The 55,338-nt window shown below is 74.4% G+C and carries 58 protein-coding genes and 1 pseudogene (2 of these 59 cut by a window edge); 35 read left to right on the top strand and 24 right to left on the bottom strand.

The features are described 5' to 3' along the window. Positions 1–1,120: the 5' portion of a cytochrome P450 gene (locus tag BTM25_RS16785; protein WP_103563812.1), read on the bottom strand. Its footprint begins 92 nt before the window's first position; the window shows 1,120 of its 1,212 coding nt (coding positions 1–1,120); it begins with the start codon at positions 1,118–1,120; its stop codon lies off the left edge, out of view. 140 nt (positions 1,121–1,260) lie between these two features. Between BTM25_RS16785 and BTM25_RS16780 the strand changes: the two genes are divergently transcribed. After that, complete coding sequence (locus tag BTM25_RS16780) at positions 1,261–1,989, top strand: hypothetical protein (protein WP_103563811.1); 729 nt, start codon at positions 1,261–1,263, stop codon at positions 1,987–1,989. Positions 1,990–1,996: 7 nt separating this feature from the next. On the opposite strand, the gene BTM25_RS16775 is transcribed toward BTM25_RS16780, so the two are convergent. Beyond that, positions 1,997–2,503: a hypothetical protein gene (locus tag BTM25_RS16775; protein ID WP_103563810.1), complete on the bottom strand. Its 507-nt coding sequence runs from the start codon at positions 2,501–2,503 to the stop codon at positions 1,997–1,999. A gap of 795 nt (positions 2,504–3,298) precedes the next feature. On the opposite strand from BTM25_RS16775, the gene BTM25_RS16770 reads away from it, so the two are divergent. The 5 genes from BTM25_RS16770 to BTM25_RS16750 are packed head-to-tail and all read left to right on the top strand — an operon-like array spanning position 3,299 to position 8,610. Continuing rightward, positions 3,299–4,300: a 3-oxoacyl-ACP synthase III family protein gene (locus BTM25_RS16770; RefSeq protein ID WP_103563809.1), complete on the top strand. Its 1,002-nt coding sequence runs from the start codon at positions 3,299–3,301 to the stop codon at positions 4,298–4,300. Next, entirely contained in the window at positions 4,300–5,052 is a 753-nt protein-coding gene (locus BTM25_RS16765) for a glycosyltransferase (RefSeq protein ID WP_103563808.1), read from the top strand. Before BTM25_RS16770 ends, BTM25_RS16765 begins: the two co-directional genes overlap by 1 nt. Next, on the top strand, positions 5,049–6,197 hold the full coding sequence (locus BTM25_RS16760) for a cytochrome P450 (protein WP_103563807.1): 1,149 nt from the start codon (positions 5,049–5,051) through the stop codon (positions 6,195–6,197). Before BTM25_RS16765 ends, BTM25_RS16760 begins: the two co-directional genes overlap by 4 nt. Continuing rightward, positions 6,194–7,681, top strand: coding sequence for a class I adenylate-forming enzyme family protein (locus BTM25_RS16755; protein WP_103563806.1), 1,488 nt, complete (start codon positions 6,194–6,196; stop codon positions 7,679–7,681). The genes BTM25_RS16760 and BTM25_RS16755 overlap by 4 nt, the downstream gene beginning before the upstream one ends. Further along, positions 7,678–8,610 carry an NAD-dependent epimerase/dehydratase family protein gene (locus BTM25_RS16750; RefSeq protein ID WP_103563805.1) on the top strand — a complete coding sequence of 311 codons (933 nt, stop codon included), beginning with the start codon at positions 7,678–7,680 and terminating at the stop codon, positions 8,608–8,610. Before BTM25_RS16755 ends, BTM25_RS16750 begins: the two co-directional genes overlap by 4 nt. A 1-nt stretch (position 8,611) precedes the next feature. Here the strand turns inward: BTM25_RS16750 and BTM25_RS16745 are convergent, their stop codons facing one another. Continuing rightward, positions 8,612–8,866 (bottom strand): hypothetical protein, encoded by a 255-nt coding sequence (locus BTM25_RS16745; RefSeq protein ID WP_103563804.1) that lies wholly within the window; start codon positions 8,864–8,866, stop codon positions 8,612–8,614. Positions 8,867–9,008: 142 nt separating this feature from the next. Between BTM25_RS16745 and uraD the strand changes: the two genes are divergently transcribed. From uraD to alc, 11 genes are read left to right on the top strand one after another with little or no spacing between them, the layout of a single operon-like run. After that, positions 9,009–9,506, top strand: a complete 498-nt coding sequence (uraD, locus tag BTM25_RS16740) for a 2-oxo-4-hydroxy-4-carboxy-5-ureidoimidazoline decarboxylase (RefSeq protein ID WP_235828537.1) — start codon at positions 9,009–9,011, stop codon at positions 9,504–9,506. Continuing rightward, the gene (uraH, locus tag BTM25_RS16735; protein WP_103563802.1) at positions 9,503–9,805 is read left to right on the top strand and encodes a hydroxyisourate hydrolase; all 303 of its coding nucleotides are present in this window, start codon (positions 9,503–9,505) and stop codon (positions 9,803–9,805) included. Before uraD ends, uraH begins: the two co-directional genes overlap by 4 nt. A gap of 2 nt (positions 9,806–9,807) precedes the next feature. After that, positions 9,808–10,692, top strand: coding sequence for a factor-independent urate hydroxylase (pucL, locus tag BTM25_RS16730; protein ID WP_103563801.1), 885 nt, complete (start codon positions 9,808–9,810; stop codon positions 10,690–10,692). 15 nt (positions 10,693–10,707) lie between these two features. After that, a complete protein-coding gene (locus BTM25_RS16725; RefSeq protein WP_103563800.1) occupies positions 10,708–11,583 on the top strand; it encodes an FAD binding domain-containing protein in 876 nt (291 codons plus the stop codon). 1 nt (position 11,584) lies between these two features. Further along, on the top strand, positions 11,585–12,058 hold the full coding sequence (locus BTM25_RS16720) for a (2Fe-2S)-binding protein (RefSeq protein ID WP_103563799.1): 474 nt from the start codon (positions 11,585–11,587) through the stop codon (positions 12,056–12,058). Beyond that, positions 12,055–13,404 carry an 8-oxoguanine deaminase gene (locus BTM25_RS16715; protein ID WP_103563798.1) on the top strand — a complete coding sequence of 450 codons (1,350 nt, stop codon included), beginning with the start codon at positions 12,055–12,057 and terminating at the stop codon, positions 13,402–13,404. The genes BTM25_RS16720 and BTM25_RS16715 overlap by 4 nt, the downstream gene beginning before the upstream one ends. Further along, positions 13,405–15,705, top strand: coding sequence for a xanthine dehydrogenase subunit D (gene pucD / locus BTM25_RS16710; protein ID WP_103563797.1), 2,301 nt, complete (start codon positions 13,405–13,407; stop codon positions 15,703–15,705). Between the two features lie 13 nt (positions 15,706–15,718). Continuing rightward, complete coding sequence (locus BTM25_RS16705) at positions 15,719–16,474, top strand: TIM barrel protein (RefSeq protein ID WP_103563796.1); 756 nt, start codon at positions 15,719–15,721, stop codon at positions 16,472–16,474. A 2-nt stretch (positions 16,475–16,476) separates the two neighbouring features. Then, positions 16,477–17,601 carry a glycerate kinase gene (locus BTM25_RS16700; RefSeq protein ID WP_103564678.1) on the top strand — a complete coding sequence of 375 codons (1,125 nt, stop codon included), beginning with the start codon at positions 16,477–16,479 and terminating at the stop codon, positions 17,599–17,601. After that, positions 17,595–18,905 carry an allantoinase AllB gene (allB, locus tag BTM25_RS16695; protein WP_205648193.1) on the top strand — a complete coding sequence of 437 codons (1,311 nt, stop codon included), beginning with the start codon at positions 17,595–17,597 and terminating at the stop codon, positions 18,903–18,905. Before BTM25_RS16700 ends, allB begins: the two co-directional genes overlap by 7 nt. Next, a complete protein-coding gene (gene alc, locus BTM25_RS16690; protein ID WP_103563794.1) occupies positions 18,902–19,933 on the top strand; it encodes an allantoicase in 1,032 nt (343 codons plus the stop codon). Before allB ends, alc begins: the two co-directional genes overlap by 4 nt. A gap of 20 nt (positions 19,934–19,953) precedes the next feature. Here the strand turns inward: alc and BTM25_RS16685 are convergent, their stop codons facing one another. Beyond that, entirely contained in the window at positions 19,954–20,184 is a 231-nt protein-coding gene (locus BTM25_RS16685; RefSeq protein WP_103563793.1) for a DUF397 domain-containing protein, read from the bottom strand. A gap of 134 nt (positions 20,185–20,318) precedes the next feature. On the opposite strand from BTM25_RS16685, the gene BTM25_RS16680 reads away from it, so the two are divergent. Beyond that, a complete protein-coding gene (locus BTM25_RS16680; protein WP_103563792.1) occupies positions 20,319–20,984 on the top strand; it encodes an endonuclease in 666 nt (221 codons plus the stop codon). On the opposite strand, the gene BTM25_RS16675 is transcribed toward BTM25_RS16680, so the two are convergent. Both BTM25_RS16675 and BTM25_RS16670 read right to left on the bottom strand, forming a co-directional pair. Then, on the bottom strand, positions 20,985–21,623 hold the full coding sequence (locus BTM25_RS16675; protein ID WP_103563791.1) for a TetR family transcriptional regulator: 639 nt from the start codon (positions 21,621–21,623) through the stop codon (positions 20,985–20,987). It lies immediately after the preceding gene. A gap of 70 nt (positions 21,624–21,693) precedes the next feature. Next, positions 21,694–22,872 carry an RNA polymerase sigma factor gene (locus tag BTM25_RS16670; protein WP_103563790.1) on the bottom strand — a complete coding sequence of 393 codons (1,179 nt, stop codon included), beginning with the start codon at positions 22,870–22,872 and terminating at the stop codon, positions 21,694–21,696. A gap of 180 nt (positions 22,873–23,052) precedes the next feature. On the opposite strand from BTM25_RS16670, the gene egtA reads away from it, so the two are divergent. From egtA to egtD, 4 genes are read left to right on the top strand one after another with little or no spacing between them, the layout of a single operon-like run. Continuing rightward, positions 23,053–24,252, top strand: coding sequence for an ergothioneine biosynthesis glutamate--cysteine ligase EgtA (gene egtA, locus BTM25_RS16665; RefSeq protein WP_103563789.1), 1,200 nt, complete (start codon positions 23,053–23,055; stop codon positions 24,250–24,252). Then, positions 24,249–25,556, top strand: coding sequence for an ergothioneine biosynthesis protein EgtB (gene egtB, locus BTM25_RS16660; protein WP_103563788.1), 1,308 nt, complete (start codon positions 24,249–24,251; stop codon positions 25,554–25,556). The genes egtA and egtB overlap by 4 nt, the downstream gene beginning before the upstream one ends. Then, entirely contained in the window at positions 25,556–26,314 is a 759-nt protein-coding gene (gene egtC / locus BTM25_RS16655; protein ID WP_103563787.1) for an ergothioneine biosynthesis protein EgtC, read from the top strand. Before egtB ends, egtC begins: the two co-directional genes overlap by 1 nt. Next, the gene (egtD, locus tag BTM25_RS16650) at positions 26,299–27,249 is read left to right on the top strand and encodes an L-histidine N(alpha)-methyltransferase (RefSeq protein WP_103563786.1); all 951 of its coding nucleotides are present in this window, start codon (positions 26,299–26,301) and stop codon (positions 27,247–27,249) included. Before egtC ends, egtD begins: the two co-directional genes overlap by 16 nt. 10 nt (positions 27,250–27,259) lie before the next feature. Here egtD and BTM25_RS16645 read toward each other — a convergent pair whose 3' ends face one another. The 3 genes from BTM25_RS16645 to BTM25_RS16635 all read right to left on the bottom strand — a co-directional run bounded on the left by BTM25_RS16645 (position 27,260) and on the right by BTM25_RS16635 (position 29,623). Then, entirely contained in the window at positions 27,260–28,009 is a 750-nt protein-coding gene (locus tag BTM25_RS16645; RefSeq protein WP_103563785.1) for an SGNH/GDSL hydrolase family protein, read from the bottom strand. A gap of 125 nt (positions 28,010–28,134) precedes the next feature. Continuing rightward, complete coding sequence (locus BTM25_RS16640) at positions 28,135–28,701, bottom strand: cysteine dioxygenase (RefSeq protein WP_103563784.1); 567 nt, start codon at positions 28,699–28,701, stop codon at positions 28,135–28,137. Continuing rightward, positions 28,691–29,623 (bottom strand): amidohydrolase family protein, encoded by a 933-nt coding sequence (locus BTM25_RS16635; RefSeq protein ID WP_103563783.1) that lies wholly within the window; start codon positions 29,621–29,623, stop codon positions 28,691–28,693. Before BTM25_RS16635 ends, BTM25_RS16640 begins: the two co-directional genes overlap by 11 nt. Before the next feature lie 115 nt (positions 29,624–29,738). On the opposite strand from BTM25_RS16635, the gene BTM25_RS16630 reads away from it, so the two are divergent. The 5 genes and pseudogenes from BTM25_RS16630 (at position 29,739) to BTM25_RS16610 (ending at position 34,150) form a co-directional block, all read left to right on the top strand. Next, positions 29,739–30,737: a LacI family DNA-binding transcriptional regulator gene (locus BTM25_RS16630; RefSeq protein WP_103564677.1), complete on the top strand. Its 999-nt coding sequence runs from the start codon at positions 29,739–29,741 to the stop codon at positions 30,735–30,737. 246 nt (positions 30,738–30,983) lie between these two features. After that, positions 30,984–31,736 (top strand): annotated as a pseudogene (locus BTM25_RS16625) (ABC transporter ATP-binding protein); the annotation flags it as partial. Positions 31,737–31,774: 38 nt separating this feature from the next. Then, positions 31,775–32,485: an ABC transporter permease gene (locus tag BTM25_RS16620; RefSeq protein ID WP_103563781.1), complete on the top strand. Its 711-nt coding sequence runs from the start codon at positions 31,775–31,777 to the stop codon at positions 32,483–32,485. Further along, positions 32,482–33,180 (top strand): ABC transporter permease, encoded by a 699-nt coding sequence (locus BTM25_RS16615; protein ID WP_103564676.1) that lies wholly within the window; start codon positions 32,482–32,484, stop codon positions 33,178–33,180. Before BTM25_RS16620 ends, BTM25_RS16615 begins: the two co-directional genes overlap by 4 nt. A gap of 58 nt (positions 33,181–33,238) precedes the next feature. Beyond that, the gene (locus BTM25_RS16610; protein WP_103563780.1) at positions 33,239–34,150 is read left to right on the top strand and encodes an ABC transporter substrate-binding protein; all 912 of its coding nucleotides are present in this window, start codon (positions 33,239–33,241) and stop codon (positions 34,148–34,150) included. A 63-nt stretch (positions 34,151–34,213) separates the two neighbouring features. Here the strand turns inward: BTM25_RS16610 and BTM25_RS16605 are convergent, their stop codons facing one another. The 8 genes from BTM25_RS16605 to BTM25_RS16565 form a co-directional block, all read right to left on the bottom strand. Next, complete coding sequence (locus BTM25_RS16605) at positions 34,214–34,960, bottom strand: hypothetical protein (protein ID WP_146059063.1); 747 nt, start codon at positions 34,958–34,960, stop codon at positions 34,214–34,216. Between the two features lie 405 nt (positions 34,961–35,365). Then, a complete protein-coding gene (locus BTM25_RS16600; protein WP_103563778.1) occupies positions 35,366–36,175 on the bottom strand; it encodes a phosphotransferase in 810 nt (269 codons plus the stop codon). A 36-nt stretch (positions 36,176–36,211) separates the two neighbouring features. Beyond that, complete coding sequence (locus BTM25_RS16595) at positions 36,212–36,427, bottom strand: DUF397 domain-containing protein (RefSeq protein ID WP_103563777.1); 216 nt, start codon at positions 36,425–36,427, stop codon at positions 36,212–36,214. A gap of 156 nt (positions 36,428–36,583) precedes the next feature. Then, positions 36,584–37,444: a helix-turn-helix domain-containing protein gene (locus tag BTM25_RS16590; protein WP_103563776.1), complete on the bottom strand. Its 861-nt coding sequence runs from the start codon at positions 37,442–37,444 to the stop codon at positions 36,584–36,586. Between the two features lie 12 nt (positions 37,445–37,456). Further along, positions 37,457–37,990, bottom strand: a complete 534-nt coding sequence (locus BTM25_RS16585) for a DUF6879 family protein (protein ID WP_103563775.1) — start codon at positions 37,988–37,990, stop codon at positions 37,457–37,459. 317 nt (positions 37,991–38,307) lie between these two features. Then, positions 38,308–38,508, bottom strand: a complete 201-nt coding sequence (locus tag BTM25_RS16575) for a DUF397 domain-containing protein (RefSeq protein ID WP_103563773.1) — start codon at positions 38,506–38,508, stop codon at positions 38,308–38,310. Further along, the gene (locus BTM25_RS16570) at positions 38,505–39,326 is read right to left on the bottom strand and encodes a helix-turn-helix domain-containing protein (RefSeq protein ID WP_103563772.1); all 822 of its coding nucleotides are present in this window, start codon (positions 39,324–39,326) and stop codon (positions 38,505–38,507) included. Before BTM25_RS16570 ends, BTM25_RS16575 begins: the two co-directional genes overlap by 4 nt. A 196-nt stretch (positions 39,327–39,522) precedes the next feature. Beyond that, a complete protein-coding gene (locus tag BTM25_RS16565) occupies positions 39,523–40,293 on the bottom strand; it encodes an IclR family transcriptional regulator (RefSeq protein WP_103563771.1) in 771 nt (256 codons plus the stop codon). 94 nt (positions 40,294–40,387) lie between these two features. On the opposite strand from BTM25_RS16565, the gene hutH reads away from it, so the two are divergent. The 6 genes from hutH (at position 40,388) to BTM25_RS16535 (ending at position 47,972) form a co-directional block, all read left to right on the top strand. Continuing rightward, entirely contained in the window at positions 40,388–41,932 is a 1,545-nt protein-coding gene (hutH, locus tag BTM25_RS16560) for a histidine ammonia-lyase (protein WP_103563770.1), read from the top strand. A gap of 12 nt (positions 41,933–41,944) precedes the next feature. Further along, positions 41,945–43,588 carry a urocanate hydratase gene (hutU, locus tag BTM25_RS16555; protein WP_103563769.1) on the top strand — a complete coding sequence of 548 codons (1,644 nt, stop codon included), beginning with the start codon at positions 41,945–41,947 and terminating at the stop codon, positions 43,586–43,588. Beyond that, positions 43,585–44,781, top strand: a complete 1,197-nt coding sequence (locus BTM25_RS16550) for an allantoate amidohydrolase (protein WP_205648125.1) — start codon at positions 43,585–43,587, stop codon at positions 44,779–44,781. The genes hutU and BTM25_RS16550 overlap by 4 nt, the downstream gene beginning before the upstream one ends. Next, positions 44,781–46,088, top strand: coding sequence for a formimidoylglutamate deiminase (locus tag BTM25_RS16545; RefSeq protein ID WP_103563768.1), 1,308 nt, complete (start codon positions 44,781–44,783; stop codon positions 46,086–46,088). The genes BTM25_RS16550 and BTM25_RS16545 overlap by 1 nt, the downstream gene beginning before the upstream one ends. Positions 46,089–46,200: 112 nt before the next feature. Then, complete coding sequence (gene hutI, locus BTM25_RS16540; RefSeq protein ID WP_103563767.1) at positions 46,201–47,367, top strand: imidazolonepropionase; 1,167 nt, start codon at positions 46,201–46,203, stop codon at positions 47,365–47,367. Between the two features lie 59 nt (positions 47,368–47,426). Next, the gene (locus BTM25_RS16535) at positions 47,427–47,972 is read left to right on the top strand and encodes a ferritin-like domain-containing protein (RefSeq protein ID WP_103563766.1); all 546 of its coding nucleotides are present in this window, start codon (positions 47,427–47,429) and stop codon (positions 47,970–47,972) included. 1 nt (position 47,973) lies between these two features. On the opposite strand, the gene BTM25_RS16530 is transcribed toward BTM25_RS16535, so the two are convergent. Next, positions 47,974–49,062: a sensor histidine kinase gene (locus BTM25_RS16530; RefSeq protein ID WP_103564674.1), complete on the bottom strand. Its 1,089-nt coding sequence runs from the start codon at positions 49,060–49,062 to the stop codon at positions 47,974–47,976. Positions 49,063–49,088: 26 nt separating this feature from the next. Beyond that, positions 49,089–49,742: a response regulator transcription factor gene (locus BTM25_RS16525; protein ID WP_103563765.1), complete on the bottom strand. Its 654-nt coding sequence runs from the start codon at positions 49,740–49,742 to the stop codon at positions 49,089–49,091. 88 nt (positions 49,743–49,830) lie between these two features. On the opposite strand from BTM25_RS16525, the gene BTM25_RS16520 reads away from it, so the two are divergent. After that, positions 49,831–50,382 carry a hypothetical protein gene (locus tag BTM25_RS16520; protein WP_103563764.1) on the top strand — a complete coding sequence of 184 codons (552 nt, stop codon included), beginning with the start codon at positions 49,831–49,833 and terminating at the stop codon, positions 50,380–50,382. A gap of 63 nt (positions 50,383–50,445) precedes the next feature. Then, the gene (locus tag BTM25_RS16515) at positions 50,446–51,000 is read left to right on the top strand and encodes a hypothetical protein (RefSeq protein ID WP_103563763.1); all 555 of its coding nucleotides are present in this window, start codon (positions 50,446–50,448) and stop codon (positions 50,998–51,000) included. A 6-nt stretch (positions 51,001–51,006) separates the two neighbouring features. On the opposite strand, the gene BTM25_RS16510 is transcribed toward BTM25_RS16515, so the two are convergent. The 5 genes from BTM25_RS16510 to BTM25_RS16490 all read right to left on the bottom strand — a co-directional run. Beyond that, entirely contained in the window at positions 51,007–51,630 is a 624-nt protein-coding gene (locus tag BTM25_RS16510; RefSeq protein ID WP_103563762.1) for a Uma2 family endonuclease, read from the bottom strand. A 7-nt stretch (positions 51,631–51,637) separates the two neighbouring features. Beyond that, on the bottom strand, positions 51,638–52,102 hold the full coding sequence (locus BTM25_RS16505) for a flavin reductase family protein (protein WP_103563761.1): 465 nt from the start codon (positions 52,100–52,102) through the stop codon (positions 51,638–51,640). Positions 52,103–52,140: 38 nt separating this feature from the next. Further along, positions 52,141–53,853, bottom strand: coding sequence for a signal peptide peptidase SppA (sppA, locus tag BTM25_RS16500; protein ID WP_103563760.1), 1,713 nt, complete (start codon positions 53,851–53,853; stop codon positions 52,141–52,143). A 40-nt stretch (positions 53,854–53,893) separates the two neighbouring features. Further along, positions 53,894–55,246 (bottom strand): serine/threonine-protein kinase, encoded by a 1,353-nt coding sequence (locus BTM25_RS16495; protein WP_103563759.1) that lies wholly within the window; start codon positions 55,244–55,246, stop codon positions 53,894–53,896. An 82-nt stretch (positions 55,247–55,328) separates the two neighbouring features. Further along, positions 55,329–55,338, bottom strand: partial view of a DoxX family protein gene (locus tag BTM25_RS16490; RefSeq protein ID WP_103563758.1) — the final stretch only. The gene runs 419 nt beyond the window's last position; 10 of the gene's 429 nt are visible here — the last part of the coding sequence; the start codon falls outside the window, past its right edge — the gene reads right to left on this strand; its stop codon occupies positions 55,329–55,331.

Below are 55,338 nucleotides of genomic sequence, written 5' to 3'. Positions count from 1 at the left end.
GGTCGGCGACGGCCTCGAAGATCAGCGCGACCTCCAGCCGGGCGAGGTGGGCGCCCAGGCAGTAGTGGGCGCCGGTGCCGCCGAAGGCCAGGTGGGGGTTCGGGTCGCGCGTGATGTCGAACGTTTCGGGAGCCTCGAAGACGTCCTCGTCGAAGTTCGCGGAGCTGTAGTAGAGCGCGAGGCGGTCGCCCGCGCGGATCGGGACGCCGCCCAGCTCGGTGTCCTCGGTGGCCGTCCGCTGGAAGGCGGTGACGGGCGTGGCCCAGCGGATGATCTCGTCGGCCGTCGTGGCGGGGCGCTCGGCCTTGAACAGCTCCCACTGGTCCGGGTTCTCCAGGAAGGCGATCATGCCGTGGGTGATCGCGTTGCGGGTCGTCTCGTTGCCCGCGACGGCCAGCAGGATCATGAAGTAGCCGAACTCGTCGTCGGTGAGGCCGCGTCCGTCCACGTCCGCCTGGACGAGCCGGGTCACGATGTCGTGCGCCGGGCAGGCCCGCCGCCGCTCGGCCAGGCCCATCGCGTAGCCGACCAGCTCGGCGGCGGGCACGGCCGGGTCCTCCTCGCCGAGCATCCGGTCGGACCAGTCGCGCAGCCGTCCCCGGTCGTCCTGCGGGACGCCGAGCAGGTCGGCGATCGCCTGGAGCGGCAGCTCGGCGGCCACCTCGGAGACGAAGTCGCCGCCGCTTTTCGCCCGCGCGGCATCGACGATCCGGTCGGCGCGCTCGGCCAGGGCGCCGCGCAGCCCGTCGATGACGCGGGGCGTGAAGCCGCGCGCGACGATCCGGCGCAGCTTGGTGTGCTTGGGCGGATCGAGGTTCAGCAGCAGGGCCTCGCGCTGGAGCGCCAGCTCGTCGGGGTCGACGCCGTTGAACCGGACGACGACGCCGTTGGCGTTCGCGGAGAACAACTCGTGGTCGCGGCTGATCGCGCGGATATGGGCGTGCTTGCTGACGACCCAGAAGCCGTCGTCGTCGAAGCCGGTCGTGCCGCGCGGCTGAGGGTTCCACCAGGGACGTCCGGACGCGCGCAGCGCCGCGAACTCGGCGAGCGGGACCCGTTCGGCCAGCAGGTCGGCGGCGGCGAAGTCGAAGTCGCGCGGGATGTCGGCGGACTCGGTCATGGACGACTCCCTCCCGGAATGAGACGCGAGTCTAGTCGGTGGTTTCGCCGTGGATCCACCCCTTCGTCCCGTGCGGGACAGATCCGGCGAACCGGGCGGACGGGCGCTACTGTTCGGCGGAGGCGGCAGGGGAGGAACGGGTGCGGCAGGCCGGACGGGCGGGGATCGTCGGGCTGCTCGTCGCCGCCCTCTCGGCGGCCATGTGGCTCGCCCGGCCGTGGGAGCCGCCCGTCTCGCGCGGCGACGCGCCGCAGGCCGGACGGTTCGCCGACCCGGCCGCGCCGTTCGCCGGATCGGCCGCCGCCCGGTACGCCGACGGCGAGTTCGGGCTCGTCACGCCCCGCGCGCGGCCGATGGCCGGGTTCACGCGGGAGGAACTGGACCTCGCGTACTGGCACGTCCGGCGGATGCTGTCGGCGGCGAGCCTCGACCCGCGCACCGTCTACCGGGGCGACTCCGGGCCGCTCGCCGGGCTGCTGGAACCCGCGCAGCGGCCGGAACTGACCGGCGGACGCGGCCGGACGTGGATCACCGCGTTCGTCGCGGGCACCGCCGTGCCCGTCACCGGGACCGTCAAGGTCCGCGGGACGATCACCGCGCGGCGGGCCGGGCCGTCGGTCGTGCGGGTGCGGGCCGACCACCGGTACGTCTACGCCGTCCGGCCGCCGTACGACGCCGGGGCCGTGCGGCGCGTCGCCGTCCGGCGCGTCACCGTGATCACGATCCGGCGCGTGGGACCGGCCGTCACGCTACGGCTGGAGCGGTCGGGGTTCACGGCCACGGGCGCGCGGTGCGCCGGGGCGCGGCTGCGTCCCGACTTCGGCCCGGCGGACGGCCGCCGCGCGGCGCGGTGCCGGGCGGCGGCCTGAGCCGGCGTCAGTCGCTGACGTGCGGGTCCCGGGGCTCGGCGTCGCGCGCCATGTCCAGGGCCTGGCTCTCCTCGGCCTGCTCCAGCGGCTCGCCCGGCGGATCGTCCTGGACGGCCGCGCGGTCGGTGTCCTCGTCGGTGTAGTTCAGCGCCTTCTCCTCGGGCCCGGCGCCGAGCGCCCCGCCGGGCAGCTCGTCGGCGAGGACCTGCCCGTCGGCGGACGCGTCGGGCTGGATCCGGCCCGGCGGCTGCTCGGTGTCCGACGCCCACGCGTCGTCCCCGGGGGCGGCGGTGTCCAGGGCCGGGTCGGGTTCCTCCTGCCAGAACCGCTGGTCGAGGGTCTCGCCGCTCTGCTGCTCGCCCGCGGTCGCGCCGAAGCGCTCGGCGGTGGACCAGCGGTCGGGGACGGTGATCCCCTGGTCGAGCGGGTCGTCGTCGGGCGTGCCGTCCAGTGTGAGGCCGGGGTCGAGGATCCCGTCGTTCACGAAGTCGGGATCGTCGTTCTGTCGTGCCATGTCTCCGTGCCCTCCCTTCGCATCTGCCCTCTCCCTCGCCGCTGGGCGGCGGCGCAAACTTCGCGGGGCGCGGGGGGCGGGGAATTCGCGTCCCGGAAAGGGCGGACGGACGCGCGGACGGGGCCCGTCCGCGCGTCACCGATCGCTCACCGTCGCGAAGCGGTCGCCGACCCGGGAAATCCCCCAGGTTGCGCAAAAGCGGAGGGAGGTGCGGGTCCGTGCCCGTTCAGTTCTGCCCCGAACCATTGCACACCGGACATGGCGCCTCGACGGGCGTGCCCTCTTCCGTTTCGGCGCGTATTCCCGTTCCTCCGCAGTCCGCGCATTCCTCCGGCTTGCTGTGCTTTCCCATGACGCCGCTCCTCTCCGAAAAGTCGTGGACACAGTAAATGCTTTCGGGCCGACGCGACAAGACCCCGCCACCTGGGGTCGTCCCGCACCGGGACGGTCCAAGCCGGACGCCCGTGCGACGCCATGTCGGATTAAGCGCGCATGCGCTCTGGAGGTGGTAAATATCGTGTTCTTTTATCTTGTATTCGCGGCCCGGGGCCGGGCGCCGCCGCCGGGGCGCGGGCGCGTCGGCGGCGGTCTTCACCCGGCCCGGACCGGGTACTCAGCTCTCGTACTCACGACAAACCGGGTTATTTTGCGTACTCATCCCTGCGTCCGGGTGCTCTGCCGCCGGACGCGCGGTCCGGCGAGGGTGTCACCGGCGGCATCGAACACGGCGGATTGAACACGGCGGCACCGAGCACGAGGAGAACGACCCATGAGCCCGACCCCGAGAGGCCGAGCATGAGAGCCCGCATCACCGCGGCGGCGGCGCACCTGCCCGCGGCCACGCTGACCAGCGCCGAGGTGGAGGCCCGCGTCGCGGCGGCGAGCGGCGGGTTCCGGCCGCTGCCGACGATCGTGGAGCGGATGACCGGGATCCGGTCCCGGCACGTCCTCGGGCCCGGCGAGCAGGCGTCCGACCTCGCGGTCGCCGCCGCCCGCACGGCCCTCGCCGACCGCGGGCTCACCCCGGACGCGCTGGACCTGCTCGTCTTCGGGTCGGCGTCGCAGGACCTCATCGAACCGGCGACCGCGCACATCGTCGCGGCCAAACTCGGCGCGTCCTGCCCGGTCTTCGACGTCAAGAACGCCTGCAACAGCCTCCTCAACGGCGTCCAGACGGCGGAAGCGCTGATCCGCACGGGCCAGGCCGAGCGGGCGCTCGTCTGCACGGGCGAGTCCCCGTCGCGGGCGATCCGGTGGAACGTCGCCGACCGGGCCGCGTTCGTGGACGCCTTCGCCGGCTACACGCTGTCGGACGGCGGCGCGGCCGTGCTGCTGGAGGCCGCCCCCGACGGCGGGATCTTCTACCGGGACTTCGCCGCCGTCTCGTCCGCGTGGCGTGTCGGAACGCTCCCGGGCGGCGGGTCCATGCATCCGCGCGACCCCGAGTTCACCTACTTCAGCGGCGACGGCCGGCGGCTGAAGGACGTCTTCGTCGCCGCCGGGCCGGAGATCTTCCGGACGGCGCTGGAGAAGACCGGCCTGACCTGGGACGACTTCGCGATCGTGGCCGTCCACCAGGTGACGATGCCCTACCTGGAACTGCTGCGGGCGATGCTGGAGATCCCGGCGGGCAAGCTCGTCGTCACGCTGCCCGAGCACGGGAACCTGGCGTCGGCGAGCCTGCCGTTCCAGCTCGCGACCGCGCTGCGGACGGGCCGCTGCCGTCCCGGCGACCGGGTCGCGCTGCTCGGGCTGGCGGGCGGCGTCAGCCTCGGCGTGCTGTTCGCGGAGCTGTGATGCGGCTCTGGACGGTCGTCCCGGCCTACGACGAGGAACGGTCCATCGGCGCGACGCTGGCGCGGCTCGCCGAGCAGACCGACCCGGACTTCACCGTGCTGGTGGTGGACAACGGCAGCCGGGACGGGACGGCCGCCGTCGTCCGCGCGTTCGCCGCCGCGCACCCGAAGCTGGACCTGCGGCTCGTCGGTGAGGCCGAGAAGGGGACGGGCTCGGCCGCCGACACCGGGATGCGGCACGCGATCCGCTCCGGCGCGACCCATCTGGCCCGCACCGACGCCGACTGCCTGCCCGCGGCGGACTGGGTCGCGGCGGTCAAGCGCGCGTTCGACGACGGGCTGGAGATGGTGAGCGGCCCGCTGCGCCCGCGCACCGACGAGTTCCCGCTGCGGCTGTGGGAGCGGCGGCTGCTGCCCGCCGTGATCGGCGTCGCCGCGCTGTTCGGACGGCTGCGGCCCGGCAACCGCGACCCGCTCGCGCTCGGCCCGTACGTGATGATGCCCGGCTGCAACATGGCGATCACGGCCGCGCTGTACGAGCTGTCGGGCGGGTTCCCGCGCACGCGGATCGAGGACGTCCACGAGGACCGGGCGCTCGTCAACCGCGTCCGGCGGCTGACCTCGGCGTACGGGCTGCGGCCCGACGTGGTCGTGCACGGGTCGGTGCGGCGGCTGCGGGCGTTCGGGCTCGTCCGGACGCTCGGCTGGTACGCCGACCACCGCTACCGGCCCGACGTCGTGGACGTCCGGTGAACTGGGAGCGGCGGCTGTACCTGGCCGCGCATCCGGTGGCGTACCCGTTCCTGCGCGGGCTGGCCAAGGCCGGGCCGGTCGTGCGCGTGCCCGGCGTCGGCGTGGTGGTGAACGACGCGGCGGCGGCGCGGGACGTCCTCATGAACGGAACCGTGTTCCGGAAGGACGGGCCCGGCTCGCCGGGGGACCTGTGGACGCCGGTGCTCGGGCCGTCCGTCCTGCTCAACATGGAGGGGGAGGCGCATCGCGCGCTGCGCGCCCGGCTGACGGGGCTGTTCACGCCCGCGTCCACGGCCGCGTTGTGCGGGCGCGTGCTGGCCGGGCCGCTCGCCGACCTCGCCGCCCGCCTCGACCGGGGCGCGGCGGTGGACCTGGTGGACGTCGCCAAGACCGTCGCGGGCGCCGTGATCGCCACCGTCATCGGGCTGCCGGACGTCGACCACCGGCGGCTGTTCGCCGACGGCGAGCGGATCGTCGCGATGGTCTCGCTCCGCACCCGGACGCTGTCCCCGGCGCAGGTCGCCCGCGCCCGCGCCGTCCTGGACCCGCTCGGCGACGCCGCCGCCGCGTCCTACGCCGCCGGGGACGACCGGACGGTCATGGGCCGCATGCGCGCGCTCGGCCTCTCGGCGGACGAGGCGCGCGGCGCGGCCGGGGCGTTCTTCCTCACCGGCACCGAGACGGTCGCGACGCTGCTGCCGCGCCTGTTCGCCCTGCTGCACGACACCGGGACGCTTGCGGCCGTCGCCCGCGACCGGGACCTGCTGGACCCGGCGATCGACGAGGCGATGCGCGTCACGACGCCGACGCCGGTGATGCTCCGCAGCGTCGCCCGTCCGGCGAAGATCGGCAAAGTGGCGGTCAAGCCCGGCGACCGCGTGCTCATCGCGACCCACAACTGCTGCCGCGCGTACGGCCCGTTCGACCTGGACCGTCCGCACCCGCCGGAGCTGCGGCGGCTCTGGTTCGGCGCCGGGCCGCACTTCTGCCTCGGCTACCCGCTCGCGCAGGCCGAGATCCGAGCCGTCGCCGGAACGCTGCTGGACGCCGCGCCCCTCACTGTCACCGCCCGCACCGCCGCCCGCAACGTCCTGATCCCCGCCTACCGCCACCTGCTCGTACAGCCCGCTCGGGAGGCGTCGTGACGCTGGTTCGTCGGTTGCTCGATCAGGCCGCTGCGACGCCGGACGCCGTGGCGCTCGTCGCGGCGGACGGGGCGCCGCTGAGTTTCGGGGAGCTGCGGCGGCGGGTGCTCGCCGTCCGGCACGGGCTGCTCGCGGCGGGGCTGCGCGACGGCGACCGGATGCTGTTCTCGGTGCGGCCGTCGCCGGAGTCTCTGGTGCTGGCGCTCGGCGTCGTCGCGGCGGGCGGCGTGGTCGTGTTCGCCGACCCGGGGGCCGGGCCCGAGATGTTCGCGGCGCGGCTGCGGCTGGCGCGTCCGCGCTGGTCGGCGGCCGAGTCGCTGCTGTACGCCGGGACGCGGCTGGCGCCCGTCCGTGCGTGGGCGCGGCGGCGCGGGCTGCTGCTGCCGAACCTCGCCGACCTCGGGATTCCGCATCACGTCCGGGCCGGACGATGGTTGCCGGGCGTGCCGCGCGGTGCGCTGTCGCTCGCGGCGCTGGAGCGCGGGCCGTCGCCCGAGCCCGGAGCGGACGGCGATCCGGACGCCCCCGCCGCCGTGATCTTCACGTCGGGCACGACCGAGCACCCGCGCGCGGTCGTCCACACGCAGGGCTCGCTGGCCGCCGCGCTCGACCTGTTCCGGGCGCGGCTGCCGCTCGGGCCGGGCGACGTCGTCCACACCGACCAGCTCATGCTGGGCCTGCCCGCGCTGATCGCGGGGGCGCGCTGGTCGCTGCCGCCGCTCGGCGGGTCCCCGGAGCGGTTCGCGCGGGACCTGGCCGCGCGCGGCGCGACGCACACGTTCTGCGTGCCGGTCCATCTCGCGGAGATCCTGGACGTCGCGCCCCGGCTGCCGGACTCGCTCCGGTACGTCCTGCTGGGCGCGGCGCCCGCCCCGGCCGCGATCCTGCGCCGCGCCGTCGCCGCCGCGCCCGCCGCCGAGGTGCTGTCGGTGTACGCGATGACGGAGATCCTGCCGGTGGCGCTCGCGACGGCCGCCGAGAAACTGGCGCACACGGCGTCCGGCGCGGACGGCGACCTGGTCGGCACGCCGCTCGCGGACGCGACGCTCGCGCCCGACGGGGAACTGCTGCTGTCCGGCCCGAACCTGTGCCGGGGCTACCTCGGCGACCCGCCGCTGGACCGGCTCGCGACCGGCGACCTCGCCCGGCTGGACGGGGGACGGCTCGTCCTCACCGGCCGCAAGAAGGACATGCTGATCCGCGGCAAGTTCAACCTCTACCCCGGCCTGTACGAACCGGCGGTCGCGGCGCTGCCCGGCGTGGACGAGGCGGCGATCACGGGCGTCCCCGACCCCGCGACGGGCGACGAGCGGGTCGTCCTCGCGATCACCGGGACGGCGACGCCCGCCGCGCTGCGCCGCCGCCTCCCGGGCGTCCTGGACCACGCCGCGCTGCCCGACGAGATCGTCGTGCTGCCCGCGCTGCCGCGCACCGGACGGTCCCGCAAGCTGGACCGGGCCGCGCTCCGGGAGCTGGTCCGATGAGGGTCGCGGTGACGGGCGCGTCCGGGTTCGTCGGCGGGGCGGTGTGCCGGGCGCTGGCCGAACACGGCGTCGCGGTGCTCGCGTTCGGGCGCCGCGCCCGCGTCCCCGCCGGGCATCTGGGCGGCGCGCCGTACCGGTCGTGGGACATGACGGCCGGGCCGCCGCCGGACGCGCCGGACGTCGACGCCGTCGTCCACTGCGCGGGGAGCGTCACGGACTGGGGGAGCGCGGCCGGGCTGTTCGCCGCCAACCTGCTCGGGACGCGCCGGGTGCTCGCGGCGTTCCCGGCGGCCCGGTTCGTCCACGTGAGCACGGCCAGCGTGTACGACCCGCGCCGGCCGACCGTCCGGGCGAAGGAGTACGAAGCGCCCGTCGCGCGGTACCCCGACGCGTACGGCGCGTCCAAGGCCGCCGCCGAGCGGGCGGTCCTCGCCGCGCGGCCGGACGCGGTCGTCCTGCGTCCGCACGCGGTCTACGGCCCCGGCGACACGACGCTGCTGCCGCGCGTGCTGGCGGCCGTGCGCGGCCCGGTGCTGCCCGCCGTCGGGACGGGCCGCCAGCGCGTCAGCCTCACCTCGATCGCCACCCTCACCGCCGCCTGCGTGCTGGCCGCGACCGGCCCGGCGGTGCGCGGCGTGTTCAACGTCGCCGACGCCGAGCCGGTCGCGCTGGACGACGCCCTGCGCGCGATCCTCGCCGAGCGGGGCGTCCGCGCCCGTCCGGTCTACCTGCCGCACGCCGCGCTGCGCCCGCTCGCGGCGGCGGCCGAGGGCGCGTACCTGCTCGCCGGGCGCAGCGAACCGCCGCGCCTGACCCGGTACGCGCTCGCGCACCTGGCCGTCGAGCGGACGCTGGACCTCACGGCGGCCCGGACCGTCCTCGGCCTGCGCCCGGCCCCGACGTCGTTCGCGGGCGCCGCGCGCTGGTGAGTCAGCTCGTCTCGATCGAGTTCTGCTGGCCCGGATAGCCGGGTTTCTGCCCCGGCAGGCCGACGCGCTCGTCGTAGAGGTCGCCCGCCGTCGCCGGGTGCTCGGGCGGCTCCTCGGCGGGCTCGGGCGCGGCGGCGGGCGGCGGCGGGGCGTCGATCGGCGGGCCGGCGTTGATGCCCTGCGTCTCGATCAGGCCGTCGCTCTCGCCCTGGACGTGGGCGTGGCGGCATTTGTGGTGCGGCGTCTCGTGCGGCATGGACGGCCCTTACCCCGCACGCTTGGAGCAACGCACGAAGGGCGGCGGCGCGGCGGACGCGGGTTCGGAAGTTCGTCCCTCGACCCGGCCGCCCGCGCGGCGATCTACTGCAAGGAGACCGGGAGGAGGAGGCCCCTTGACCGTGGACGCGTTCAACGCGCTGCCGGGCGACGCCGCCCACGCCGCGCTGCTCGCCTGCTGCGCGTCCCCGGTGTTCGCGGCCGAGGTGACCGCGCGGCGCCCCTACCGCGACGGCGCCGACCTGCACCGCGTCGCCGCCGCGACGCTGGCCCGGCTCGACTGGGACGACATCGCGGACGCCCTCGCCGCTCACCCCCGCATCGGCGACCGCGCCGCCGGGCCCGGCCGCGAGGCCGCCTGGTCGCGCGCCGAGCAGTCCGGGATGGACGACGCCGACGCCGACCTGCGCCGCGCCCTCGCCGAGGGCAACCGCGCCTACGAGGCGAGGTTCGGCCACGTCTACCTGGTCTGCGCCACCGGGCTCGGGCCGGGCGCGCTGCTCGCGGCGCTGCGCGTCCGGCTCGGCAACGACCCCGGCGCCGAGCGCGCCGTCGTCCGCGCCGAACTCGCCAAGATCACCGCGCTGCGGCTCGACCGGCTCACCGGAGGGGACCGATGACGCTGTCCACGCACGTCCTCGACGCGGCGGCCGGACGCCCCGCCGCCGGGGTCGCGGTGACGCTGGAGCGCCGCGACGACGGCTGGACGGTCCTCGCGACGGCCGTCACCGACGACGACGGACGGGTCCGCGACTTCGGCCCCGTCCATCCCGGCGTCCACCGGCTGACCTTCGACACCTCGGCGCACTCGGCGTTCTACCCGGAGGTCGCGGTCGCGTTCGTCGTCGCCGAGGAAGGGCACCATCACGTCCCGCTGCTGCTGAGCCCGTTCGCCTACTCGACCTACCGAGGGAGCTAGGAATGTCCATCGTTCTCGGTCCGAACCGCTACGGGAAGGCGGAGACGCGGGTCGTCCGCGTGGACCGCGACGGCCCCGTCCACTCCCTCAAGGACCTCAACGTGAGCGTGGCGCTCGCGGGGGACCTGGACGAGGTGTTCCTGTCCGGCGACAACGCGCCCGTCCTGCCCACCGACAGCCAGAAGAACACCGTGTTCGCGTTCGCCCGCAAGCACGGCATCGGGGAGATCGAGGACTTCGCGTTCCTGCTCGCCCGCCATTTCGCGGACTCCCAGCCCACGATCCACCACGCCCGCGTGGAGATCGAGGAGTACGCGTGGGAGCGGGTGGTCGTGCCGGGCAGCGAGGAACGGCACTCGTTCGTCCGGGCCGGGACGGAGATCCGCACCGCGCTCGTCCACAGCGAGGGGACCGGCGCGGCCGAGACGGTCGTGTCGGGGCTGAAGAACCTGGTCGTCCTCAACTCCACGGCCAGCGAGTTCCACGGCTACATCGAGGACGAGTACACGACGCTGCCGCCCACCCGCGACCGCGTCCTCGCGACCGAGGTCACCGCGCGCTGGCGGCACCGCGACACCGCCACCGCCGACTACGCCGAGTCGTTCCGCGAGACGCGGCGCTGCCTGCTGGAGGCGTTCGCCGGGACGTACAGCCTGTCCCTCCAGCAGACGCTGTACGCGATGGGGCGCAAGGCGCTGACGGAGCGTCCGGAACTGTGCGAGGTGCGGATGGCGATGCCCAACAAGCACCACTTCGACGTCGATCTCAGCCCGTTCGGCCTCGACAACCCGAACGAGGTGTTCCTCGCGGCCGACCGTCCGTACGGGCTGATCGAGGGAACCGTCCTGACCGGCGACGCGCCGGACGCGTCGTTCGCCTGGAACTGAGGAAAGCTGGACGGTATGGAATTCCTGCGGCCCACGACCTGGGACGACGCGCTCGCCGCCCGCGCCGCCCACCCCGGCGCGCTGCCGCTCCAAGGCGGCACCGACGTCATGGTCGAGCTGAACTTCGACGTCCGGCGCCCGGCCGCGCTGCTGGACCTGACCCGCGTCGCCGAACTGCGCCGCTGGGACGCCGACGGCGACGCGGTCCGGATCGGCGCGGGCGTCCCGTACGCGCGGATCATCGCCGAGCTGGGCGGACGGCTGCCGGGCCTGGCCCAGGCGGCGCGGACGGTCGGCTCCCCGCAGATCCGCAACCGGGGCACGGTCGGCGGCAACCTCGGCGCGGCGTCCCCGGCGGGCGACAGCCATCCGCCGCTGCTGGCGTCCGGCGCGACGGTCGAGGCCGAGTCCGCCGCGCGCGGCGTCCGGGAGATCCCGGCCGGCGAGTTCTACACCGGGCCGAAGCGCAGCGCGCTGGAGCCGGACGAGCTGATCCGCGCGGTCCGCGTCCCGGCCGCGCCCGGCCCGCAGTACTTCGCCAAGATCGGCACGCGGAACGCGATGGTGATCGCCGTGTGCTCGTTCGCGGTCGCCCTCGACCCGGCGCGGCGGCGCGCGGGCACCGGGATCGGATCGGCCGGGCCGACGCCGCTGCGGGCGCGCGAGGCCGAGGACTTCCTCGCCGCTCACCTGGACTGGGACGGCGGCGGCCCGCTGGACGACGTCGTCGCCCGCAAGTTCGGCGCACTCGTCGCGGGCGCGGCGTCCCCGATCGACGACGTGCGCGGCACCGCCGCGTACCGCACGCACGCGCTCGGCGTGCTGGCCCGCCGGACGCTGGGCTGGGCGTGGAGCGAACACATCGGCCAGACGCGAAGGGAGGCGTCCTGACATGCGCGTGAACGTCACCGTGAACGGGTCCGCCGCGACCGTGGACGACGTCTGGGAGGGCGAGAGCCTGCTCTACCTGCTCCGCGAGCGGATGGGGCTGCCGGGCTCGAAGAACGCCTGCGAGCAGGGCGAATGCGGGTCCTGCACGGTCTATCTGGACGGCCTGCCGGTCTGCTCGTGCCTGGTCGCGGCGGGGCAGGCCGAGGGCCGCGCCGTCCGGACGGTCGAGGGCCTGGCGGGCGCCGGCGGCCTGGACCCCGTCCAGCGGGCGTTCGTGGACGCGGGCGCCGTGCAGTGCGGGTTCTGCACGCCGGGCCTGGTCGTCCAGACGCACGACCTCATCGCGCGCGTCCCCGCGCCGGACGACGCCGAGATCCGCGAGGCGCTGGCGGGCAACCTGTGCCGCTGCACGGGCTACGAGAAGATCCTCGACGCGGTGCGCCTCGCCGCCGCGCGCCGGCGGGGGGACGCATGACCGTCGTCATCGAGAACGCGCACGTCGTCACGGTGTCCGGCGCGGAGCACCCGGGCGGCCACATCGTCGTGGAGGGCGACCGGATCACGGCCGTCGGCCCCGGCCCGGCGCCGGCCGTCGGCGGGGAGCGGATCGACGGCACCGGCTGCCTCGCGACGCCCGGCCTCGTCAACACCCACCACCACCTGTACCAGTGGGCCAGCCAGGGCTTCGCGCCCGACGCGACGCTGTTCGAGTGGCTGAAGACCCTGTACCGGCCGTGGTCGAAGATGGACGCCGAGGTCGTCGCGGGCGCCGCGACGGCCGGGCTGGCGTGGCTGGCCAAGTCCGGCTGCACGACCACGACCGACCACCATTACATCTTCCCGAAGGGGCGCGGGGACCTGTTCGCCGCCGAGATCGACGCGGCGCGGGAGGTCGGCGTCCGGTTCCACCCGTGCCGGGGGTCGATGGACCTCGGCGCGTCGCGCGGCGGCCTCCCGCCGGACGAGATCGTGGAGGACCTCGACACGATCCTCGCCGCGACGGCCGCCGCGATCGACGCGCACCACGACGCGTCGCCGGGGTCGATGCTGCGGGTCGCGGTCGCGCCGTGCTCGCCGTTCTCGGTCACGCGGGACCTGCTCGTCCAGTCGGCGACGCTGGCGCGGGACAAGGGCGTCCGGCTGCACACCCACCTCGCCGAGACGCTGGACGAGGAGGACTTCACGCGCCGCGAGTTCGGGCAGACCCCCGTCGAGTACATGGAGACGCTGGGCTGGCTCGGCGAGGACGTGTGGCTGGCGCACTGCGTCCACCTGCACGACGACGACGTGAAGCGGCTCGCCGACACCGGCACCGGCACCGCGCACTGCCCCAGCTCCAACGCGAGGCTCGGCTCCGGCATCGCCCGCGTGTCCCACCTGCTCGCGGCGGGCGCCCCGGTCGGGCTCGGCGTGGACGGGGCGGCGTCGGCGGAGTTCGTCCCGCTCGCGGGCGAGATCCGCCAGGCGCTCTACATGCAGCGCGCCCGCTACGGGCCGCGAGCGCTCACCGCCCGGCAGGCGCTGGAGATCGCCACGCTCGGCGGCGCCCGCTGCCTCGGCCGCGCCGACGAGATCGGCTCCCTGGAGCCCGGCAAGCTCGCCGACGTCGCGCTGTGGCGGGTGGACGGGTTCCACGCCGCCGCCGACGATCCCGTCCTCGCGTTCGCCTACGGGGCGACGCCGCCGCTGGAACGGCTGCTGGTCGGCGGCGCGACGGTCGTACGGGGCGACGAGCTGGTCACCGTCGCGCAGGATGAGGCCGGACGGCGCGGCGCCGCCGCCCACCGCCGCCTCATGGCGCTCGCGCGGGAGGTGCTGTAGATGGCCGCGCCCGTGAAGGCGCCGGGCCGGGTCGAGGCGCCCGGCCGGGGCCGCGTCGGCGACAGCCCGCCGCGTCCGGACGGCACGCTCAAGGTCACCGGCGAGTTCGCCTACGCCTCCGACCTGTGGATGAGCGGGATGCTGTGGGGCGCGACGCTGCGCAGCCCGCACCCGCGCGCCCGGATCCGGTCGGTGGACGTCGGGGCGGCGCTGGCGACGCCCGGGGTCCACGCCGTCCTGACGCACGAGGACGTGCCCGGCGCCAAGGTGTTCGGCCTCGACCTGCCCGATCAGCCGGTCCTCGCGGTGGACGAGGTCCGCTACCAGGGCGAGCCGGTCGCGCTCGTCGCCGCCGACCATCCCGAGATCGCCCGCCGCGCGCTGGACCGCATCGTCGTGGACTACGACGTGCTCGAACCGGTCACCGACGCCCGCGCCGTCGTCGCCGACCCCGAGCGGTACCGGGTGCAGGAGAACGGCGGGATCGTGCGGCACCAGCCCGTCCGGGTCGGGGACGTGGACCGCGCCCGCGCCGAGGCCGACGTCGTCGTCACCGGCGAGTACGAGGTCGGCATCCAGGACCAGGCGTTCCTCGGCCCGGAGGCGGGGCTCGCCGTCCCGGCCGACGACGGCGGCCTCGACCTGTACGTCTCGACGCAGTGGATCCACCGGGACGTCGAGCAGGTCGCGCCGTGCCTCGCCCTGCCCGCCGAGAAGATCCGGATGACGATGGCCGGGGTCGGCGGCGCGTTCGGCGGACGCGAGGACCTGTCGATGCAGATCCACGCCGGGATGCTCGCGCTGCGCACCGGACGCCCGGTGAAGATGTCCTACAACCGGCGGGAGTCGTTCTTCGGGCACGTCCACCGGCACCCGGCGTGGATGCGGTACGAGTACGGCGCAACGAAGGAGGGACGGCTGCTGTACGCGGACGTCCGGATCGTCCTGGACGGCGGCGCGTACACGTCGTCGTCCATGAACGTGGTCGGCAACGCGGCGTCGCTCGGCGTCGGGCCGTACGAGTTCCCGAACATCCGCATCGACGGGTACGGCGCGTACACCAACAACCCGCCGTGCGGCGCGATGCGCGGGTTCGGGGCCGTCCAGGCGTGCTTCGCCTACGAGTCGATGATGGACAGGCTGGCCGCCGCGTGCGGGCTCACGCCCGTCCAGATCCGGCACCGCAACGCCGTCACGCAGGGGTCGCGGCTGGCCACCGGGCAGATCATCGACTCCCCGGCCCCGCTCGCGCCGATGCTGGAGCGGCTGGAGGCGATGCCGCTGCCGCCCGTCGCCGACACGTCCGACCTGCGGAACCTGCCCGGCGGCGTCGCGCAGACCACGCACGGCGAGGGCGTCGTGCGGGGGATCGGCTACGGCGTCGGGATCAAGAACATCTGCTTCTCCGAGGGGTTCGACGACCTGTCCACGGCGCGCGTCCGGCTGGAGGCGATCGGCGGGGAGCCGACCGTGCTCGTCCACACCGCCGCCGCCGAGGTCGGGCAGGGGCTCGTCACGCTCAAGGCGCAGATCGCGCGGACCGAACTCGGCGTGGACCGGGTGACGATCGCCCCGGCCGACAACGCGGTGGGCAACGCGGGGTCGTCCAGTGCGTCCCGGCAGTCGTACATGACGGGCGGCGCGGTGAAGGCGGCGTGCGAGGCGGTGCGCGCGGAACTGCTCGCGCGGGCGACGCGCCGGACGGGCCGCAGTGATTTGTCGGTGCGGCACGGCGTGATCGTGTCGCGGGCGGCGGGGGAGGTCGCGACGGTCGCGGAGATCCTCGGCGCCGACCCGATCGAGGAGACCCGCGAGTTCCACCACCGGCCGACGACGCCGCTCGACCCGGTGACCGGCCAGGGCTCCAGCCACACCCAGCTCGCGCTGTGCGTCCACCGCGCGGTCGTGGACGTGGACGTCGAACTCGGCCTGGTGAAGGTGGTCGAGCTGGCCGCCGTCCAGGACGTCGGACGGATCATGAACCGGCAGTCGCTGGAGGGCCAGATCCACGGTGGCACCGCGCAGGGCCTCGGGCTCGCGGTGATGGAGGAGATCGTCGTGGCCGGCGGCGCGATCCGGAACCCGTCGTTCACCGACTACCTCATCCCGACCATCCTCGACATGCCGCCGATGCGCCTGGACATCCTGGAGCACCCGGACCCGCACGCCCCCTACGGCTTGCGCGGCGCGGGCGAACCGCCGACGCTGTCGTCCACGCCCGCGATCGTCGCCGCCCTCCGCGACGCGACCGGCAAGGCGCTCACGCGGGTGCCCGTCCGGCCGGAACACCTCGTGGGCTGACGGGAGGCCCGCCATGAGACGCTTCGCGGTCAACTGCTCGATCCTGTTCACGGAGTTGCCGCCGCTGGACCGCCCGGCCGCCGCCGCTGCGGCCGGGTTCCGTGCCGTCGAGTTCTGGTGGCCGTGGCCGGGCGTGCCCGTGCCCGGCGCCGCCGAGGTGGACGCGTTCTGCGCGGCCGTCACCGGCGCCGGGGTCGAGCTGGTCGCGCTCAACGCCTACGCGGGCGACATGCCCGCCGGGGAGCGCGGCGTGCTCGCCCATCCCGGCCGGGTCGCCGAGTTCCGGTCCAGCCTGCCCGTCCTCGCGGGGATCGCCGAGCGGACGGGCGTGCGCCGCTTCAACACTCTCTACGGGCAGGCGGACGCCGACGCGGCGACGGCCACCGCCAACCTCGTCCACATGGCGGACGTGCTGCCGGGGACCGTGCTGATCGAGCCGCTGGCGCGCGCGTTCAACGGCGGGTACGCGCTGGCCACGGCCGCCGACGCGGTCGCCGTCGTGGAGCGGGCGCGGGACGCGGGCGCCGACGCCGCGTTCCTGCTGGACACCTTCCACCTCGCGAGCAACGGCGACGACCCGGTGAAGGCGGCGGCCGAGCCGACGCTCGGGCACGTGCAGGTAGCGGACGCGCCGGGCCGGGGGCGTCCGGGCACGGGCACGGTCGACTTCCCGGGCGTCCTGGCCGCGCTGGACGACGTCGGCTACGACGGCTGGATCTCGCTTGAGTACGTCGGCCCCGACGACTTCGGCTGGCTGGCGGGCTGGTGACGATCCTCGTCGCGCCCGACAAGTTCAAGGGCACGCTGACCGCCGCCGAGGCCGCCGAGGCCATCGCCGACGGGCTGGCCGGGCTGGGCCTGCCGGTCGTCCGGATGCCCGTCGCCGACGGCGGCGACGGCACCGTGGACGCCGTCGCCGCGGCCGGGTTCGCGCGGCGCACCGCGACCGTCACCGGCCCGGCGGGCGGTCCCGTCGCCGCGTCCTACGCCGTGCGCGGGACGACCGCCGTGATCGAGCTGGCCGAGGCGTCCGGGCTGCGCCGCCTGCCCGGCGGGCGGCCGTGCCCGCTGACCGCCACCACGCGCGGCACCGGCGAGCTGGTCGACGCGGCGCTGCGCGGCGGCGCGACCCGGATCGTCCTCGGCCTCGGCGGCAGCGCCACCACCGACGGCGGCGCGGGCCTGGCCGCCGCGCTCGGCGCCCGGTTCCGCGACGCCGCCGGGAACCCGCTGCCGCCGGGCGGCGCCGCGCTGCGCGACCTCGCCGACCTCGACCTCGGGGCCGTGCGGGCGCGGCTGCGCGGCGCCGAGATCGTCGTCGCGACCGATGTGGACAACCCGCTGCTCGGCCCGGACGGCGCCGCCGCCGTCTTCGGCCCGCAGAAGGGCGCGACGCCCGGCGACGTCGCCGTCCTGGAGGCGGGCCTGGCCCGGCTCGCCGCGCTGGCGCCCGACCCGGCCGCCGCCCGGCGGCCCGGCGCGGGCGCGGCGGGCGGCGCGGGCTTCGCGGCCTTGGCGTTCCTCGGCGCGACGGTCCGGCCCGGCATCGACTACCTCCTCGACCTGATCGGCTTCGCCGAAAAGCTCGCCGACGCGACCGTCGTGATCACCGGTGAGGGGTCGCTGGACCACCAGTCGCTGCGCGGCAAGGCGCCCTACGGCGTGGCCCGCGCCGCCGCCCGCGCCGGGGTCCCGGTCGTGGCGCTCGCCGGGCGGAGCGAGCTGGGCGCGGCCGAGGCGCGGCAGGCCGGGTTCGCGGCCGTACGCACGCTGACCTCGCTCGTCCCGCCCGGCGCCGGGGACCCGCTGGCCTGGATCGTCGCGAACGGGCCGGCGCAGATGCTCCGGGCGCTCGCCGCCTCGATCGCCCGCGACCTCCCGGGAGGACCCTGGTGACCCACGACCTCGTGCTGCGCTCCCGGCGGACCGTGCTGCCGGACGGGGAACGGCCCGCCGCCGTCGCCGTCCGCGCCGGGACGATCAGCGCCGTGACCGCCTACGACGCCGTCCTGCCCGCCGCCGCCGACCGCGACCTCGGCGATCTCGCGCTGCTGCCCGGCCTGGTGGACACCCACGTCCACGTCAACGAGCCCGGCCGCACGGCGTGGGAGGGCTTCGCGACCGCGACCCGCGCGGCGGCGGCCGGGGGCGTGACGACGCTGGTCGACATGCCGCTCAACGCGCTGCCGCCCACCACGACCGTGGACGCCCTCCGGATCAAGCGTGCGGCGGCCCGCGACCAGGTGCACGTGGACGTCGGGTTCTGGGGCGGCGCGGTGCCCGGCAACCTGCCCGACCTGCGGGCTCTGCACGACGCGGGCGTGTACGGGTTCAAGTGCTTCATGTCCGACTCGGGCGTGCCGGAGTTCCCGCCGCTGGACGCTGCGGAGATGGCGGCGGCGTTCGCGGCGGTCGCGGCGTTCGACGGGCTCATGATCGTCCATGCGGAGGACCCGGCCGTCCTCACCGAGCCCGCGTCCGGCGCGTACCCGGCGTTCCTGGCGTCCCGGCCGCCGTCGGCCGAGCGCCGCGCGGTCGAACGGGTCATCGCCCTCGCCGAGCGGACGGGCGTCCGCGCCCACGTCCTGCACCTGTCGGCCGCCGACTGCCTGGAACCGCTCGCGGCGGCGCGGGCGCGCGGCGTCCGGATCACCGCCGAGACCTGCCCGCACTACCTGACGCTGTCGGCCGAGGACGCCGTCACGCCCGCGTTCAAGTGCTGCCCGCCGATCCGCGACGCCGCCAACCGCGACGCGCTCTGGGACGGGCTCGCGGCCGGCGTGATCTCCTGCGTCGTCACCGACCACTCGCCCTGCACGCCCGACCTGAAACAAGGCGACTTCGCGACCGCGTGGGGCGGGGTGTCCTCGCTCCAGCTCGGGTTCGCGGCTGTCTGGACGGCGGCGCGCGAGCGCGGGCGCACGCTCGCCGACGTCACCGGCTGGATGTCCGCCGCGCCCGCCGCCCTCGCCGGGCTGACGCGCAAGGGCGTCATCGCCGCCGGGAACGACGCCGACCTGGTCGCGTTCGATCCGGACGCCGTCCGCGTCGTGGACCCCGCCGACCTCCACCACCGCAACCCCGTCACCGCCTACGCGGGCCGCGAACTCGCCGGCCGCGCCGCCGCGACCTGGCTGCGCGGCGTCCCGGTGGACGACACCCCGCGCGGCGCCCTGCTGACCCGGAACGGAGCCCCGTGAGCGACTTCCCCGACCTGCCCGACCTCGCCGTCCGGACCCTCGGCGGCTCGGTGGTCGCGGCCAGCGACGAGTCCTTCGAGGAGAAGGAGAACCTGATCAACCCGTGGGCGCCGGAGTTCCGCCCGGCGACGTTCGGGCCGAAGGGCCAGGAGTACGACGGCTGGGAGACCGCGCGGCGCCGTCCCGGCCCGTCCGGCGACTACGGCCACGACTGGGCGGTCGTCCGGCTCGGGCTGCCCGGCGTGGTCCGGGGCGTCGTGATCGACACGGCCTGGTTCACCGGGAACTACCCGCCGCACGCGTCCGTCGAGGCGTGCGGGGTGGACGGCCACCCGTCACCGGACGAGCTGGCCGCCGCCGACTGGACCGAGATCGTCCCGCGCGCCGCGCTCCAGGGCGGCACCGCCCACGCGTTCCCGGTGACGGTCGCGCGGCGGTTCACGCACGTCCGGCTCAACATCTTCCCCGACGGCGGGGTGGCGCGGCTGCGCGTCCACGGCGACGTCGTGCCCGACCCCCGCCCGCTCACCGGCCTCACCGTGGACCTCGCCGCGCTGGAGAACGGCGCCCGCGTCGTGGATTGCTCCGACAGCTTCTACTCCGCGCCCGACCGGATGCTGTACCCGGGCTCGGCGCGCGACCAGTCCGGCGGCTGGGAGACCGCGCGGCGCCGGGACGGCGGGCACGACTGGGCGGTCGTCCGGCTCGCCGCGCCCGGGATCGTCCGGCTCGCCGAGATCGACACGACCCACCTGAAGTTCAACGCGCCCGGCCACGTCACCCTGGACGGCCGGGACGCGCGCGCCGGCGACCCCGCCGGCTGGACGCCGCTGCTGCCCCGCACCCGCGTCCAGCCCGACGGACGGCACCGGTTCCGGCTCGCCGGCGGGCCCGAGGTCACCCACGTCCGGCTGGGCCTGCACCCCGACGGCGGGATGTCCCGGCTGCGCCTGCTCGGCGACCTCACGCCCGCCGGGGAGCGGGCCCTCGCCGACCGGTTCGCCGCGCTGACCCGCCGGGAGGGCTGACACCTCCCGGCGGGACGCGATCAGGAGTTCTCGGCCGGTTCCTCCAGCAGGTCGTCGAACTCGCCGTCCTTCACGCCCGCGATGAACGCCTCCCACTCGGCCTCGGTGAAGTAGAGCGTCGGCCCCTCGTCGTTCGTCGCGCGCATGACGACGGCGCGGTCACCGAACTCCTTGTGGTTCACGGGGACGTCCTTGCCGTCGATGAACTCGATGATCAGGCCGTCGCTGATGAACGGCTCTCTCTCGCTCACTGGCGCATCCATTTCCGTTCGGCTTGCTGAGGGTCGTCTCCAGAGTAATGGCCGAAGGCCGCGCGGGGACGGGTGTTTGGCGTCCGCCGGAACGGGGGAGGCGGGGCCGGACCCGTCGACCGAGGAGGGACGTCATGCCGATGGACCCGCGGACGAAGCAGACCGTGCGCGCCCTGCTGGACCGGTACCCGAGCGGCTACGCCACCGAGGAGGCCGGGTTCACGGTGACGGACTCGGCGACCGGGATCTTCCGGCTGCTGTGCCTCGGAGTCCTCGCCGACGACAGCACGCCGTCGGAGGGCGCGATGGCCGGGATGCGCGCGATGCTGCGCCGGGGCTTCGACGCCGTCGCGCCGCTCGCCGAGGCCGACGGGCGGGAGGTCGCCGACGCGCTCGCCCGCGCCGGGCACCCCGACCCCGAGGACGGCGCGCGGAACCTGTGCGCGGCGGCCCGCCTGGTGCGCGACCGGTGGAACGGCGACGTCAACGCGATCCACCGCGCGGACGGCGGCGACGGCGGGCGGCTGGACGCCCTGCTCGCCGACATTCCCGGCATGGACGAGGCGGGCCGCGCCGTCTTCCTGCGCGAGGCGCAGATTTTCTGGCCCGAGGCCGGGCCGTTCCTGGACGCGCACGCCGCCCGCGCCGCCCGCCGCCTCGGCCTGCCCGACCGCGCCGACACGCTGCTGACGGACGTGGCCCGGGGCGAGCGCGAGGAGGAGCTGTCCTGGCTCGTCGGCGCGCTGGCCCTGGTGGACGCGCACGACGAGTACGGCGAGATCGAGGCCGCCGTCGGCTGATCAGCCGGGCCGGCCGGCCTCGTCGATCAGGGCCGCGAACGCGTCCGACAGGGCGTCGGCGAGCGAGGTGTAGCCCATGGAGTCGTCCTTGACGGCGATCAGCGCGGCCTGGAAGACCGCCACCATCGTGGACGCGAGGACGTAGGGCCGCAGGTCCGACGCCGCGTCCGTGCCCATCCGCCGCGCGATGATCAGCGCGATGTCGCGCAGCCCGCGCTGGGCGTGCTCCAGGCTCCCGGCCAGCAGCCCGCCGCCGTCGCCGAGCAGCCGCAGCAGCAGCCGGAACCGGTCGCGGTCGGGGCCGGGGACGTCGCACTCGTGCCGCCGCGTGACCGTGACGACCGCGTTGCGCAGCGCCGTCAGCGGCGGCTCGTGCGCGGGCCGGGCGGCGAGCGCGGCGAGCAGAGCCGTGCGCTGCTCCTCCTGGACGGTCAGCGCCACGTCCTCCTTGGACGCGAAGTACCGGAAGAACGTCCGCGCGGACACGTCCACGGCGTCCGCGATCTCCTCGACCGTCGTGGCGTCGTAGCCCTTGGCCGCGAACAGGGTGAAGGCGGCGTCGACGAGGGCTTCGCGGGTGCGCTGCTTCTTGCGTTCCCGCCGTCCCGCCGTCCCGGCGCCGGGCGCGCTCGCGATCATGCACGCATGGTAGTCACCCGGCGATCACGATCCAACCATGACAAGCCAGATGACCTGCGCAAGCCTCCGGTCAGCCGCCCGAGGGGGACGGCGCCGGGTCGTCGGCGGGCGTCGTCGGCTGGTCGGACGCGGGCGGGTTCGACGGCTGCTCGCTCGGCGGGGGGTCGGACGGCGGCGGGTCCGAAGGCGGCGGGTCCGAAGGCGGCGGGTCGGACGGCGGCGGGTCCGAGGGCGGCGGCGTGGTCGGCGTGCCCGAGGTGGGCGGCGCCGTCGTCGGCTCCTCGACCGTGCCCGGCTTGTTCTTCTCCGCGTGCTTCTTCGGCGGCGCCTGATGTCCCTGGCTCGCCGCGGGCGGGACGATCGGCGCCGGGTCCTGCTCGTACTGGGTGACCGGGCCGCCGTCGCGGGTGGGCGTCGGCCTGCCGGGCGTCGGGTCGTTGGCGGCCGTGTTCTGGATCGTGTGCGACGTCGTCGGCGTCTCGCCGTTCCCGGCGGACGGCAGCAGCGCGCTCACCCCGGCGGTCTTGCCGCCCGGCCACGCGGCCAGGATCCCGATCGCCGCCGCGACCGAGGCGGCGACGCCCGCGACGGCTCCCGCCGCCCGGGGCAGCGTGCTCTTGCGGGCCTTCGGCGCCGGGCCGGGGCCGATGAGGACGACCGGGTTCGGGGCCGTCATGCGGGGGAGCGCCAGGGCGTCCTCCGGGCCGAGGTCCACCAGGCGGTCGCGCAGGCCGGGCGGGGCGGTGTCGGGGGCGCGGCGCGCGAGCAGGTGCGGCAGCCGCCCCTCCTCGAACGCCTCGATCAGGTCGAGGTCGGCCTGGGCCGTCCCGCGCATGAGGACGTCCAGCACCAGGGCCTCCAGCCGGGACCGCGCCCGCTGGAGGAGCTGGTGCGCGGTGTCGGGCGCGACGCCGAGGACGCGGGCGAGGTCGGCCACGTTCAGCCACTCGCCCGCCCACAGCAGCAGCGCCTCGCGGTGGTCGGCGCGCAGGGCCGCCGCCGCGCGCAGCAGCGGTTCGGTTCCGGCGAAGGCGGGCGGCGTGCCGTCGAACGCGCCGCGCTCGGCGCAGGCCGAGCGGGCGAGCGCGTAGAGCCACAGCACGTCGTCGCCGCGCGGCGGGTGCTGGAGGGTCGCGACGAACGCGTCCGCCACGGCGTCGGCCGCCCGCTGATCGCCGAGCAGCGACCAGCAGTAGGCGTGCAGCCGTCCGGCGTGCGCGTCGAAGAGGGAGCCCAGGTCCCCTCGCATGTGGCCTCCGTGCTGCGTTCCGGCGGGTGAAACTGCTGGGTATCGCGGACTCTAACGGACAGGGTCAAGTCTGAGAACCCCGTCCCAGGGTTCCCGCTTGTCTTTGAAGTTTCATGACAAGTCGTGATTCCTGATGCGGTTCAGCGGGGAAGGCTCCTCCCTCGTTGGAGGAGGGATGCGATGAGCCGACTGACGGTGGACGGTGTCTACCAGTACATATGCGGTGTTTGTTTCAAGAAGGGGCCGCCCGGGACGGTCGGCGCGGAGACCGAATGGCTCGTCCGCGCCGTGGACGACCCGGCGGCCCGCGTGGACGCGGCCGGGGTCCGCGCGCTGATCGCGGCGGCGGGCACCCCGCCGGGCGGCAGCGCGGTCACCTACGAGCCGGGCGGGCAGGTGGAACTGAGTTCCGCCCCGTTCCCGAGCCTCGGCGACCTGCACGCGGCGCTGTCGAGCGACGTGACGTTCCTGCGCGAGACCCTGGCCCCCGCCGGGCTCGCGCTCGCCGGGTACGGGGTCGATCCGGTGCGCGGCCCGGTGTTCCAGGCCGAGCATCCCCGTTATCACTGCATGCGCGATTATTTCGTCGCGGGCGGGTTCGAGGACGCGGGCCTCGCGATGATGTGCACGACCGCGTCCGTCCAGGTGTGCGTCGACATCGGCGCGGACGCCGCCGACGCGGCCCGGCGCTGGCGGCTCGCGCACGCGCTCGGCCCGGTCCTGGTCGCCGCGTTCGCCAACTCCCCGGTCCGCGGGGGGCGCCGGACGGGCCTGCGGTCCACCCGGCAGAGCGTCTGGAACGCTCTGGACCCGAGCCGGACCCTGCCCGTCCTGCGCGACGGCGAGGAGCCCGAGGAGTCCTGGACCCGCTACGCGCTGGACGCCCGCGTCATGGTCGTCCACACCGACGCGGGCGACTGGGTCGCCGACCCCGGCATGACGTTCGGCGAGTGGCTGGCCAAGGGCGAGCCGACGCTGGACGACCTCGTCTACCACCTGTCCACGCTGTTCCCGCCCGTCCGGCCGCGCGGCTGGCTGGAGCTGCGGATGATCGACGCGCTGCCGGTGCGGTACTGGCCCGTCCCGGTGGCGGTCGCGACCGCGCTGCTGGACGACCCGGTCGCGTCGGCGGTCGCCGAGGCCGCCGTCGAGCCCGTCCGGGACCGGTGGGAGGAGGCCGCCAGGGACGCGCTCGGCGACGCCCCGCTGGCCGCCGCCGCCCGCGCCTGCCTGGCCGCCGCGCTGGACGCCCTGCCCCGCCTCGGCGCGGACGCGCTGCGCCCGCTCGTCGCCGAATACGCCGAGCGCTACGTCGACCGGGGCCGCTGTCCCGCCGATGACGCGCTCGGCGCCCTGAACCCCCGGGAGGCCGTGTCGTGACCGACGACCACGCCCTGAAAGAGCGCATCGCCGCGGAACTGGGCGCCGTGCGCGACCGCAGCCTCGGCTTGACCACCGAGGTGCTGGACGACGCCGCGCTCACCGCGCAGGTGTCGCCGCTGATGTCCCCGCTCGTCTGGGACCTCGCGCACGTCGGCAACTACGAGGAGCTGTGGCTGCTGCGCGCGGCGGCGGGCGCGGACGCGCTGCGCCCCGAGATCGACGGCCTGTACGACGCGTTCGAGCACCCGCGCGCCGAGCGTCCTTCGCTGCCGCTGCTGCCGCCGCGCGAGGCCCGCGCGTACATCGAGACCGTCCGCGCGCGGGTGCTGGACACGCTGGAGAGCGCCCGGTTCGACACCCCCGACCCGCTGACGGCGGGCGGGTTCGTCTACGGGATGGTCGTGCAGCACGAGCACCAGCACGACGAGACGATGCTCGCCACCCACCAGCTCCGGGCCGAGGGCGCGGCGCTGCTGGAGGACGCCGTCCCGGCGGCGCCCTGCGCGCCGGCCCCGGCCAACGAGGTCCTGATCCCCGCCGGGCCGTTCACGATGGGCGTCTCGGACGATCCGTGGGCCTACGACAACGAACGTCCCGGCCACATCGTGGACCTCCCCGCTTACCACCTAGACGTCGAACCCGTCAGCAACGCCGCCTACCAGGCGTTCATCGACGACGGCGGCTACGACGACCCGCGCTGGTGGGACCCGCGCGGCTGGGAGTGGCGGCACTCGTCCGGCAAGCGGGCGCCCGCGTTCTGGACGCGCGAGGACGGCGCCTGGACGCGCCGCCGGTTCGGCCGCGTCGAGCCCGTCCCGGCGGACGAGCCCGTCCAGCACGTCTGCTGGTACGAGGCGGACGCCTACGCGCGCTGGGCGGGCCGCCGGCTGCCGACCGAGGCCGAGTGGGAGAAGGCCGCCGCGTGGGACCCCGAGGCCGCGCGGTCGCGCCGCTACCCGTGGGGCGACGCCTACGAGGAGGGCCGGGCGAACCTCGGCCAGCGGGCGCTGCGGCCGTCGCGGGCGGGCGCCTACGCCGAGGGCGCGTCGGCGTACGGGGCGCGGCGGATGGTCGGCGACGTCTGGGAGTGGACGTCCTCGGACTTCCACGGCTACCCCGGCTTCCGGACGTTCCCGTACAAGGAGTACTCGGAGGTGTTCTTCGGCCCCGAGTACAAGGTGCTGCGCGGCGGGTCGTGGGCGACGCACCCGGTGGCCGTCCGGACGACGTTCCGGAACTGGGACTACCCGATCCGCCGCCAGATCTTCACCGGCTTCCGCACGGCGCGGGACGCCCGCTGATGTGCCGCCACCTCGCCTACGTCGGCCCGCCCCGCACGCTGCGGTCCCTGGTGCACGACGGCGACCACTCGCTGGAGCACCAGTCGTACGCGCCCCGGATGAACGTCGGCAACGTGCTCAACGCGGACGGGTTCGGCGTCGGCTGGTACGGCGACGGGCCTACTCCGTCGCGGTTCCGGCGGCGCGACCCGCTGTGGACGGACGTCTCGTTCCGGGAGATCGCCGGTTCGGTCGCGACGGGCTGCGCGGTCGCGGCCGTCCGCTCGGCGACCGTCGGGTTCCCGGTGGACGAGAGCTGCGCCCAGCCGTTCCGGGCCGGGACGCGGCTGTTCAGCCACAACGGGATCGTCCAGGGCTTCGCCGACGTCGAGGGCAAGCTCCGCGAACTCGCCGCGGGCGGCCCCGCCGAGCCCGACGCCCGCGCGCCCGTCGACTCCGCCCTGCTGTTCGCCCTCGCCGCGCGCTACTGGGCGGACGGCGCCGACCTCGGGACCGGGCTCGCCGAGGTCGTCCGGACCGTCACCGGCCTCACCGGCGGCCGGTACAACCTGCTCGCCGCCGACGGCACCGCGCTCGCCGCGACGACCTGTGGCGACTCGCTGTTCGTCCGGGAGACGCCGGGCGCCGTCGAGATCGCCTCCGAGCCGACCGACGGCGCCCCCGGCTGGCGCCCCGTCCCCGACCGCGCGCTCGTGCGCGCGACCGCCTCGGGCGCCGAGACCACCCCACTCGAAGGAGACACGTGGACCGCTTCCTGACCGACGACGACCTCGCCGCCGCGTTGCGCCGCGACGTCCGGGCCGGCCTCACCGCCGACCCGAAGACGCTGCCGCCCAAGTGGTTCTACGACGAGCGCGGCAGCGCGCTGTTCGAGAAGATCACCGAGCTGCCCGAGTACTACCCGACGCGCCGCGAGCGCGAGATCCTGACCGCCCGCGCCGCCGACATCGCCGCCGCGACGGGCGCGGCGACGCTGCTGGAGCTGGGCGCGGGCTCGGGGGAGAAGACCCGGATCCTGCTGGACGCGCTGGCCCCGGCGCTGCGCACGTACGTCCCGGTGGACGTCAGCGGGGACTTCCTCGCCGACGCGGCCGGGAAGATCGCCGCCGACCATCCGGCGCTGACCGTCCGGCCCGTCGTCGCCGACTACGAACGGCACCTGACGCTGCTGCCGACGGGCGACCGGCGGCTCATCGCCTTCCTCGGCGGGACGCTCGGGAACATGCCGTCCGACGCGCGGATCTCCTTCCTCGGCGGCCTGCGCGCCACGATGGGTCCAGATGACGCGCTGCTGCTCGGCACCGACCTGGTCAAGGACGCCGACCGGCTCGTCGCCGCCTACGACGACGCGGCCGGGGTCACCGCCGAGTTCAACCGCAACGTCCTGCGGGTCATCGACCGGGAACTCGGGGCCGACTTCGACCCGGACGCGTTCGACCACGTCGCGAAGTGGAACGCCGGGGAGGAGCAGATCGAGATGTGGCTGCGCTCGCGGCGGGACCAGGACGTCCGGATCCCGGCGCTCGACCTCGCCGTCCGGTTCGCGCGCGGCGAGGAGATGCGCACCGAGATCTCGGCGAAGTTCCGCCGGGAGCGGCTGGCCGCCGAGCTGGCGGCCGCGGGCCTCGCGCTCGCCGAGTTCTGGACGGACGCGGCGGGCGACTTCTCGCTCAGCCTCTCCCGTCCGGCCTGACCGGCGGCGTTCAGCGGCCCCGCACCGGGTGGGTGAGCCCCAGCCGGCGCAGGTCCTGGACGAGGCGGGCGGCCACGTACCGGCCGCCCGCCACGGTCGGGTGCGTGCCGTCGGGCAGGATGTAGCGCGGCGCGTTGCCCGTCCCGTCGCCGTGGTCGCCGGTGATCCAGCCCTCGGAGATGGGGTCCACGAACGGGATCTTCGATTGTTCGGCGGTGAGCGCCAGGGCGTCCCGGACGGCCAGCGCGTCCGGCGGCGGCGACCCGTTGCCCCACAGCGGGCCGATGAGCAGCCGCCGCGTCCCCGGCCAGCGCCGCGCGGCGAGGTCGAGCAGGTCGCGGGCCGCCGCCGCGACCTTCTGCGGCGGGAACCTGGCGTCGTTGTGCCCGCCGGAGATGATCAGCAGGTCCGGCGCGGGCCGCCAGCCGAGCTGGCTCTCGAACAGCGGCCGGAACGCGACCGTGCCGGTGCCGGTCGAGACGAAGCCCGTCCCGGCGCGTCCGGCCAGCACGACCTGCCAGCCGAGCAGCCGCGCGGTCGCCGCCGCGTAGGTGTTCTCCGGGAGCGTCCCCTTCTTCCCGACCGTGTAGGAGTCGCCGAAGAACATCACCACCGGGGCCGCGGCCGCCGGGGCCGGGCTGACCGCGGCCGGCTCGGCGCCGCCGCGCACGTCGGTGCTGAACGCCGAGCAGCCGGTCAGCGGGAGGGCCGCGCACAGGGCGGCGAACGCGGCGGCACGGCGCGCGCGGCGAGAACGCATCTGGGGGACTCCGCCGGGGTGGTTTCGGGGGGAAATGCTGAGCCGAATCCTACTGTGGCGGAACGTTCACGATGTGCCGATCCGCCGGGCTCCGCCCCGGATCGCAGGGGGCGGAGCCCGGCGGGTCACCCGGCGGGCTCCGGGTCGTTCGCAGGGTCGTCCAGGGGGCGCAGTTCGTCGGCGTAGCTGACCGACACGCGCCGCATCACGCCCGACGGGCTCACCGAGTACTGGCCGAGGCGCCACAGCGGCGGCGAGTAGGCGTGGATGGACACGCTCGCGTTCGCCGCGCCGACGAGCCGGTGGATGTGGTCCGGGCCGAAGCCGAACGACGTCCCCTCGCCGACGCGAGTCGTCAGGTGGTCGCCGCCGATGCGCGGGTTGTTCTCCTCCAGCGCGCCCTGCACGACGCGGACGGCCCCGGACGAGACGTCGTGGTCGTGCCAGCCGGTGTCGTTCTCGGGCGTCCAGCACAGGAGCCAGACGTCCACGAACTCGTCCCGGTACAGCGACGCGTAGTGGCGCTCGTCGTCGGAGAACGCGACGTGCTGGCGCCAGACGCCCGGCTCGTCGGCCAGGCGGTCCACCAGCTCCCGCAGCTCGTCCCGGTCCAGGACGCGCGCGGGCAGGCCGTCCAGACACGAACCGCCACCGATCGCTGGAACGGCGTGGTCGAGCAGGTCACGCGGCATGGGTTCGCTCCTCTCCGGTGAGCAGGCGGTGCGGATTGGACACGCGGAACCCGTGCTGTGCGGCCTCGCCGAGCGCGAGGTCGCGGGGTCCCGCGTAGGGCCGGTCGGTGCCGTGCACGACGACGTCCACGCCGAGCGCGCGGACGGTCGCGTCGGCCGCCTTCGGGCCGTAGGACGAGGTCTCCAGGAACGCGTCGGGGTCGACCGCGCCGCGTCCGCCGCCGCGCGCGGTCAGCCGCTCGCCGTGCAGCGGGGCGAGCCCGGCGAGCATGGCGAAGCAGACGCGCAGGCGGGGGTGGCGGGGGCGGCCGAACGCGCGGAACGCGTACCAGGACGCGTGCATCTGCTGGACGTACGGGACGAGCGCGGGCCACCAGCCGGGCACGTCCCCGGCGGGCGCGGCGGGCCCGGGGTGGACGAACAGCGGCAGGTCCCGGTCTTCGAGCAGGTCGAGCAGGGGCGCGCAGCGGGCGAGGCCGTCCGGGCTCCCGAGCGCGGTGGCGGGGAGCTGGAGGCCTACGAAGCCCTGGTCGAGGGCTTCGGCGGTCGCGTCGGCGTCGACGGTGCGGACGTTCGCGGCGGCCCAGGCGCCGAACGGCGCGGGCAGCGCGGCGGCGCCCTCGTGGTAGGCGTCCAGCAGCGGACGGGCCTCGCCGGGCGGCAGCGCCTCGATGCCGAGCGGGGTGGACAGCGAGATGAGCGCGCGGCCGAGGCCGTCGGCGCGGGCCAGCTCGGCGCGGGCCGCGACGTCGTGGTCCCCGGGGTGAACAGTGAAGGGCGGCTCACCGTCGAGATAGAGAGTCCACTCCTTGAGGTAAGGCGGAGTGGAGCGGGCGCGGAGGGCGGCGAGGAACGCGGGGCTCCAGAGGTGCTGGTGGACGTCGACGGCCTGCGGGCCGTCCGCATCCCGGGTTCCGGACATGCTGCACCCCCTTCGCCGGACGTCGCGGTGAACCGGTTCAGTGAACCGCTTCAAAAGCCTACCATTCAAGTTGGAAATATCAAAAGCGTCGGAGGCGGCGCCTAATGTGGGGACCGTGGCGGACAAGCGGAAGCGGGCGACGATCCGGGAGGTGGCGCAGGCGACGGGCCTCTCCCCGGCGGCCGTGTCGTACGCGCTGCGCGGCATCCAGACCTCCGAGGAGACCCAGGAGCGCGTCCGCGCGGCGGCCGAGGAACTCGGCTACGAGGCGCACCCGATCGCCCGCGCGCTCGCCAGCGGGCGCACCGGCATGGTCGGGCTGCTGTGCGGCTCGTTAGAGGACTACTGGCAGCAGTCGCTCGCCACCGGCATCGGCCGCGCGCTGCTCGCCCGCGACCGCTACGCGCTGATCGTCGACGCGGGCGGCGACCCCGACCGCGAGCGGGCGCTGGCCCGGCGGCTGCGCGACCAGCGGGTGGACGGCCTCATCGTCCAACCCCTCGACCCGGCCGCGGGCCTGTGGGCCGAACTGGCCGACGCGGTGCCCGTCGTCTCCATCGGCGACTCCCTGCGCGGCGGACGGGCGCAGGGCGAGGTCGTGTTCGACAACCGGCGCGGCGTCACGCTCGCGCTGGAGCACCTGCGCGACCTCGGCCACGGGCACATCGGCGTCCTCACCCCGACGCGGGCGAGCACGCCGGACCGTCCGGCCGACGTCCACGTCCACGCCGAGGCGCTGCGGCTCGGCCTGCGGGTCGAGGTGGAGGTCGCCCCGCAGGCGCTGGACGGCGCGACGGCCGCCGCGCACGCCCTGCTGGACCGTCCGGACCGGCCGACCGCCGTGTTCTGCTTCTCCGACGTGATCGCCTACGGCGTGTACGCCGCCACGCGCGCCCTCGGCCTCGCCGTGCCGGACGACCTCGCGGTCTGTGGCTACGACGCGCACCCGATGTCGGCGCTGCTGACGCCGCCGCTCACCACGGTCGACTGGGACATCGACGGGATCGTCCAGGCGGCCGTCGGGCTCGTCGTCGAGGTGATCGAGGGCACGCCCGCGACGCGCCGGGTCGTCCGGGAGCCGTCGCTGCGCGCCCGCGCGTCGACCGGCCGCTGACGGTCCGGCTATGGCGATCATCACGTTCCCGCGGGGTGCTCGCGGGTGGCCGGTATGCGCCCTTCGGTGGCGAATCGGCGGTTTCCCCACGGGGTTGCGGTAGGTTCTTGGCAATCCTGGTCGAAATGCACAAGATTTGGCGGGTCTCGGTCACGCTGGGTGTCCAAAAGATCGGGATTGACTAGTCTGGGCATAGATCTGGGTGAACACCCGACGGGAACCGGCGCCGATGAGGACGTGAGTCGTTTGATCACCTTTGCGGGCGTGACCAAGCGTTACGCGGACGGCACCGTCGCCGTCGACCGCCTCGACCTGGAGATCCCGGCCGGCAAGATCACCGTGCTCGTCGGCCCGTCCGGCTGCGGCAAGACCACCACGCTGCGCATGATCAACCGGATGGTCGAGGCGTCCGAGGGGACGGTCACGGTCGACGGGCGCGATGTCCGGGACGTCGACCCGCCGACGCTGCGGCGCGGCATCGGCTACGTCATCCAGCAGGCGGGCCTGTTCCCGCACCGGACGGTCCTGGACAACATCGCGACCGTCCCGTTCCTGCTCGGCCGCGACAAGAAGAAGGCCCGCGCGGAGGCCCGCGCGCTCATGGACCGCGTCGGGCTGGACCCGGCGTTCGCCGGCCGCTACCCCGCGCAGCTCTCCGGCGGCCAGCAGCAGCGCGTCGGCGTGGCCCGCGCGCTCGCCGCCGACCCGCCGATCCTGCTCATGGACGAGCCGTTCAGCGCCGTCGACCCGATCGTCCGCGCCAGCCTCCAGGACGAGTTCCTGCGGCTGCAGAGCGAGCTGGAGAAGACGATCGTGTTCGTCACCCACGACATCGACGAGGCCGTGAAGCTCGGCCACCGCATCGCGGTCTTCCAGGTCGGGGGACGGCTCGCCCAGTTCACCGCGCCGGACGACCTGCTGGCCGCGCCCGCGAGCGACTTCGTCCGCGACTTCCTCGGCGGCGAGCGCGGCATCCGGCGGCTCCGGTTCACCCAGGAACTCGACGCCGAACGCGACGCGGAACAGGCGGCCGAGCGGTGACCGCCGCGTTCGGGACGGGCGGTGAACCGCTCCTGCGGTGGAGCTACGTCCGCGACAACTACGACGGCGTGATCTGGGAGGCGCTGAAGGAGCACCTGGTGCTGTCCTTCACGCCCGTCCTCCTCGGCCTGGCGATCGCGCTGCCGCTCGGCCTGGCCTGCGCGCGGTGGCGGCGGCTGTACCCGCCGGTGCTGGCCGCGACGAGCATCCTGTACGCGATCCCGGCGATCGGGCTGTTCGTCGTGTTCGTCGCGTTCACTGGCCTCACCTACACGACCGTGGTCGTCCCACTGGCCCTCTACACGCTGTCGGTGCTCGTCCCGAGCGTCGTGGACGGGCTGCGCTCGGTGCCCGAGCACGTCCGGCAGTCGGCGGTCGCGATGGGCTTCGGGCCGCTGCGCCGGCTCGTCCAGGTGGAGCTGCCGATCGCGCTGCCCGTCCTGATGGGCGGGCTGCGCGTCGCGACCGTCGCCAACATCAGCCTGGTCAGCGTCGGCGCGCTCATCGGCATCGGCGGGCTCGGCCAGCTCATGGTCACCGGCATGAAGTGGCCCGGCGGCGCCTACCCGACGCCGATCGTCGTCGCGATCGCCCTGATCGTCGTGCTGGCGCTGCTGGCGGACCTGCTCCTGCTGCTCGTCCAGCGGTTCCTCATGCCGTGGGAGCGCGCCCGGCGGTCCCGGCGGCCCGCGGAGGTGACGCGGTGAACGCCCTGTGGAACGCGTTCGGCTGGTTCGGCGGCGCGGGCCGCTGGTCCGGGTCGGACGGCATCCCGAACCGGATCGCCGAGCACCTCTGGTACTCGCTGCTCGCCTTCGCCATCACCGTGGCCATCGCGCTGCCGCTCGGGCTGCTGCTCGGCCACCTGCGGCGCGGCCGGCCCGCCGCCGTGTCGGGGTTCCTCGTCCTGTCGTCGGCGAACGCCGCGCGGGCGCTGCCGACGCTCGGCCTGCTCATCCTCGTCGTCGTGGTCTCGACGGCCGGGGACATCGTCCCGATCCTGGTGCCGCTGGTGCTGCTCGCGGTGCCGCCCGTCCTGGTCAACACCTACGCCGGGGTCCAGCAGGTCGAGGCGGGCCTGCGCGACGCCGCCGAGGGCATGGGGATGCGCGGCCGGCAGGTGCTGTTCCAGGTCGAGCTGCCGGTGGCGCTGCCGCTCATCCTGCTCGGGCTGCGCACCGCCCTCATCCAGATCGTCTCGACCGCCACCATCGCGGCCTACGTGGGCCTCGGCGGTCTCGGCCGGTACATCGTGGACGGCTACTCGCGCCAGGACTACGACAGCATGGCCGGCGGCGCGATCCTCGTGATCGTCCTGGCCGTCCTCACCCAGGCCGCGTTCGCCGCGCTGCACCGGTTCGCGGTGTCGCCCGGCGTCCGCCGCGCCGCCGCGTCGGACTGACGCCCGCACGCTTGCCGACCGGGCGCGGACCGCGCCCCCCGGAGGAAGGAAACCCAACATGTCCCGGATCATCCGCGGCGCGGCCGTGCTCGCCGCCGCCGTCCTCGCGCTGGCCGCCTGCGGCGGAGGCGACGACGACCCGCTCGGCAAGGGCGGTGCCGGCGGCGGGGGCAGCCTCGTGATCGGCGGCGCCGACTTCCCCGAGAGCGGCCTGATCGGCGAGATCTACGCGCAGGCGCTGGAGGCCAAGGGCGTGAAGGTCCAGCGCAAGTTCGGCATCGGCTCGCGCGAGGTCTACATGAAGCAGGTCCGCAGCGGCGCGATCCAGGTGTTCCCCGAGTACAACGGGGCGCTGCTGTCGTTCCTCGACAAGAACGACGCCGCCACGACCAGCGACGCCGTGGACTCCGCGCTCAAGCAGAAGCTCCCGAGTGACCTGACGATCCTGAACCCCGCGCAGGCCGAGGACAAGGACACGCTCGCCGTGACGTCCGCGACCGCCGCCAAGTACAAGCTGAAGACGATCGAGGACCTAAAGCCCGTCGCCGGCCAGTTCGTCCTCGGCGGGCCGCCGGAGTTCAAGACCCGCAAGCAGGGCGTGGTCGGGCTCCAGTCCGTCTACGGCCTGACGTTCAAGGACTTCAAGTCGCTCAGTGCGGGAAGCCCGATCACCGTGTCGAACCTCAAGGACGGCAAGGTCCAGATCGCCAACCTGTTCTCCACCGACCCGGCGATCAAGAAGAACGGCTTCCTGTCGCTCGCCGACCCGAAGAACGTGTTCGGCGCGCAGAACGTCGTCCCGCTCGTCAACAAGACGAAGGTGGACACCAACGCGCAGGCGGCCCTGAACGCCGTCTCCGCCAAGCTGACCACCGACGGCCTCCTGGCCATGAACACCGAGATGGCCGACAAGAAGGCCGACCCCGCCACGGTCGCCAAGAAGTGGCTCACCGACAACGGCCTCGCCTGACCCCGGCGGGCGGGAGCGCCTCCCGGCTCCGTCGGGAGGTGCCCGCCCGTGCCGTCCCGCCGGTCAGCAGTCCAGGTCGGTCCGGATCCGGGTCGCGGACGCGCGGAGCCGCCCGGCCTGGTCGGCGGTGAGCTTCTTGCCGTCCTGGGCGTCGGCCAGGTCGACGAAGTCGGCCAGCGCGGTGCAGGCGGTGGCGGTGTCGTTGCCGTCGACCGCGTCGAGGGCGTTCCGGAGCTTGGCGTCCAGGGCGGTCCGGAGGCCGTTGGGGAGGCCGAAGCCGTCCACCAGGGCGCGCAGGTCGGCGATCTGGTCGGCGGGACGTTCGGCGATGGTGATGGTGGGGCCGTTCGTCGTAGCCTCACCGTCGAACTGGTAGCGCAGGGTGAAGCTCCCGGCCGGGGTGCCGGGCTTCACGCGCAGCGTCAGCGAGCCGGTCACCGTGGTCCCGACGGGGACGGGGCCGGTCGGGACGACGTAGCCGATGCCGGGAAGCGTCGTGCAGGAACCCGCGACGGGTCCGTCGCACGACGCCACGGTTGCGAAAGAGTCCAGGCTGCCCAGCGGGCCGCTGCCCGCGTAGAAGCCCATGCCCTCGCGCGAGGAGGCGAAGTCGCGCGTGACGGCGAAGTCGACGGTGATCGTCTCGCCGGGCGCGAGGGTGGCGCGCGAGACCGTGATGGCGGACGACGCCTGGGCCGGGCCGGCGAGCGAGAACAGGCCGGCCGCCGCTAAGGCGAGCACGCCGACGAATGTGATCGACCTATGGCGCGGCCCGGAGGCCGAGGCGGACGTGCGGGTGGACGAAGACATGAGCGCTCCCTCTTCCTGATCCCGCGTCCCCCGGCCAGGGCCCGGGGCGGATCCCTGCCGAACCGTGGTGACGCGCCGTTCCGGCGGGCGCGGTGGTCCGGACGAACGGGCCGCCCGGGCGGTGGCCGCGCCCACACGGCGTCGGTACGCGAACCGGGGACGGCTCTGGCAGCGGGCTGCCGAACCTCGTCCGGTGACCACCGGGCAGGTTCGCCGCTGAGCCCACCGTGACCGGTTCCACACTCACAGTCGCTCCCGCCGGGCGTGAAAGGACCGGTGTCCCGATTTCGCCGGGACACCTCCTGGTGACCGGGCGCGCACGGAGAAACCCCCGCCGGGGCGGGGGTTTCGGGTGGGCCAGAGGTCGAGGGCGCCGGTGTGGGCGGCGGCTTCGCCGGTCTGTGGTCAGAGTGCTCTGCGGTGGCTCCACCAGCGGCGGGCGGCTTCGAGGGAGGCGTTCGTCCAGGGGTCGGTTGCGTGCGGCTTCAGGCCCCAGGCGGACCGGACGGCGCTTCCGTGGTGGACGATGGCGTCGAGGTCGCCAGGGCCGAGGTCCTTCCACCCGCGCAGCTGTGCGGCGATGGCCTCGGCGTCCCGGGGCGAGTGCCCGCAGGTGATCATGAAGTGGGCCATGCTCACCGCGTCGAGCCAGGACGCTCCGCGGGTGGGGCGAGCCCAGTCGAGCAGGAAGACGCGTTCGGGCGTCACGAGCACGTTGGCCGGGGTGAGGTCGCCGTGCACCAGGCTGTCGCCGCTGACTCGGCGCAGGAGCGCGACGTCGCCCTGGCTGGAATACACCTGATCGGCGTACTTCAGCTCGACGTCGGGGCGGGGGGTGTGGCTCAGCGCGTCCAGCGCTTCGAACACCCGTGGGATGTCAGGGGAGCACGGCGAGTAGTCCGCCCTCCGCCCGTTGACGAAATTGAAGGCAGCGACCAGCCAGCCGCCGGCCTCGACGTGGAAGCGGATCTCGGGAGACAGGTGGGTGACGTACGGGTTGATCGAGATCTCCCGGCGAAGCTGGACGACCTTGAGGGTGTCGGCCAGGCGCGCACCCTTGACGAACAGCGGGCCGGACCCGGTTTCGGCGACGAGGCTCGCTTCGGAGTTCCAGCCCGCCGAAATCGTCCTGACCGCCGCGATGCCACCCGCCTGCTCGCGGACGGCGTCCCGTACCCCCTGCGGCAGGTCGTTCCAGTCGGTCTTGTTCGTCATGCCGGTCAGCCTGCCAGAGGGGGTCGGGACGAATGGTCAGATGGCGCCGAGGAAGGCGGTCAGCTCGTCGGCGCTGAAGCGCATCGGGGTGAGGTCGGGGCGCTTGGAGTCGCGGATCGCGATGGCGCCGTCGGGGAGCGTGGCGAACTCCATGCAGCTCTCGGGGGCGTCGGGGTCGCCGACGTTCCCGCCGCACGGCTTGGTCCAGGTCGCTCCGGAGATGTCGAGGGTGTACAGGTCGCCGTTCCGCATGACTTTCTCCTCTGCCGTGTTCCCCGCGCCACGGCGGCGCGTGGTCGAGCAAGCCCGGATGGGAAGTCCGCCCGTCCGGGGTTCTGATGTCGGAGCCGGCCTGTTCGCGCTGGCCCCCTCTGCTCACCGAAGGTAGAAAGGCGTCATGCGACTCGGCTAGAGATTTGCACTTGTTTGCAGTTTTTGCCTGGCCTGCTCGATCAGCTCGCGTGCCTCGGCACCGTAGACCGCCATGCCGCGCAGCAGGTTGAAGGCCCTTTTGAAGGTGTCGATCTCCTCGGGCCGACTCGTCTTGAAGCCCGCCGACCACATCGGGGACCGCACCATCGAACCGTCGAACATGTAGAACGGCTCGCCGGGCGGAACAGCGCGCGTCGCGCCCGGAGGGATGATCCCGAGAGAGACGTTCGGGAGCAGCGTCACCGCGGACAGGAAGGTGAGCTGTTCCAGCATGACGTTCACGTCGCCGAAGACGAGTTCGAGCACCCATGGCTCGATGACGAAGTGGTAGCCGTTCTTCGCCGACGCCGCTGTGACCAGACTTTGCTTGGGAAGCCTCGCGTCGGCCGCAGCCCGGGCCTCGCGTTCGGGCAGGCCGTAGAGCGCTTCGGCCGTCTTGAACAAGCCGAACACGTACCCGTGCGTCTGCAGGATGCCGGGGACGCACTTCGACTCATAGACGATGAGCAGCTTGGTCTGCCGGTAGAGGGCGTCTTCGTTCTCGTGCAGGAGTTTCTGGCCCTTGCGCAGCTCGCGCTTCCACTCCACCCACATGTCATGGACCTGGCTCTGGACGATCACCAGATCCTCGTACTGCTCGTCGGCGCCGCACGCACGGCACCAGGCCGCGAGTTCGCCGGACTTGACGCCCTGCTTGCCGCCCTCGATCCGGGAGATCTTCCAATTGGGGATGCCCGTCAGGCCGGCCAACTCCAGACCTGACAGGCCCTTCGCCTTGCGCAAGCCCCGAAGCCTCGCGCCGAACGCCCTCTTGGCGTCCTCTGCCGGGACGGACATGGAAAGCCGACGTCAGCCGGGCTTGTACTCGGGCTGGGGAATCCCCAGCTCCCACACGGCCTCGAACGCGGCCAGGCAGAACCCGACGACCTCGGGTTCGGTGTAGCGCTGGCGCTCCACGACGTCATCGGCGCCGTTGAACACGTTGAAGACGACGGTCTTGCGGTCGAAGACCCAGCAATCGTTCCCCGGCAGCGCGATGGTCGACACGAGCCGCCGTGGAACGAACCTCACCTGCTGACCGGCCTCGAACAGCATCCCCGCGAGCGGGTAGCCCCACCTGTGGTAGTCGGAGAGCGGTTCCGACACCAGCTTCGCGTCCCGGTAGACGCGCCCGCTCGACGTCGCCGCGCGGAGCTTGTCGCACCAGGGCCTCATCCACTCCCGGTACTCCGCCTCGTCCCACGGCTTGCCGGCCTTCCAGGCGGCGAACTTGTCGGCTTCTCCGCCGCCGGTGGCGTAGTGGTCGCGAAGCTCCAGATGAAGCGCCTCGAACTCGAAGGTGTCGAACAGCTCGTCCCGGGTCTCAGCCGAGATCAACTCCATAGCGCTCCTTCGCGAACTGCCGGACGAACTCGTCCATCAGCTTGTCGGGGAACCACAGGTACCCCTCATGGGGCTTCATGTTCTGGATCTGGTCACGCACGCCGGGCTCGTCTCGCACCTCGCCCTGCCCGTACCAGCCCCCGTCGCTCGACCGGTAGAAGGAGGGGCAGTCCGGGTTGGGGTACGAATCGGGGCTCTTGCAGAAGAAAGTCAGCAGGATCCTAGGATCATCGTGCGAGCTTTGCACGTCTTTGCACCTCTCCACTGGGGCGGGCGCGCATGGAGAAACCCCCGCCGGGGCGGGGGTTTCGGGTGGGTCAGAGGTCAAGGGCGCCGGTGCGGGCGGCGGCCAGGACGGCGGCGAAGTGGGGGGCGGGGAGGGTGATCGCGCCTGCTTGGCGGTCGGTGGTGTCGCGGATACCCACTCGGCCCTGGTCGGATCCGGCCTCGACGCAGTTGTTGAACTCGCCTCCGGAGTGGCGGGACTTGCGCCAGTTGCGGGGTTCGAACGTGCTCACAAAGACTCCCGGATGTTCTTCAGCAGTTGGACGCTCTCTTCGGTGGACATGGCCTTTGACCTGATGAGGTCGTAGGTGTCCACGAGTTCCTCGATCATATCGGGGTCTTCGATGACGCGACCGGTCCTGCCGAATCCCTCCTGCCAGGCCGCCATCAGGCCGTCCTTGCGGTGTTCCATCAGATGGAGGTCACCGAGAACGCCGGGGTAGGTGACGTTCGTCTGCGGGACGATCTGAACCTGCACATTCCACTGCTCAGTCCGCTTGAGGATCGCGTCGATCTGCTCGCGGGCGAGATCCGGCTGGTTCGCGAGACGCCGGAACACTTCCTCGTCCATGATCGCCAGCAGCCTGGCGGGGTCGTCGCCGTTCAGGATTCCCTGGCGGCGGCTCCGCACTTCGATGACCGCGTCCGCGGCCTGCGGGATCGGGCCGTCAAGGGCGAGCGCCCTGACGTAGGACTCCGTCTGCAAGAGGCCGACGACGGCCGCGTGCGAGAACGCTTTGATCGACTTGGACATCTTCTCGTGGTACGCCAGCGCCCGCGCGCCCTCGGGGACGCGCGAGACGTGGGCGACCTCGCGGTGGCGGGTGAAGTAGTCGCCCGTCCCGAACAACTCGTCGAGGAGCCGGGCCGTCGTCGGCGCGGGGATGGCGTGGCCGAGTTCGTAGCGGCTGACCTGGGAGTCGTCGCAGATGATCTTTGCGGCCAACTCTCCCTGTGTCCAGCCCTTCTTCTCCCGATTCTCCCGGATTTCGTTTCCGTAGTACTGGGCGAAGGACTCGTTGGGGGTCGTCTTCTTCGGGGGGCGGGCCATGTCGCTGTCCTTTCGGAGGTTCCTCGGCCGTCCTTGCGGAGACTACGGCAGGAGGACGCGAAAGGGGCGGCAGTTGTGTGAAAAAACCGAGATCCCGGCTGAAGACAAGTGTTCTGCGGAACTGCTGCGAGGCGGTTTTTCCCAACTTTCCTTTCTGTCCAATCTTTGGCACCGCACTGTGCGTGGACGGTTATTTTCACGGTCTACTAACGGGCGGGCGGCCGGTGAGGCGGGTCGTCAAAGACGCGGCGGCGGCCTTTACCGGCGCCGCCAGGTCGGGCCAGGTTTCCGAAGGACGGGCGGCGCGGCGGAACGTGACGGTGATCGCGGCCGCCGGGTGGCCCGTGTGGTCGAAGGCGCACGCCGCGATGCTCGCGAAGCCCTCGGTGACCAGGCCGTCCTCGGCGGACCAGCCGCGTGCGGCGTCCTCGCGCAGGGCGCGGCGGAGGGCGGTCAGGGTGGTGGGGCCGTCGGTCGTCCGGGTGACGAGCGGGGCGGGGTAGAGGGCGCGGAGCTGGGCGGCGGGGAGGTGCGCGAGCATCGACCGGCCGCTGGCGGTGAGGTGCGCGGGGATGCGGACGCCCACGTCCGTGACCAGCGTCGCGTGCCGGGGCGGCTGCTCTTTCAGCAGGTAGAGCGTGTCGGCGCCGTGTAGGACGCCGAGCTGGACGATCTCGCCCGTCCGGTCCACCAGGCGGCGCAGCAGCGGGCGGGCCAGGCGTTCCAGCGGGCCGTGCCGCAGGTAGGCCGAGCCGACCTCGAACGCGGCCACGCCGAGGCCCCAGCGGCGTTCCTCGGGCAGCGCCACGACGAAGCCTTCGGCGGCCATTTCCGCCAGCAGGTGGTAGGTGCTGGAGCGCGGCAGGCCGAGGTCGCGGGCGATCGAGGAGGCGGGCAGGGGGCCGGCCGACGCCGCGAGCAGCCGCAGCACCGCGAGGGTCCGCCGGGCGGCCGGTACCTGGTCCACGTCCTCGATTGTCTCGTATCCGAGACGGTTCGGGTCGCGGCGGGCTCGTCCGGGGCCGCTTCGCATCGGTCCAATGGTGGGTATGACGTCCGTTATGGGGGCACAGAGCATCGAGGTGGGGACGGAACCGCCGTCGCCCGCCGAGGTCGTGGCGGTGGCACGGGACGGCGCGCGGGTCGGGCTGTCGGCCGCCGCCGAGGGCGCCATGGCCGCGTCACGGGCGCACATCGAGGAGCTGGCGGCGCGGCCGACGCCCGTCTACGGGGTGTCGACGGGGTTCGGCGCGCTCGCGTCCCGGCACATCCCGCCGGAGCTGCGGACGCGGCTCCAGCTCAACATCGTCCGGTCGCACGCGGCCGGGACGGGCCCGGAGGTGGAGCGCGAGGTCGTCCGGGCGATGATGCTGCTGCGGCTGAAGACGCTCGCCACCGGCCGCACCGGGGCCCGGCCGGAGACGGCCCGCGCGCTCGCGGCGCTGCTCAACGCGGGGATCACGCCGGTCGTCCACGAGTACGGCAGCCTCGGCTGCTCGGGGGACCTCGCGCCGCTCGCGCACGTCGCGCTGGCGCTGCTCGGCGAGGGACGGGTCCGGGACGCCGACGACCGCCTCATCCCCGCCGCCGACGCGCTGAAGCGAGCCGACCTGCGTCCCGTCGAACTCGGGGCCAAGGAAGGGCTCGCGCTGCTCAACGGCACGGACGGGATGCTCGGCATGCTCGTCCTCGCCCTGCACGACCTGCGCGGCCTGCTCACCGCCGCCGACATCGCGACCGCGATGAGCGTCGAGGCGCTGCTCGGCACCGACCGCGTCTTCGACGCCGACCTCCAGGCGCTGCGCCCGCATCCGGGGCAGGCCGCGTCGGCGGCGAACCTGCGGCTGCTGCTCGCCGGGTCCCCGATCGTGGAGTCCCACCGGGGGCCGGACGACACGCGCGTCCAGGACGCCTACTCGCTGCGCTGCGCGCCGCAGGTGAACGGCGCGTTCCGGGACACCGTCGCGCACGCCGCGCTGGTCGCCGACCGCGAGCTGGCGGCGGCCGTGGACAACCCGGTCGTGCTGTCGGACGGACGCGTGGAGTCCAACGGCAACTTCCACGGCGCCCCGATCGCCTACGCCCTGGACTTCCTCGCGATCCCGATCGCCGACGCCGCGTCGATGGCCGAGCGCCGCACCGACCGGATGCTCGACAAGGCCCGCTCGTTCGGGCTGCCGCCTTTCCTCGCCGCCGACCCCGGCGTCGACTCCGGCCACATGATCGCCCAGTACACGCAGGCGTCGATCGTGGCGGAGCTGAAACGGCTGGCCGTCCCGGCGAGCGTCGACTCGATCCCGTCGTCGGCGATGCAGGAGGACCACGTGTCCCTCGGCTGGAACGCCGCCCGCAAGCTGCGCCGGGCCGTGGACGGGTACGCGCGCGTCGTCGCGATCGAGCTGTTCACCGCCGCCCGCGCGCTGGACCTGCGCGCCCCGCTGAGCCCCGGCCCGGCGACCGCGGCCGTCCTCGCGGCGCTGCGCCGGCACGTCCCGCCGCCCGGCCCGGACCGCCATCTGTCGCCCGAGATCGACGCCGCGACCGCGCTCGTCCGGGACGGCGCGCTCGTCGCCGCCGCCGAGTCCGTCACCGGCCCGCTCGCCTGAAGGAGCCCCGCCATGTCCGGTCCCCGTCCCGTCCGCGCGCCGCGCGGCTCCGCGCTCACCGCGCGCGGCTGGCCGCAGGAGGCCGCGCTGCGGATGCTCATGAACAACCTGGATCCCGAGGTCGCCGAGCATCCCGACGAGCTGGTCGTCTACGGCGGGACCGGACGGGCCGCGCGGAGCTGGGACGCGTTCGACCGGATCACCGGGGCGCTCGCCCGCCTGGACGGGGACGAGACGCTGCTCGTCCAGTCCGGCAAGCCGGTCGGGATCTTCCGGACGCACGAGTGGGCGCCGCGCGTACTCATCGCCAACTCCAACCTCGTCCCGGAGTGGGCGACGTGGGAGGAGTTCCGGCGGCTGGAGGCCGACGGGCTCACGATGTACGGGCAGATGACGGCCGGGTCGTGGATCTACATCGGCACGCAGGGCATCCTCCAGGGCACCTACGAGACGTTCGCGGCCGTCGCGGCGAAGCGGTTCGGCGGGAGCCTCGCCGGGACGATCACGCTGACGGCCGGGCTCGGCGGGATGGGCGGCGCGCAGCCGCTCGCGGTCACGATGAACGGCGGGGTGGCGCTGTGCGTTGAGTGCGACCCGTCCCGCATCGACCGGCGGGTCGCGCACGGCTACTGCGACGTCCGCGCCGACTCGCTGGACGAGGCGCTGCGGCTGGCCGAGGCGGCGAAGGCGGAGCGGCGGGCGCTGTCGATCGGGGTGCTCGGGAACGCGGCGGACGTCGTCCCGGAACTGCTGCGGCGGGGCGCGCCGATCGACGTCGTCACCGACCAGACCAGCGCGCACGACCCGCTCGCCTACCTGCCGCGCGGCGTCGCGTTCGAGTCCTGGGCCGCCGAGCGCGACCGGGACCCGGCCGGGTTCACCGCGCGGGCGCGGGAGTCGATGGCCGAGCACGTCGCGGCGATGGTCGGGTTCCAGGACGCGGGCGCCGAGGTCTTCGACTACGGCAACTCGATCCGGGGCGAGGCGCGGACGGCCGGGTACGCGCGGGCGTTCGACTTCCCCGGGTTCGTCCCGGCCTACATCCGGCCGCTGTTCTGCGAGGGCAGGGGGCCGTTCCGGTGGGCGGCGCTGTCGGGCGACCCGGCCGACATCGCCCGCACCGACCGCGCGATCCTCGACCTCTTCCCCGAGAACGAACCGCTCGCGCGGTGGATCCGGCTGGCGGGGGAGCGGGTGCGGTTCCAAGGGCTTCCGGCGCGGATCTGCTGGCTCGGCTACGGCGAACGGGACAAGGCGGGCGCGGTGTTCAACGACCTCGTCGCGCGCGGCGAGATCAGCGCGCCGATCGTCCTCGGCCGCGACCATCTGGACTGCGGGTCGGTCGCGTCGCCGTACCGGGAGACCGAGGCGATGGCCGACGGCTCCGACGCCATCGCGGACTGGCCGCTGCTGAACGCGCTGCTCAACACGGCGTCCGGGGCGACGTGGGTGTCGATCCACCACGGCGGCGGCGTCGGGATCGGACGGTCGATCCACGCGGGCCAGGTCTGCGTCGCCGACGGCACCGACCTCGCCGCGCGCAAACTCGAACGGGTGCTGACCAACGACCCGGGCACGGGCGTCATGCGGCACGTGGACGCCGGGTACGAACGGGCCGCCGAGGTGGCTGTGGAGCGAGGCGTGCACGTCCCGTGACGTTCGACGCGATGTGGGCGGAACTGCTGCCCGTCGGCCGGGATCCGGCGGGCGGCTACCGGCGTTTCGCGTTCACGCCGCCGGAGCTGGAGTGCCGCGCGTGGTTCGCCGAGCAGGCGCGGCGGCGGGCGCTGCCCGTCGAGCGGGACGCGAACGGCAACCTGTTCGCGTGGTGGCTCCCGCCGGACGGGCGGCGCGGCGGGGCCGTCCTCACCGGCAGCCATCTGGACTCGGTGCCGGGCGGCGGCGCGTTCGACGGGCCGCTCGGGGTGGTCTCGGCGTTCGCGGCGATCGACGCGCTGCGGGCGCGGGGCGCGGTGCCGTCCCGGCCCGTCGGGGTCGCGGCGTTCGCCGAGGAGGAGGGCGCGCGGTTCGGCGTCGCGTGCCTCGGGTCGCGGCTGCTCACCGGGACCATCGACCCGGACCGGGCGCGGGGGCTGCGCGACGGTTCCGGGCGCTCGTTCGCGGCCGTCCTCGCCGAGCACGGGCTCGACCCGGCGCTGATCGGCCCGGACGACGACCTGCTCGGCCGGTGCGCGTGCTTCGTGGAACTGCACATCGAGCAGGGGCGCGGGCTGGACGTCCCGGTGGGGGCGGCGAGCGCGATCGTCCCGCACGGCCGCTGGCGGTTCGGCTTCACCGGCGCGGGCGACCACGCGGGCACCACCGCGCTCGCCGACCGCCGCGACCCGATGCTGCCGTTCGCGCGGACCGTCCTCGCGGCGCGGTCGGCGGCCGAGCGGTTCGGCGCGGTCGCGACGGTCGGGAAGGCGGAGATCGTGCCGGGCGGGGTGAACGCGATCCCGTCGTCGGTCACGGCGTGGCTGGACGCGCGGGGGCCGGTGGACGACGCCGTCCGCCGCACCGTCGCCGAGGTGGCGCGGGCCGCGCGGGACGCCGCGTCCGCGCACGGCGTGGCGGTGGACGTCGCCGAGGAGTCCTACAGCCCGGCCGTGGCGTTCCGGCGGGAGCTGCTGGACCGGATCATCCGGGTGCTCGGTGGGGTGCCGGTGCTGCCGACCGGGGCGGGGCACGACGCGGGCGTCCTCGCCGCGCGGCTCCCGACGGCGATGCTGTTCGTTCGGAATCCGACCGGTGTGTCGCATGCGCCGGCCGAGCACGCCGAGCCGTCCGACGTGGCGGCGGGCGTCGCGGCGCTCACCGCCGTCCTGGCCGACCTCGCGGGGGCGTGATGCGGTGGTTCGCCGAGTACGCGTGGGTGGACGACACCGTCCTGCCCGGCGTACTGCTGGAGGCCGACGGCGACCGGTTCGTCCGGGTCGTCCCCGGCTTGGCGGCGCCGCCGGACGCGCGGTACCTGCCCGGCCTCACGATCCCCGGCCTCGCCAACGCCCACTCGCACGCCTTCCACCGGGCGCTGCGCGGCGGCGTCCAAGCCGGGCGGGGCACGTTCTGGACGTGGCGGGAGCGCATGTACGCCGTCGCCGACCGGCTCGACCCCGCGTCCTATCAGGCGCTCGCGACGGCCGTGTACGCCGAGATGGCGCTCGCCGGGATCACCTGCGTCGGCGAGTTCCACTACCTGCACCACCGGCCCGGCGGCGACGCCCACCCCGAGCCGAACGCGATGGGCGACGCGCTGCTCGCGGCGGCGTCGGCGGCCGGGATCCGGATCACGCTGCTCGACGCCTGCTACCTCAGCGGCGCCCCGCGCACGCCGCTCGCCGGGACGCAGCGCCGGTTCGGGGACGGCACCGCCGGAGCCTGGCGCGACCGCGTCCGCGCGCTCCTGTCCCGGGCCGGGCCGGACGTGCGGATCGGCGCGGCGATCCACTCCGTGCGGGCCGTCCCGCGCGCCGAACTGCCCGTCGTCGCGGACTTCGCGCGCGAGCACGGGATGCCGCTGCACGTCCACGTGTCCGAGCAGCCCGCCGAGAACGCCGAATGCCTGGACGCCTACGGGGTCACGCCGGTGCGGCTGCTCGGCGACGCGGGCGCGCTCGGGCCGCTGACGACGGCCGTCCACGCGACCCATCTCGACGCCGCCGACATCGCGCTGCTCGGCGGGACGGGCACGACCGTCTGCCTGTGCCCGACGACCGAACGCGACCTCGCCGACGGGCTCGGGCCGTCCGGGGACCTCGCCCGCGCCGGCGCCCCGCTGTGCGTCGGCTCCGACCAGCACGCCGTCGTGGACCTGCTGGAAGAGGCGCGCTCGGTGGAACTGCACGAACGGCTGCGGACCGGCGAGCGCGGCCACTTCCGGGCGAGCGCCCTGCTGGCCGCCGCGACATGGCACGGGCACGCCGCGCTCGGCTGGCCGTCCGCCGGACGCCTGGAACCCGGCGCGCACGCCGACCTGGTGACGCTGCGCCTCGACTCGCCCCGCACCGCCGGCGGCGCCCCGTCCGCCGAGACGGCCGTCTTCGCCGCCTCCGCCGCCGACGTCACGACGGTGGTCGCGTCCGGTCGCGAGATCGTCCGCGACGGCCGCCACCGGACGATCGACGTCCCGTCCGCCCTCCGGGAGGCCCTGTGAGCGCGCCTGCGGCGCGCGCCGTGCGCTGGACTGAGGAGCGTCGGGAGCTTGCGACCAGAGCGACGAGGGAAGCGCGCGGCTTCGGGCGCGCCGCTGGCGTGCGGGAGGCGCTGTGAGTGTGGTGATCCGGGGGATCGGGGAGTTGGTCACGGGGGATCCGGCGGCGGGGGACGGGGCGCTCGGGGTGCTGCGGGACGCGGCGGTCGTGTTCGACGGCGGGCGCGTCGCGTGGGTGGGGCCGTCGGGTGATGCTCCTGCGGCTGATGAAGCGGTGGACGCGGGCGGGCGGTGTGTCCTGCCGGGGTTCGTTGATTCGCATGCTCATCTGGTGTTCGCGGGGGATCGCGCGGACGAGTTCGCGGCGCGGATGACGGGTCGTCCGTATGCGGCGGGCGGGATCAGGACGACCGTCGCGGCGACGCGGGCCGCGTCCGACGACGTGCTGCGCGGGAATCTGCGGCGGCTCGTCGCGGAGATGGCGCGGCAGGGCACGACGACCGTCGAGTGCAAGTCCGGGTACGGGCTGACGGTCGAGCAGGAGGCGCGGTGCGTGCGGATCGCGGCGGAGGTGACCGGCGAGGTGACGTTCCTCGGCGCGCACGTCGTCCCGCCCGAGTACGACGGCGACCCGGGCGGGTACGTGCGGCTGGTGTCGGGCGCGATGGTGGCGGCGTGCGCGCCCCACGCGCGCTGGATCGACGTGTTCTGCGAGCGCGGCGCGTTCGATGCCGCGCAGGCCCGGACGGTCCTCGCGGCGGGCGCGGCGGCGGGGCTCGTGCCGCGCGTCCACGCCAACCAGCTTGGGCCCGGTCCCGGCGTGCGGCTCGCGGTCGAGGCCGGCGCCGCGTCCGCCGACCACTGCACGTTCCTGGACGACGCCGACGTGGACGCCCTCGCGTCGTCCCCGACGGTCGCGACGCTGCTGCCCGCCGTGGAGTTCTCGACCCGTCAGCCGTATCCGGACGCGCGGCGGCTGCTGGACGCGGGCGCCGCCGTCGCGCTCGCCACCGACTGCAACCCCGGGTCCGGCTACAGCTCCAGCATGGCGTTCTGCGTGGCGCTGGCCGTCCGGGAGATGGGGATGAGCCCGGCGGAGGCCGTCCTCGCCGCGACGGCGGGCGGGGCGCGGGCGCTGCGGCGCGCGGACGTGGGACGCCTCTCGCCCGGCGCCCGCGCCGACGCCCAGCTTCTCGACGCGCCCGGCCACATCCACCTCGCCTACCGTCCGGGCGTGCCGCTGACGGCCGCCGTCTGGAAGGACGGCGTGCGGCAGGTGTGAACCGCGCACGGTGGGTACGACGGGTCGCGTCCATCCGACCGGGCAACGGGGAGGCGCGAATGGCCGAGTTCCTGACCGACATGAAGGTGCTGCGCGAACGGGCGCGCGAGGAGATCGCCAAGGGGCCGGTGACGTCGGCGTACGGCGCGGACGTCCAGCGCGTGATCCAGGTGCTCAACGAGGCGCTGGCGACCGAGATCGTGTGCGTCCTGCGGTACAAGCGGCACCGGTTCACCGCGACCGGCATCCACGCCGAGGGCGTCGCGGCGGAATTCGCCGAGCACGCCGCCGAGGAGCAGGAGCACGCGGACCTGCTCGCCGAGCGGATCGTCCAGCTCGGCGGCGAGCCGGACTTCGCGCCCGACACGCTGACGGCCCGCGCGCACGCCGAGTACGACGCGAGCCTGGACCTCGCCGAGATGATCAAGGAGGACCTGGTCGCGGAGCGGATCGCCGTCGCGTCCTACACCGAGATCGTCCAGTGGCTCGGCGACGACGACCCGACGACGCGGCGGCTGTTCGAGCAGATCCTCGCGCAGGAGGAGGAGCACGCCGACGACCTGCGCGGCCTGCTGGAGCGGCTGCCCGCCGCGCTGGAGTCCTGAGTCAGAGCACGGGGAACCGGAGGGCGAGTTCCAGCCCGCCGCCCGGGTTCGGCCGCGCGCCGACGGACGCCCCGTGCGCCTGCGCGATGGACGCGACGATCGACAGCCCGAGCCCCGTCCCGTCGGCCGCCGAGCGGTCGGCGTGCAGGCGGCGGAACGGCTGGAACAGCTCGGCGACGCGGTCGGCGGGGACGTCCGGTCCGGTGTTGCGGACGGTGAGCGTCCCCGCCGCCGACAGCGCGAGCAGCACCGTCCCGCCCGGCCGGTTGTACCGGACGGCGTTGCCCAGCACGTTCGCCAGCAGCCGGTTCAGCAGCACCGGATCGCCCGCGACGACGGCGCGCTCGGTCGCGAGCGTCACCGTCACGTCCCCGGCGGGCAGTTCCTCGGCGGCCTGGCGGGCGAGGGCGTCCAGCGCCACCGGTTCGGTCTCGTCCAGCCCGTGCTCGGCCTGCGCGAGGATGAGCAGCGCGTCGATCAGCCGTTCCGTCCGGCGGTTGGCGGTGAGCAGCTTCGTCCGGACCGGGACGAGCCGGTCGGGCAGCGGGTCGTCCAGCCCGATCTGGATCGCGGCGCGCTGCACGGCGAGCGGCGTCCGCAGCTCGTGCGCGGCGTTGGCGATGAACCGCCGCTGCGCCCGCACCGACCGTTCCAGGCGTTCCAGCATCTCGTCGAAGGTGTCGGCGAGGTCCTTCAGCTCGTCGCGGGGGCCGTCCAGCGCGATCCGCTCGTGCAGGTTGGACAGCGACAGGTCGCGCGCGGCGGCGGTGATGTCGTGCAGCGGGCGCAGCATCCGCCCGGCGATCCACCGGCCGAGGACGAGCGACACCACCGTCAGCACCGCCATCGTCGCGGCCGTCACGCCCCACTGGTAGTGGAGGACCTGGTCGGGCAGCGACTGGATGACGGCGCTGCCCGCGAACATCCGCGGCGGCCCGGCGGCGTCGATGGGCGGCGGGATGTCGCCGCCCTGCTTGACGAGCCCGTCCACGCGGTGTTGCAGCATCTCCCGCAGGAGCAGGTTCACGACCGTCAGCGCGACCAGCGACGTCAGCAGGAACAGGCCGCTGGAGAACAGCGTGAGCCGCATCCGGACGGTCCGGAGCGACGCCGGGATCACAATCGGTATCCGGCGCCTTTGACGGTCTCGATGCACGGCGGGTCGCCGAGCTTGGTCCGCAGCCGGCTCATCACGACCCGGACGGCCGTCGTGAACGGGTCCGCGTGCTCGTCCCATGCCTTCTCCAGCAGCGTCTCGGCGCTCACGACCGTCCCGTTCGCGCGCATCAGCACTTCCAGCACCGCGAACTCCTTCAGGGACAGCCGCAGGAACCGTCCGTCGCGGAACGCCTGCACGCGCCGGGGGTCCAGCGTGATGCCGCCGCGCCGCAGGACGGGCGGGGACGGCGTGTGGCTGCGCCGGCCGAGCGCCTGCACGCGCGCGACCAGCTCGCCGTAGTCGAACGGCTTGGGCAGGTAGTCGTCGGCGCCGAGCCCGAGCCCCGCGACGCGCTCGGACACCGACGCGGCGGCCGTCAGCATGAGGATCCGCGTGCGCGCTCCGTTCTCCACCAGGTCGCGGCAGACGACGTCGCCGTGGACCCCGGGCAGGTCGCGGTCCAGGACCAGGACGTCGTAGTCGTTCACGACCAGGCGCTCGACGGCGGCCGTCCCGTCGTAGGCCACGTCGACCGCCATCGCGTGCCGCCGCAGGCCCTCGGCGACCAGGTCGGCCAGGTCCCGTTCGTCCTCCGCCACGAGCACTCGCATGACCGCAAGTCCTACCGCGCGGGGTGTAACACCATCGTTAACGCCCGCGTTCACGGTCGCGCAAACGCCCGGCCGTCAGGGTGGGGTCATGACCACCAAGTTGATCGCCGTGCTGATCGCCGTCGCGCTGCTGGACGCGGCGTGCTCGGGGAAGACGCCGGGGAAGGCGGTGCCGAGCCTCGGGACGTCGAAGCCGTCCGCCACGGCCGCGACCGGCAAGCCGGACCTCCTGGAGTTCGCGCGGTGCATGCGCCGCAACGGCGTGCCCGACTTCAAGGACCCCGACGCGTCCGGCGGCGTCGGCATCACCCGCGACCAGGCGCAGTCCCCGGTCTTCAAGGCGGCGGACAAGGCGTGCCACAAGTACGTCGGCGCCCCGCCCGGCGGCGGGCAGCAGCCGCACATGGAGAACCCGTGGCCCGCCGCGCAGCAGCTCAAGTACGCGCAGTGCATGCGGACGCACGGCTTCCCGCAGTTCCCCGACCCGTCCGGCAACGGCGAACCGCCGATGATCGACAAGAACATGGGCATCGACCCGGACTCGCCCACGTTCCAGGCGGCGGACAAGGCGTGCGCCGCGTTCCGCCCGAAGAACGTCGGCAGGGCCGGCGGACCGAAGGCCGCCCAACGGGCCTCCTGACCCGGCGCGGGGACGGGCGGCCACGGGGGCCCCGTCCCCGCGCCCTCTGGTAGACCGTTCCGCATGGCCGTCGACTTCGGGGTGCGCGAGTTCCAGTTCACGCTCCTGCCGCGCATGGCGGACCTGGCGCCCGAACGCGTCGAAGAGGCCCTCACCGAACTGGACGCGACGCGCGCCGAGATGCGCGCGGCCTACCGCCGCTGGCTGGCGATGGCCCACGTCCCGCGCGCCCCCCGCGGCCTGACCCGCTACCGATGGGCCCTGGGCCCGCCCGCAACCACGGCCCGCCGCCGCTTCGGCGACCTGACCTGCGGCGTCGCCCGCTGGCCCCTCCCACTCTGGCCCGACCTGCTGTTCGAGGTCCTGACCGGCCCCGGCGGCGACGTCTGGAACGACTGGCTGATCCGCCCGCCGTCCAGCCCGACCCCCGACCTGCCGCCCCCGCCCGACCTGACCCCCTGGTCCTGCGTGGTGTCCGACGTCTCCGAACGCTTCCCCGGCGCCCGCGACCAGGAGGGCTCGGCCCCGACCCGCTGGACCGTCCTGATCCCCTGGCACGACGGAACCCACCGCGCCGAGTTCGTCCACGGCCTCCTCCAACACGTCACCCCGCCCTGACGAGTGTCACGTCGGCGGGCCGGTCTCCAGTTCATTCCACTGGATGCGGAGGGGGAAGGGGTCGGTGATGCTGAGCGCCAGGCCGCTCCGGTCTCGATGAGCGGTGCCGAGACGGGAGTAATGCTGGTCGACGGCGAGAAGCGCGTAGTGTTCGAGGGTCAGGGCGCCGATCCCGTCGAATTCCACGATGAGATAGTGGGGAATTCCTGCTTTGGCGTATTCACCCATCTTGTGGATTCGATCGCGCGACTGCGACCAACGGGACACCACTTCGACGACGATCAGCACGTCGCGCGCCGCGAGTTCTTCGAAATCGTCCAGGCAGTGGTGAACGACCACGTCCGGCTTGCGGATGGTCGGCGGCACCTCCCACAGGACGACGTCCACCTCGGTGTTGACCTCGATGCAGGGCGGCTCGCCGCCTCGCTGGTGGTCGCGGCGTGCCTTCGCGACGGCCGATTCGATCGCCTCGGCGAGGCGGAAGCCGGTTTTCTGGTGCCTTCTATCCCTTTTTTCGCGGGGTGTGATCGTGCCATCGACTAGTTCGACCTCGCGCCGCATCTCCGCGTCGAGCGCGAGGTATTCGTCGAGAGTCGTCGGCTCGTGCCGGCCGGGCCAGCTGGTCGTCATGGACTCATTATCGGGGTTCGGGGGTGACGTAGCGGTGGTTGACGCGGAGGAGGGGGGCCGGGGCGGACGGGGCGGGGTCGATGGCGAGGACGTCGGCGATGAAGAGGGTGTGGTCGCCGGCGGGGACGCGGTCGCGGGTCGCGCATTCGAAGGCCGCCACGCCGCCGTCGAGGATCAGCGCGTCCGACGCCGTGCCGCGGTGGTGGGGCTCGGCGGCCAGGAGGACGCGGGCGCCGGGGCGGCCCGACATCGCGAAGCGGCCCGCCAGGGCGCGTTGGCCGGCGGACAGGATCGTCGCGGCCCAGCGGTCGCGGCGGGTCAGGACCTCGGCGAGGTAGGACGTCGTCGTCAGGCTCGCGAGGACGGTCGGGGGATCGGCCGACACCGACAGGAACGACGAGACCGTCACGCCGTGGTCGTCGCGGCCGTCGCGGACGGTCAGGACGATCACGCCGGTCGCGAACCCGGCCATGGCCGCGGTGAAGTCGTCGCGCGCCGGGCGGCTCGCGGTCAGCGGAACTCCCAGTGGCCGGGGAGCGTGAGCGGGCCGGCGGCGGGCAGGCCGAGGCGGGCCGCGACGCCGCGCAGCGCGCCCCAGCCGGAGAACGCGTCGAACCGCGCGGCGGCGGCCGTCCGGTCGTCGCTGGACTCGGGCGGACGCAGCCGGTCCAGGGGCGAGGTGTGCGGGAACGTCCGGACGGGCGCGTCCGCGCGCAGGCCGGCGCGGGAGCGGGCGAGGTCGAACGCGTGGTCGAGGCCGCCGAGTTCGTCCACCAGGCCGTTCTCGCGGGCGTCGGCGCCCGTCCAGACCCGGCCGCGCGCCAGTTCGTGGACGCGGTCGCGCGACAGGCCGCGCCCGTCGGCGACCTTGCCGGTGAAGTCGGCGTAGATCGCGTCGAGGGAGCCGTCGATGCGCGCCCACTCGTCGTCGCTGAACTCCTTGGTCGCCGAGAACATCCGCGCGTGCTCGCCGGACGCGACGTGCCCGAGCCCGACGCCGAGCCGGTCCAGCAGGTCGCTGACCACGGCCTTCCCGACGACCACGCCGATGGACCCGGTGATCGTCCCGGGCTGCGCGACGATCGTGTCCGCCGCCATCGCGACGTAGTAGCCGCCGGACGCCGCGACGTTCCCCATCGACACCACGACCGGTTTGCCCGCCTCGCGCGCCAGCACGACCTCGCGCCAGATCGCGTCGGACGCGACCGCCGACCCGCCGGGGCTGTTCACGCGGAACACGATCGCCTTGACGTGCTCGTCGCGGACGGCCGCGCGGAACGCCGCACCGATCGTGTCCGAACCCATCGCCGGACCCTGCGACGGGAGCGGCCCGCCGCGCCCGCTGCGACCGAGGCGGATCGGGCCGATGCCGTTGATCAGCGCGATCCCGTCCCGGCGGCCGGGCTGGGGGAGGCGCCGCGCGACCGACTGCGTGCGCTGGTAGCGGGTGACGTACCGCAGCAGCGGCTCCCCGCCGACCTTCGCGCGGACGTGCGCGTACACCTCGTCGCGGTAGCCGAGCCGGTCGACCAGGCCGGTGGACAGCGCCTCGGACGCCAGCAGCGGACCGGAGTCCACGCAGGCCCGGACCTCGGCGGCGGACCGGCCGCGCGCCGCCGCGACGTCCGCCGTGATCTGCTCGCCGAGCGACTCCACGAGCCGCCGCGACGACTCCTCGTGCTCGGGCGTGTAGCCGCGCTCCATGAACGTGTTCGCCATCGTCTTGTACTCCGACCGCTTGGCGAACTGCGGCCGGACGCCGAGCTTCTCCGCCGCGCCCGCGAAGAACGGCTCCTCCAGCGCGACGCCGGTCAGCCCGAGTTCGCCGGTCGGCTGCATCCAGACCTGCTCGAACGCGCTCGCGAGGTAGTACGGGACGGTCCCCTGCCCGCCCTCGCCGAACGTCTCCGCCCACGCCACGGTCAGCTTGCCCGCCTCCCGGAACGCGGTGACGGCGTCGCGCAGCTCCTGCGCCTGCGCGAGCGCGAGGCCGGGCGTGACCTTGGCGACGAGCGCCTTCACGCGGGGGTCGGTCCGGGCGCGGCGCAGGCCGTCCAGGACGTCGCGCAGGTGCGTGCGGCGCATCGACAGCAGCGCCGAGACCGCGTCGGGCGGCGACGTCTCGACCAGGCCGTCGGTCAGGTCGAGTTCGAGGACGAGCGGGGCCGTGCGGCGTTCGCGCGCCTGCCGGACGAGGGTGACGACTGAACCGGGGTCCACCATGGGGCCAGCCTATGCAATGCCGTCGCCGCGCCCGGCGGGGTCACCGGCGCAGGGTGCCGGAGATCGCGACGAGCGTCCGGCCGGAGTACGCGAGGCCCGCGCCGGTGCGCGTCAGCGTGACGGTCCCGCCCGCGCAGGACGCCCGGTTCGTCCGCCCGCCCGGCGGGGACTCCTGCGCGTAGAGCGCGTCGCCGCTCACCGACAGGACGGCCAGCGTGTTCGTGCAACCCCACGCGCGGTAGGCGATCGTGCCGCGTCCGCTGCCCGCCCGCAGAGTGAGCGTGACCTCGGTCGTGGACGCGGGCTCGCCGAACCCCTCGCCGCGCCGCAGCGTCCCGGTCCAGGTGCCGGCGAACGCGGCGGTCGCCGACGCCACGGGCTCGATCGGGTCGCCGGACGTGGTCACGGTCGTGGACGACGAGGAGTACGTCGTGCTCGACACGGCCGCCGCCGGGCGCTCGCGGTGCGGCTTACCGCCGCCGCCGTCCGGCCAGGCGGACACCGCGCCCCAGCCGGCGCCCGCGAGCAGCGCGCACGCGACGGTCCACCGCAGCGGCCGGGCGCGGCGCGGCGGCACCGGGTCGGCCACGTGCGTGGTCTCGGCCGGGTCGACCAGCCGGGTCATGAGGCGCCGGGCGTCCGGACGGCGCGCCGGGTCCTTGTCGAGGCAGTCCGCCAGCACCGCGCGCAGCGGCGCGGGCACGCCGTCCAGGTCGGGTTCGCCGTGCGCGATGCGGTGCAGGACGGCCGGGATCGACGCCGCGCGCCCGAACGGCGGACGGCCCGTCGCCGCGAACACCATCGTCCCGGCCCAGGCGAACACGTCGGACGCGGCGGTCGGCGCGGCGCCGTCCAGCCACTCGGGGGCGAAGTACGCGGGCGTCCCGACGAGCCCGGTGCTGGTGTCGGCGTCGATGGCGCGGGCGATGCCGAAGTCCACGACGCGGGGTCCGTCCGGGCCGAGCAGGACGTTGGCGGGCTTGAGGTCGCGGTGGACGATCCCGGCCGCGTGGATCGCGGCGAGCGCGCCGGCGGCGGCGACGGCGAGCCGGTGCAGGTCGTCGCCGTCCAACGGCCCCCGGGCGGCGACGCGGTCGGCGAGGGACGGGCCGTCCACGAACTCCGACACCAGGTAGGGGAGGGGGCCGTCGGCGGACGCGTCCAGCACGGCGGCCGTGCAGAACGGTGCGACGCGGCGCGCGGCGGCCATCTCGCGCGCGAACCTCGCCCGCGCCGCCCGGTCGGCGGTCTTCAGCACCTTCACCGCGACGCGTTCGCCGTCGGAGCCGGTCGCGAGGTAGACGACGCCCTGGCCGCCCTCGCCGAGGCGCCCGGCGAGCCGGTAGCCGCCGATCTCGTCCGGATCGCCGGGGTCCAACGGGGCGACGGCCATGGCGACCTCGAATCGGGGGGCGGCGGCGCAAGATCACCGCCACGGTACACGGCCGTCAGCGCTGACGGCCGTGCACCGGCGGCTAGGCCGTC

It is taken from the genome of Actinomadura rubteroloni (genome assembly GCF_002911665.1).
GTDB lineage: Bacteria > Actinomycetota > Actinomycetes > Streptosporangiales > Streptosporangiaceae > Spirillospora > Spirillospora rubteroloni.
Note: the sequence above shows the minus strand (reverse complement) of the source record. Positions and strands in the feature narration are given on the sequence as shown.

Bases quoted from the DNA above. Each gene is read 5' to 3' on its own strand.
- BTM25_RS16775 (WP_103563810.1), bottom strand. From the start codon at position 2,503: ATGGCACGACAGAACGACGATCCCGACTTCGTGAACGACGGGATCCTC.
- BTM25_RS16770 (WP_103563809.1), top strand. From the start codon at position 3,299: ATGAGAGCCCGCATCACCGCGGCGGCGGCGCACCTGCCCGCGGCCACG.
- BTM25_RS16765 (WP_103563808.1), top strand. From the start codon at position 4,300: ATGCGGCTCTGGACGGTCGTCCCGGCCTACGACGAGGAACGGTCCATC.
- BTM25_RS16750 (WP_103563805.1), top strand. From the start codon at position 7,678: ATGAGGGTCGCGGTGACGGGCGCGTCCGGGTTCGTCGGCGGGGCGGTG.
- BTM25_RS16745 (WP_103563804.1), bottom strand. From the start codon at position 8,866: ATGCCGCACGAGACGCCGCACCACAAATGCCGCCACGCCCACGTCCAG.
- uraH (WP_103563802.1), top strand. From the start codon at position 9,503: ATGACGCTGTCCACGCACGTCCTCGACGCGGCGGCCGGACGCCCCGCC.
- pucL (WP_103563801.1), top strand. From the start codon at position 9,808: ATGTCCATCGTTCTCGGTCCGAACCGCTACGGGAAGGCGGAGACGCGG.
- BTM25_RS16725 (WP_103563800.1), top strand. From the start codon at position 10,708: ATGGAATTCCTGCGGCCCACGACCTGGGACGACGCGCTCGCCGCCCGC.
- BTM25_RS16720 (WP_103563799.1), top strand. From the start codon at position 11,585: ATGCGCGTGAACGTCACCGTGAACGGGTCCGCCGCGACCGTGGACGAC.
- BTM25_RS16715 (WP_103563798.1), top strand. From the start codon at position 12,055: ATGACCGTCGTCATCGAGAACGCGCACGTCGTCACGGTGTCCGGCGCG.
- pucD (WP_103563797.1), top strand. From the start codon at position 13,405: ATGGCCGCGCCCGTGAAGGCGCCGGGCCGGGTCGAGGCGCCCGGCCGG.
- BTM25_RS16705 (WP_103563796.1), top strand. From the start codon at position 15,719: ATGAGACGCTTCGCGGTCAACTGCTCGATCCTGTTCACGGAGTTGCCG.
- BTM25_RS16680 (WP_103563792.1), top strand. From the start codon at position 20,319: ATGCCGATGGACCCGCGGACGAAGCAGACCGTGCGCGCCCTGCTGGAC.
- BTM25_RS16675 (WP_103563791.1), bottom strand. From the start codon at position 21,623: ATGATCGCGAGCGCGCCCGGCGCCGGGACGGCGGGACGGCGGGAACGC.
- BTM25_RS16670 (WP_103563790.1), bottom strand. From the start codon at position 22,872: ATGCGAGGGGACCTGGGCTCCCTCTTCGACGCGCACGCCGGACGGCTG.
- egtA (WP_103563789.1), top strand. From the start codon at position 23,053: ATGAGCCGACTGACGGTGGACGGTGTCTACCAGTACATATGCGGTGTT.
- egtC (WP_103563787.1), top strand. From the start codon at position 25,556: ATGTGCCGCCACCTCGCCTACGTCGGCCCGCCCCGCACGCTGCGGTCC.
- BTM25_RS16645 (WP_103563785.1), bottom strand. From the start codon at position 28,009: ATGCGTTCTCGCCGCGCGCGCCGTGCCGCCGCGTTCGCCGCCCTGTGC.
- BTM25_RS16640 (WP_103563784.1), bottom strand. From the start codon at position 28,701: ATGCCGCGTGACCTGCTCGACCACGCCGTTCCAGCGATCGGTGGCGGT.
- BTM25_RS16635 (WP_103563783.1), bottom strand. From the start codon at position 29,623: ATGTCCGGAACCCGGGATGCGGACGGCCCGCAGGCCGTCGACGTCCAC.
- BTM25_RS16610 (WP_103563780.1), top strand. From the start codon at position 33,239: ATGTCCCGGATCATCCGCGGCGCGGCCGTGCTCGCCGCCGCCGTCCTC.
- BTM25_RS16605 (WP_146059063.1), bottom strand. From the start codon at position 34,960: ATGTCTTCGTCCACCCGCACGTCCGCCTCGGCCTCCGGGCCGCGCCAT.
- BTM25_RS16600 (WP_103563778.1), bottom strand. From the start codon at position 36,175: ATGACGAACAAGACCGACTGGAACGACCTGCCGCAGGGGGTACGGGAC.
- BTM25_RS16595 (WP_103563777.1), bottom strand. From the start codon at position 36,427: ATGCGGAACGGCGACCTGTACACCCTCGACATCTCCGGAGCGACCTGG.
- BTM25_RS16590 (WP_103563776.1), bottom strand. From the start codon at position 37,444: ATGTCCGTCCCGGCAGAGGACGCCAAGAGGGCGTTCGGCGCGAGGCTT.
- BTM25_RS16585 (WP_103563775.1), bottom strand. From the start codon at position 37,990: ATGGAGTTGATCTCGGCTGAGACCCGGGACGAGCTGTTCGACACCTTC.
- BTM25_RS16570 (WP_103563772.1), bottom strand. From the start codon at position 39,326: ATGGCCCGCCCCCCGAAGAAGACGACCCCCAACGAGTCCTTCGCCCAG.
- hutH (WP_103563770.1), top strand. From the start codon at position 40,388: ATGGGGGCACAGAGCATCGAGGTGGGGACGGAACCGCCGTCGCCCGCC.
- hutU (WP_103563769.1), top strand. From the start codon at position 41,945: ATGTCCGGTCCCCGTCCCGTCCGCGCGCCGCGCGGCTCCGCGCTCACC.
- BTM25_RS16545 (WP_103563768.1), top strand. From the start codon at position 44,781: ATGCGGTGGTTCGCCGAGTACGCGTGGGTGGACGACACCGTCCTGCCC.
- BTM25_RS16535 (WP_103563766.1), top strand. From the start codon at position 47,427: ATGGCCGAGTTCCTGACCGACATGAAGGTGCTGCGCGAACGGGCGCGC.
- BTM25_RS16530 (WP_103564674.1), bottom strand. From the start codon at position 49,062: ATGCGGCTCACGCTGTTCTCCAGCGGCCTGTTCCTGCTGACGTCGCTG.
- BTM25_RS16525 (WP_103563765.1), bottom strand. From the start codon at position 49,742: ATGCGAGTGCTCGTGGCGGAGGACGAACGGGACCTGGCCGACCTGGTC.
- BTM25_RS16520 (WP_103563764.1), top strand. From the start codon at position 49,831: ATGACCACCAAGTTGATCGCCGTGCTGATCGCCGTCGCGCTGCTGGAC.
- BTM25_RS16515 (WP_103563763.1), top strand. From the start codon at position 50,446: ATGGCCGTCGACTTCGGGGTGCGCGAGTTCCAGTTCACGCTCCTGCCG.
- BTM25_RS16510 (WP_103563762.1), bottom strand. From the start codon at position 51,630: ATGACGACCAGCTGGCCCGGCCGGCACGAGCCGACGACTCTCGACGAA.
- BTM25_RS16505 (WP_103563761.1), bottom strand. From the start codon at position 52,102: ATGGCCGGGTTCGCGACCGGCGTGATCGTCCTGACCGTCCGCGACGGC.
- sppA (WP_103563760.1), bottom strand. From the start codon at position 53,853: ATGGTGGACCCCGGTTCAGTCGTCACCCTCGTCCGGCAGGCGCGCGAA.
- BTM25_RS16495 (WP_103563759.1), bottom strand. From the start codon at position 55,246: ATGGCCGTCGCCCCGTTGGACCCCGGCGATCCGGACGAGATCGGCGGC.